General features: G+C 61.8%; 55 protein-coding genes (2 of these 55 running past the window's edge). 21 read left to right on the plus strand and 34 right to left on the minus strand.

Annotated elements, in window-relative coordinates:
* The 7 genes from I7X13_RS05345 to I7X13_RS05375 form a co-directional block, all read right to left on the minus strand.
* Positions 1 to 24 carry the 5' portion of a PAS domain-containing protein gene (locus I7X13_RS05345; RefSeq protein ID WP_198074672.1) on the minus strand. It extends 2565 nt beyond the left edge of the window, so 24 of the gene's 2589 nt are visible here — the first part of the coding sequence; it begins with the start codon at positions 22 to 24; the stop codon falls past the left edge of the window.
* Between the two features lie 62 nt (positions 25 to 86).
* Positions 87 to 449 carry a glyoxalase superfamily protein gene (locus I7X13_RS05350; protein WP_198074673.1) on the minus strand — a complete coding sequence of 121 codons (363 nt, stop codon included), beginning with the start codon at positions 447 to 449 and terminating at the stop codon, positions 87 to 89.
* 103 nt (positions 450 to 552) lie between these two features.
* Positions 553 to 1200, minus strand: a complete 648-nt coding sequence (locus I7X13_RS05355; protein ID WP_198074674.1) for a zinc ribbon domain-containing protein — start codon at positions 1198 to 1200, stop codon at positions 553 to 555.
* A 144-nt stretch (positions 1201 to 1344) separates the two neighbouring features.
* Positions 1345 to 1932, minus strand: a complete 588-nt coding sequence (locus I7X13_RS05360) for a hypothetical protein (protein ID WP_211531841.1) — start codon at positions 1930 to 1932, stop codon at positions 1345 to 1347.
* A gap of 221 nt (positions 1933 to 2153) precedes the next feature.
* Positions 2154 to 2843: a spondin domain-containing protein gene (locus I7X13_RS05365; RefSeq protein WP_198067065.1), complete on the minus strand. Its 690-nt coding sequence runs from the start codon at positions 2841 to 2843 to the stop codon at positions 2154 to 2156.
* A gap of 31 nt (positions 2844 to 2874) precedes the next feature.
* Complete coding sequence (locus I7X13_RS05370) at positions 2875 to 3480, minus strand: peroxiredoxin-like family protein (protein WP_198074675.1); 606 nt, start codon at positions 3478 to 3480, stop codon at positions 2875 to 2877.
* Positions 3481 to 3635: 155 nt separating this feature from the next.
* Positions 3636 to 4967: a glycoside hydrolase family 28 protein gene (locus I7X13_RS05375; protein ID WP_198074676.1), complete on the minus strand. Its 1332-nt coding sequence runs from the start codon at positions 4965 to 4967 to the stop codon at positions 3636 to 3638.
* A 367-nt stretch (positions 4968 to 5334) separates the two neighbouring features.
* On the opposite strand from I7X13_RS05375, the gene I7X13_RS05380 reads away from it, so the two are divergent.
* Positions 5335 to 5865, plus strand: coding sequence for a hypothetical protein (locus I7X13_RS05380; protein ID WP_198067062.1), 531 nt, complete (start codon positions 5335 to 5337; stop codon positions 5863 to 5865).
* 94 nt (positions 5866 to 5959) lie between these two features.
* Here I7X13_RS05380 and I7X13_RS05385 read toward each other — a convergent pair whose 3' ends face one another.
* The 3 genes from I7X13_RS05385 to I7X13_RS05395 form a co-directional block, all read right to left on the minus strand.
* Positions 5960 to 6274, minus strand: a complete 315-nt coding sequence (locus I7X13_RS05385) for a hypothetical protein (RefSeq protein ID WP_198067061.1) — start codon at positions 6272 to 6274, stop codon at positions 5960 to 5962.
* 331 nt (positions 6275 to 6605) lie between these two features.
* The gene (locus I7X13_RS05390; RefSeq protein WP_198067060.1) at positions 6606 to 7259 is read right to left on the minus strand and encodes an NAD-dependent epimerase/dehydratase family protein; all 654 of its coding nucleotides are present in this window, start codon (positions 7257 to 7259) and stop codon (positions 6606 to 6608) included.
* A gap of 216 nt (positions 7260 to 7475) precedes the next feature.
* Complete coding sequence (locus tag I7X13_RS05395) at positions 7476 to 8312, minus strand: CvfB family protein (RefSeq protein ID WP_198067059.1); 837 nt, start codon at positions 8310 to 8312, stop codon at positions 7476 to 7478.
* A 188-nt stretch (positions 8313 to 8500) separates the two neighbouring features.
* Here I7X13_RS05395 and I7X13_RS05400 point away from each other — a divergent pair, with 188 nt between their 5' ends.
* Positions 8501 to 9958: an OmpA family protein gene (locus tag I7X13_RS05400; protein ID WP_198074677.1), complete on the plus strand. Its 1458-nt coding sequence runs from the start codon at positions 8501 to 8503 to the stop codon at positions 9956 to 9958.
* A gap of 94 nt (positions 9959 to 10052) precedes the next feature.
* Here I7X13_RS05400 and I7X13_RS05405 read toward each other — a convergent pair whose 3' ends face one another.
* Genes I7X13_RS05405 through I7X13_RS05425 form a run of 5 tightly spaced genes read right to left on the minus strand, consistent with a single transcriptional unit; the run spans position 10053 to position 12589 of the window.
* Positions 10053 to 10733: an MIP/aquaporin family protein gene (locus tag I7X13_RS05405; RefSeq protein ID WP_198074678.1), complete on the minus strand. Its 681-nt coding sequence runs from the start codon at positions 10731 to 10733 to the stop codon at positions 10053 to 10055.
* Positions 10733 to 11242 (minus strand): GNAT family N-acetyltransferase, encoded by a 510-nt coding sequence (locus tag I7X13_RS05410; protein ID WP_198074679.1) that lies wholly within the window; start codon positions 11240 to 11242, stop codon positions 10733 to 10735. The genes I7X13_RS05405 and I7X13_RS05410 overlap by 1 nt, the downstream gene beginning before the upstream one ends.
* Positions 11243 to 11273: 31 nt before the next feature.
* Positions 11274 to 11693 carry an arsenate reductase ArsC gene (locus I7X13_RS05415; RefSeq protein ID WP_198074680.1) on the minus strand — a complete coding sequence of 140 codons (420 nt, stop codon included), beginning with the start codon at positions 11691 to 11693 and terminating at the stop codon, positions 11274 to 11276.
* A 41-nt stretch (positions 11694 to 11734) separates the two neighbouring features.
* A complete protein-coding gene (locus I7X13_RS05420) occupies positions 11735 to 12196 on the minus strand; it encodes a DUF6428 family protein (protein WP_198074681.1) in 462 nt (153 codons plus the stop codon).
* 51 nt (positions 12197 to 12247) lie between these two features.
* Positions 12248 to 12589 (minus strand): ArsR/SmtB family transcription factor, encoded by a 342-nt coding sequence (locus I7X13_RS05425; protein ID WP_198074682.1) that lies wholly within the window; start codon positions 12587 to 12589, stop codon positions 12248 to 12250.
* A 366-nt stretch (positions 12590 to 12955) separates the two neighbouring features.
* On the opposite strand from I7X13_RS05425, the gene I7X13_RS21885 reads away from it, so the two are divergent.
* A complete protein-coding gene (locus I7X13_RS21885) occupies positions 12956 to 13408 on the plus strand; it encodes an energy transducer TonB (RefSeq protein ID WP_198067052.1) in 453 nt (150 codons plus the stop codon).
* 67 nt (positions 13409 to 13475) lie between these two features.
* On the opposite strand, the gene I7X13_RS05435 is transcribed toward I7X13_RS21885, so the two are convergent.
* Positions 13476 to 15407, minus strand: coding sequence for a BamA/TamA family outer membrane protein (locus I7X13_RS05435; RefSeq protein ID WP_213019036.1), 1932 nt, complete (start codon positions 15405 to 15407; stop codon positions 13476 to 13478).
* Between the two features lie 219 nt (positions 15408 to 15626).
* On the opposite strand from I7X13_RS05435, the gene I7X13_RS05440 reads away from it, so the two are divergent.
* The 5 genes from I7X13_RS05440 (at position 15627) to I7X13_RS05460 (ending at position 19448) form a co-directional block, all read left to right on the plus strand.
* Complete coding sequence (locus I7X13_RS05440; RefSeq protein WP_198074684.1) at positions 15627 to 16895, plus strand: putative DNA modification/repair radical SAM protein; 1269 nt, start codon at positions 15627 to 15629, stop codon at positions 16893 to 16895.
* Between the two features lie 7 nt (positions 16896 to 16902).
* Positions 16903 to 17187, plus strand: a complete 285-nt coding sequence (locus tag I7X13_RS05445; protein WP_198074685.1) for a hypothetical protein — start codon at positions 16903 to 16905, stop codon at positions 17185 to 17187.
* A 77-nt stretch (positions 17188 to 17264) separates the two neighbouring features.
* Positions 17265 to 18176, plus strand: a complete 912-nt coding sequence (locus I7X13_RS05450; protein WP_233454688.1) for a TIGR03915 family putative DNA repair protein — start codon at positions 17265 to 17267, stop codon at positions 18174 to 18176.
* A 21-nt stretch (positions 18177 to 18197) separates the two neighbouring features.
* Positions 18198 to 19061 carry a dTDP-4-dehydrorhamnose reductase gene (gene rfbD, locus I7X13_RS05455; protein ID WP_198074686.1) on the plus strand — a complete coding sequence of 288 codons (864 nt, stop codon included), beginning with the start codon at positions 18198 to 18200 and terminating at the stop codon, positions 19059 to 19061.
* Between the two features lie 99 nt (positions 19062 to 19160).
* On the plus strand, positions 19161 to 19448 hold the full coding sequence (locus tag I7X13_RS05460) for a hypothetical protein (RefSeq protein ID WP_198074687.1): 288 nt from the start codon (positions 19161 to 19163) through the stop codon (positions 19446 to 19448).
* A gap of 3 nt (positions 19449 to 19451) precedes the next feature.
* Here I7X13_RS05460 and I7X13_RS05465 read toward each other — a convergent pair whose 3' ends face one another.
* The gene (locus tag I7X13_RS05465) at positions 19452 to 20663 is read right to left on the minus strand and encodes an MFS transporter (protein ID WP_198074688.1); all 1212 of its coding nucleotides are present in this window, start codon (positions 20661 to 20663) and stop codon (positions 19452 to 19454) included.
* 121 nt (positions 20664 to 20784) lie between these two features.
* On the opposite strand from I7X13_RS05465, the gene I7X13_RS05470 reads away from it, so the two are divergent.
* Positions 20785 to 21303, plus strand: a complete 519-nt coding sequence (locus I7X13_RS05470) for a GreA/GreB family elongation factor (RefSeq protein ID WP_198074689.1) — start codon at positions 20785 to 20787, stop codon at positions 21301 to 21303.
* 139 nt (positions 21304 to 21442) lie between these two features.
* Here the strand turns inward: I7X13_RS05470 and I7X13_RS05475 are convergent, their stop codons facing one another.
* A complete protein-coding gene (locus tag I7X13_RS05475; protein ID WP_198074690.1) occupies positions 21443 to 22726 on the minus strand; it encodes a hypothetical protein in 1284 nt (427 codons plus the stop codon).
* Between the two features lie 172 nt (positions 22727 to 22898).
* On the opposite strand from I7X13_RS05475, the gene I7X13_RS05480 reads away from it, so the two are divergent.
* Positions 22899 to 23825, plus strand: a complete 927-nt coding sequence (locus tag I7X13_RS05480) for a bestrophin family protein (RefSeq protein WP_198074691.1) — start codon at positions 22899 to 22901, stop codon at positions 23823 to 23825.
* A 173-nt stretch (positions 23826 to 23998) separates the two neighbouring features.
* On the opposite strand, the gene I7X13_RS05485 is transcribed toward I7X13_RS05480, so the two are convergent.
* Positions 23999 to 24706, minus strand: a complete 708-nt coding sequence (locus tag I7X13_RS05485) for a hypothetical protein (protein WP_198074692.1) — start codon at positions 24704 to 24706, stop codon at positions 23999 to 24001.
* A 130-nt stretch (positions 24707 to 24836) separates the two neighbouring features.
* A complete protein-coding gene (locus I7X13_RS05490) occupies positions 24837 to 25766 on the minus strand; it encodes a helix-turn-helix transcriptional regulator (protein WP_198074693.1) in 930 nt (309 codons plus the stop codon).
* 161 nt (positions 25767 to 25927) lie between these two features.
* Here I7X13_RS05490 and I7X13_RS05495 point away from each other — a divergent pair, with 161 nt between their 5' ends.
* The 3 genes from I7X13_RS05495 (at position 25928) to I7X13_RS05505 (ending at position 28425) form a co-directional block, all read left to right on the plus strand.
* Positions 25928 to 27457 (plus strand): aldehyde dehydrogenase family protein, encoded by a 1530-nt coding sequence (locus I7X13_RS05495; RefSeq protein WP_198074694.1) that lies wholly within the window; start codon positions 25928 to 25930, stop codon positions 27455 to 27457.
* Positions 27458 to 27654: 197 nt separating this feature from the next.
* Positions 27655 to 28002 (plus strand): hypothetical protein, encoded by a 348-nt coding sequence (locus tag I7X13_RS05500; RefSeq protein WP_198074695.1) that lies wholly within the window; start codon positions 27655 to 27657, stop codon positions 28000 to 28002.
* A 24-nt stretch (positions 28003 to 28026) separates the two neighbouring features.
* The gene (locus I7X13_RS05505) at positions 28027 to 28425 is read left to right on the plus strand and encodes a DUF779 domain-containing protein (RefSeq protein ID WP_198067038.1); all 399 of its coding nucleotides are present in this window, start codon (positions 28027 to 28029) and stop codon (positions 28423 to 28425) included.
* Here the strand turns inward: I7X13_RS05505 and I7X13_RS05510 are convergent.
* The 7 genes from I7X13_RS05510 to I7X13_RS05540 all read right to left on the minus strand — a co-directional run bounded on the left by I7X13_RS05510 (position 28422) and on the right by I7X13_RS05540 (position 36168).
* Complete coding sequence (locus I7X13_RS05510; RefSeq protein WP_198074696.1) at positions 28422 to 29402, minus strand: WD40 repeat domain-containing protein; 981 nt, start codon at positions 29400 to 29402, stop codon at positions 28422 to 28424. The genes I7X13_RS05505 and I7X13_RS05510 overlap by 4 nt on opposite strands.
* Before the next feature lie 242 nt (positions 29403 to 29644).
* The gene (locus I7X13_RS05515) at positions 29645 to 31690 is read right to left on the minus strand and encodes a S9 family peptidase (protein ID WP_198074697.1); all 2046 of its coding nucleotides are present in this window, start codon (positions 31688 to 31690) and stop codon (positions 29645 to 29647) included.
* A 117-nt stretch (positions 31691 to 31807) separates the two neighbouring features.
* Positions 31808 to 32278, minus strand: coding sequence for a MaoC family dehydratase (locus I7X13_RS05520; protein ID WP_198067035.1), 471 nt, complete (start codon positions 32276 to 32278; stop codon positions 31808 to 31810).
* A gap of 70 nt (positions 32279 to 32348) precedes the next feature.
* The gene (locus I7X13_RS05525) at positions 32349 to 33110 is read right to left on the minus strand and encodes a DUF4197 domain-containing protein (RefSeq protein WP_198074698.1); all 762 of its coding nucleotides are present in this window, start codon (positions 33108 to 33110) and stop codon (positions 32349 to 32351) included.
* A gap of 189 nt (positions 33111 to 33299) precedes the next feature.
* Positions 33300 to 34043, minus strand: coding sequence for an SDR family NAD(P)-dependent oxidoreductase (locus I7X13_RS05530; RefSeq protein ID WP_198074699.1), 744 nt, complete (start codon positions 34041 to 34043; stop codon positions 33300 to 33302).
* 86 nt (positions 34044 to 34129) lie between these two features.
* The gene (locus tag I7X13_RS05535) at positions 34130 to 35449 is read right to left on the minus strand and encodes a family 1 glycosylhydrolase (RefSeq protein ID WP_198067032.1); all 1320 of its coding nucleotides are present in this window, start codon (positions 35447 to 35449) and stop codon (positions 34130 to 34132) included.
* Positions 35450 to 35562: 113 nt separating this feature from the next.
* A complete protein-coding gene (locus I7X13_RS05540; protein WP_198074700.1) occupies positions 35563 to 36168 on the minus strand; it encodes a 2,3-bisphosphoglycerate-dependent phosphoglycerate mutase in 606 nt (201 codons plus the stop codon).
* A 101-nt stretch (positions 36169 to 36269) separates the two neighbouring features.
* On the opposite strand from I7X13_RS05540, the gene I7X13_RS05545 reads away from it, so the two are divergent.
* The 4 genes from I7X13_RS05545 (at position 36270) to I7X13_RS05560 (ending at position 40192) form a co-directional block, all read left to right on the plus strand.
* The gene (locus I7X13_RS05545) at positions 36270 to 36899 is read left to right on the plus strand and encodes a bifunctional 4-hydroxy-2-oxoglutarate aldolase/2-dehydro-3-deoxy-phosphogluconate aldolase (RefSeq protein WP_198074701.1); all 630 of its coding nucleotides are present in this window, start codon (positions 36270 to 36272) and stop codon (positions 36897 to 36899) included.
* Between the two features lie 107 nt (positions 36900 to 37006).
* A complete protein-coding gene (gene dgoD, locus I7X13_RS05550; RefSeq protein ID WP_198074702.1) occupies positions 37007 to 38155 on the plus strand; it encodes a galactonate dehydratase in 1149 nt (382 codons plus the stop codon).
* A 161-nt stretch (positions 38156 to 38316) separates the two neighbouring features.
* Complete coding sequence (locus I7X13_RS05555; protein WP_198074703.1) at positions 38317 to 39309, plus strand: 2-dehydro-3-deoxygalactonokinase; 993 nt, start codon at positions 38317 to 38319, stop codon at positions 39307 to 39309.
* A 10-nt stretch (positions 39310 to 39319) separates the two neighbouring features.
* Positions 39320 to 40192 carry an SMP-30/gluconolactonase/LRE family protein gene (locus I7X13_RS05560; RefSeq protein WP_198074704.1) on the plus strand — a complete coding sequence of 291 codons (873 nt, stop codon included), beginning with the start codon at positions 39320 to 39322 and terminating at the stop codon, positions 40190 to 40192.
* 19 nt (positions 40193 to 40211) lie between these two features.
* On the opposite strand, the gene pbpC is transcribed toward I7X13_RS05560, so the two are convergent.
* The 5 genes from pbpC to I7X13_RS05585 form a co-directional block, all read right to left on the minus strand.
* Positions 40212 to 42503: a penicillin-binding protein 1C gene (gene pbpC / locus I7X13_RS05565; RefSeq protein ID WP_317191542.1), complete on the minus strand. Its 2292-nt coding sequence runs from the start codon at positions 42501 to 42503 to the stop codon at positions 40212 to 40214.
* Positions 42504 to 42576: 73 nt separating this feature from the next.
* The gene (locus tag I7X13_RS05570; protein WP_198074706.1) at positions 42577 to 43134 is read right to left on the minus strand and encodes a transposase; all 558 of its coding nucleotides are present in this window, start codon (positions 43132 to 43134) and stop codon (positions 42577 to 42579) included.
* 125 nt (positions 43135 to 43259) lie between these two features.
* A complete protein-coding gene (locus I7X13_RS05575) occupies positions 43260 to 48755 on the minus strand; it encodes an alpha-2-macroglobulin family protein (protein ID WP_198074707.1) in 5496 nt (1831 codons plus the stop codon).
* A 104-nt stretch (positions 48756 to 48859) separates the two neighbouring features.
* Positions 48860 to 49444: a DUF4269 domain-containing protein gene (locus I7X13_RS05580; RefSeq protein WP_198074708.1), complete on the minus strand. Its 585-nt coding sequence runs from the start codon at positions 49442 to 49444 to the stop codon at positions 48860 to 48862.
* Between the two features lie 104 nt (positions 49445 to 49548).
* A complete protein-coding gene (locus I7X13_RS05585; protein WP_198074709.1) occupies positions 49549 to 50244 on the minus strand; it encodes an HAD family hydrolase in 696 nt (231 codons plus the stop codon).
* A gap of 49 nt (positions 50245 to 50293) precedes the next feature.
* Between I7X13_RS05585 and I7X13_RS05590 the strand changes: the two genes are divergently transcribed.
* The gene (locus I7X13_RS05590) at positions 50294 to 50920 is read left to right on the plus strand and encodes a chloramphenicol acetyltransferase (RefSeq protein WP_198074710.1); all 627 of its coding nucleotides are present in this window, start codon (positions 50294 to 50296) and stop codon (positions 50918 to 50920) included.
* A gap of 75 nt (positions 50921 to 50995) precedes the next feature.
* Here I7X13_RS05590 and I7X13_RS05595 read toward each other — a convergent pair whose 3' ends face one another.
* A complete protein-coding gene (locus I7X13_RS05595; RefSeq protein ID WP_198074711.1) occupies positions 50996 to 52396 on the minus strand; it encodes a M64 family metallopeptidase in 1401 nt (466 codons plus the stop codon).
* 10 nt (positions 52397 to 52406) lie between these two features.
* Positions 52407 to 52910, minus strand: a complete 504-nt coding sequence (locus I7X13_RS05600; protein ID WP_198074712.1) for a hypothetical protein — start codon at positions 52908 to 52910, stop codon at positions 52407 to 52409.
* Positions 52911 to 53005: 95 nt separating this feature from the next.
* On the opposite strand from I7X13_RS05600, the gene I7X13_RS05605 reads away from it, so the two are divergent.
* The 3 genes from I7X13_RS05605 to I7X13_RS05615 all read left to right on the plus strand — a co-directional run.
* Complete coding sequence (locus I7X13_RS05605) at positions 53006 to 53911, plus strand: LysR family transcriptional regulator (RefSeq protein WP_198074713.1); 906 nt, start codon at positions 53006 to 53008, stop codon at positions 53909 to 53911.
* Positions 53912 to 53974: 63 nt separating this feature from the next.
* Positions 53975 to 55177 (plus strand): threonine synthase, encoded by a 1203-nt coding sequence (locus tag I7X13_RS05610; protein WP_198074714.1) that lies wholly within the window; start codon positions 53975 to 53977, stop codon positions 55175 to 55177.
* Positions 55178 to 55299: 122 nt separating this feature from the next.
* A protein-coding gene (locus I7X13_RS05615; RefSeq protein WP_198074715.1) for a polysaccharide deacetylase family protein crosses the window boundary here: on the plus strand, positions 55300 to 55905 show its start. Its footprint extends 1227 nt past the window's final position; 606 of the gene's 1833 nt are visible here — the first part of the coding sequence; its start codon is at positions 55300 to 55302; its stop codon lies off the right edge, out of view.

Raw genomic sequence — 55905 nt, forward strand, 5'->3', positions numbered from 1 at the left:
AATTGGGGTAGCAGAATCGGACATGGAAAGGCAACTAGCACGGTAGGCCTCTAAGTTACTCGCATTGCCTCCGTTTGGCGGGCCACTTACCGGCGCTCCACAAAGGTGAGGCGGTTGTGAAACGGGTCGATAACCGTCATTTCCAGTGCCGTGGGGTCGTAGAAGGGGATGTCCAGGCCCGGCCGGTTGTGCTTGTACTGCCGGGCCAGCAGCTGCGTGTGGTAGGCCGTGAGGTGTTCAAAATCGTCAATAAACACCCGCGCGCCCGGCGCGCAGTCGCCGTGGTGCTCGGAGAGGTGCAGCGTCACGTCCTCACGGGTGATTTGCAGGTAGCCCGGGCTGCCCTCCGGCCGGTGCTCCCAGTCGAGGCGGAAACCCAGCCAGTCGAGGTAAAACTCAATGGCTTTGGCGTAATCGAAAATGCGCAGAATGGGCTTGACGGTGGCCATAGAATTGGGAGCGGTGGACGAGGAAGTAAGAATAACGAAAATCAAAAGAACGTCACGCTTCGACTGCGCTCAGCATGACGTTCTTTTCACTCAACACAATCCACTACCCCGCCTTCGTGCCGCAGCTGGGGCAGAACTTCTGCTCGGGCTTCAGGGTCTCGCCGCAGTTGGTGCAGTGGCGGGGCTGGGTTTGGGCAGCGGTGGCGGTGCCGCAGCTGGGGCAGAATTTCTGGCCGGGAGCCAGCTTGGACTGGCAGTTGGGACACTGTATCAAGGCGTCGCGGTTCAGGAAATCGATGTTTTTGGTGTAGTCCTGGGCGCGGGTCTGGGTGCGGATTTGCTCGCGCGTGGCCTGGGCCTGCTGGGCGCGCAGCTCCTCTTGCTCGTCGGGGGCGCAGTCTTCGCAGAGGCCGGCGCTGTGGTTCCAGCAGGCATCGGGGCACACCCAATGGCCGCAGCGGGTGCATTGCTTAAACTGTTGCTTGCCCTCGGCCACGGCCGTTTCCAGAGCCGAGTCGTGGGCCTTGCCGCCCACGGCCTGCTGAATCTGATAAGCGGCGTTCTCGACCCCGCCCAAGCCACCAAACAGGCTGCTGGCCGCGTTGAGCAAGCTGCCCGCAATGCCCATTGCGTTGGGCTGAAACCGCGACATATAGCCGTTGTGGCACTTGTCGCAATGAAACTTGAACTGAAAGCCCTTGTCAGTGGAAAGGTCGTCGTAGTTGGCAACGAATTGTATCAGGGAGCTCATGGCGCGGTGGGGAGAGGTGAGATGCAAATATGGGGATAAGCCCATGATACCGACCGGCGCTCACGTTATGGGGCCGCACCGTGCAACAAAAAAGGCCCCGCCAATACCTGACGGGGCCTTTGCAGCGCGCTTTTCGGCGCGGGGCTAGAACGTGACGCGCAGGCTCACGGCCGCGTCGTTGTAGAAGCCGGTGTAGCCGTGGAATACCTCGAAGAAAGGCTTGTAGTCGACACCCACCACGAAGGGCAGGTCGGGCAGCTTGTATTCGAGGCCCAGGATGAGGTCGGCACCGATGGCGAGGTAGGTGTTGGTGTCGTAGTAGTAGCTGTCGGTGTAATAGAATCCATTCTTGCCCCGGCGCAGGTACACATCGCCGTTGCGGCCATCGTAGTAGAACCGGTCGTCGGCGAAGTAGTAGCGGCCCTGGTAGGCCCCGGCGTGGAAGCCCGCACCATAGTAAAACTGCAGGCCTTTCACATCGGCCACGCCCATGTGCTTCTCGCCGAGGATGGTGAGACGGCCGCCGTGCGCTTTGTACTCCGTCGTGAGCAGGCCCTCAATGGCCACGCCCTTGCCACTGCCCAGAAAGTGCTTCAGCGTGAGGCCCGACGACCAGCCGCCGCCGCGCAGGCCAATGCCGGTTTTGTAGCCGGAACCGCTGCTGCTGCTACCGTTGCTGCTTTTTTTCTTCGATTGGGCATTGGCTGCCAGGCCGGGTAGCAGCAAGAGCATAAGGGCGGTAAGACGTAAATAATTCATGAGAAAACACTGTATGCGGATGATGGAACTAGGACAAAAGTAAGCGCTAGGCCGGGAAGTGTGCCGTGGGCGGGGCGTGCTCCCGCCGCTGCTTGTCCTCGCAACAGGTTATTGCCGGGTCTTTTTTAGCGTGAATCAAGACAGTCGTTGACCGTCAGCTTTTGGCAGGGTAGCGCCTTTTACCCAAGCGCGAATTAGTTGACACGCTCCAAAAGCCAAGTGCCCAGCGGCGGGCCATCGGGCGCGGGGCCGGCGGCCGGCGGCAGCAGGAGCGGGGCCACCACGCCGGCCGGCAGCGTGGCCTGGTCGGGGGCAGTGAAGGTGGGGCCGCTGTCGGTGCCGGCGTCGTAGGCACGGGCGGGTACCCGGCGCTGGGTTACCCATTGGCCGTTGGCGTCGAGCAGGTTTTCGTCTTCCAGCGCCACAAACCAGTCCGGACTCGGCGCAATCATCGTGACGAGGCTCAGACGGGGGTGGGCGGCGTCCAGCCGAATGGTGTCGGCCACCGTGCCCGGCGAACTGATGACGCGGCCTTCCAGCACGCGGAAGGCTGCGCCGCTGCTTTGCAGGGCCATTATTTCGGTGCGCAACGCGGTGTTGTTGCCGCGCTCGGCCATGTTCTTGATGCCGGTGCTGGCCAGCTGGCCGGGCCGGAACAGGAGCCCATCGGCCCGGTGCGAGGCCCCGATGACGGACGAGAAATGCGCTCCGGCCGGGAAGTTGGCGTGCGTGCTGGCGCTCCAGGTGGCTTCGAAGGTGACGCGGTAGAGCGCCGGGCCAACGGCCGGCGCGGGCGGCTGCTCTTCCGAATCCGCATTCTTAGAGCAGGCTGCCAGCCCGAACAAAACGGCCCACAGGCCCAGGCGATGAAACGAGCAAAGCATGGCGCAAGCTGATAAGGGTGATGGGAATTAATTACAGTGCCTGCGCCACCTGCCGCACACTGGCACGGTGGCGGTAGTCGGCATCGAAGTAGGCAAACCTGATTTTGCCGTCCCGGCCGATGACGTAGGTGGCGGGCACGGGCAGGACGTTCTGGTCGAGCCCGTTGGCTTGCTTGAGGTCGATGCCGTAGGTCAGGTATTTTTTCGCCGTGGCCTCGTCCACCACGAAGGCGGTTTTGTAGGCCTTCATGATGGTCAGGTCGCGGTCATGTACGATGGGGAATGAGGCCTTGGTTTTGGCTACGGTCTGGGTGATGTTGGCTGGGATTTCGGGAGTTACTACTACCACTTGCGCGCCTTTGGCCGTGAGCACCTGCAACGAATCCTGGAGCTGGCTCAACTCCTTGTTGCAGTAAGGGCACCACTGCCCGCGATAGAAATACAGCACCACCGGCCCCTTTTTCAGCAGCTGGCGCAGCTCTACCGGGTGCCCGGCAGCATCCTGGCCTTTGAAAGCGGGAGCAGTACTGCCCACCGCCAGGGCCGAGGCCGTGAGCAGCGGGGCTGGGGCGGTTTGGGCCAGCGCCGGGGCGGCCAGCAACACCAGTGCACCGGCGAGTTTTGAAAAGGTGTTCATGGGTTCGGGAGAGTAGCGAATGGTCGTGGGGCCAGACGCGCACCCGTTGCGAGCCTTACAGTGGCTCCGCTTTTTAAAGCAGACTCGGGCAACAAAAAGCCCCACCAATAGCTGGCGGGGCTTTTTGCGGTTTCTTGCTTGGTAAAGGCGGGGGATTAGTCCGGCTTCAGAGGCGTAGTGGCGGGGGCGGCTTGGGCGGCTGGTGTGGCTTTCAGCGGGGCGCCGTTGAGGGTGACGTTTTCGAACTTCACGTCGGAGTATAGGTTGGGGAAGGCGGCGTTGTCGGCGGTGGCGGTCACGTCTTTGAAGGTAATGTTGGACACCTTGTCGGTGGGGTTGCCATTCAATACCGCAAACTGCTTGCACTTCACGTTGACGTTGGAAATGCGGATGTTGCGGATGGTGCCGAAGGGCTTTTCGGTGCTGCCGGCCATGTTGAAAAACTGCATCCAGGGCGAGAGGGTGACGATGGTGCCGCACTTGCCGGTGATGTTTTCGATGGTGATGTTTTCGTAGAGCTGATAGGTGTCGGGGCGCATCTTGAAGAGCAGGATGGGGCGCTCGTTGTCCACTTTGCAGTTGCGCATGGTGATGCGGTTGGCGTGGATGCACTCGCTGCCGCAGGTGAGGGCGGCGTGCACTTCACCGAAGGTGCAGTTCTCCACCAGCACGTCTTCGATGGGGCCGTTTTCGGGGAGCTTCTGGGCGGTGGGGCCTTTGCCGCCCTTCATGCAGATGCCGTCGTCATTCACCGAAACGTAGCAGTTGCGGATGGTGACCTTGCTGCACACGTCGATGTCGACGCCGTCGGTGCTGGGGGCCTTCACGGGGCGGAAGGGCGAGCGGATGTCGCAGCCGTCCATCAGCACATTGGTGCACTGGTAGAGGTGGGTGGTCCAGAAGCCGGAGTTGTGCAGCTTCACGTTTTTGATGGTCACCCGGTCGCAGCCCCAGATGAAGAGCAGGCGGGGGCGGTGCACCTCCAGGTTGGTGGAGGGCAGGTGGGCTTTCGACATGGAGTCGCGGTGCGCCCAGAAGCCTTTCCAGAACTTCAGTCCGTTGCCATCAATGGTGCCGGGACCGGTGATGGTGAAGCCGTTCACCTTGGTGGCGTTGATAAGGGCGGCGTAATAATCAAGCTTCTGGCCCTCCATGCGGGAGGGAATCAGGGGGTAGTCGGCAATGTTATCGGAGCCTTTGAGCTTGCCGTCGGCCAGCACGCGCAGGTGGGTGTTGGGCTTGAAAAACAGTGCCCCGCTCAGGAAAACGCCCTTGGGCACCACCACGGTGCCCCCGCCGGCGGCACTGGCTTTGTCAATCACCTTCTGAATGGCCTGGGTGTTGAGCTTGGTGCTGTCGAGGCCGGCCCCGAACTGGGTGATGACGTAGTCCTTGGGCGCGGCTGCTTTTTTCGGCGGCGCGGGGGCGGAGAACGGCAGCGAAAAAGCAGCCAGCCAGGTGGTCAGCAGCGCAAGAAGGAGTTTCATAGGGCGGGAAAAATGGTGAATGCTGCAAAGAAGCGCGGGGCCGCGGGCGGGACTGTTCTGTAGTCACCTGACCTAAGCCTAGTACTTTCTGTATGCTGTATGGCTTGTCGGAGGTTCTCTGCTGAGTAAAGCGGAAGGATTTACATTAGCCGCTGAAGAAACAGAAAGCCCCGCCAGTAGCTGGTGGGGCTTTTTTTATTACTTGTGTTTTGGGGAGAGGACGTAAACTTGCTTTAGGAATACCACCCTTTCGTTAAACACTAACGCACACTTCAAAACTTAGTCTTAATTTGATTATACTCTGCCCTCCGAGGGACTCGCTACTCATACGGCTGCCTCTCACCGTTCCTGCTCACCTTATCACTCTATGAACCTACGCCGCTTCGCCTGTTGCCTAATCTTGGCTCTAGGGCTACTACCTAGTGGCATATTCGGGGCCTTTGCCCAAGTAGACACCCTGCCGACCCGGTTCTACCTGCTGCCCTATTCACAGCAGACGTATGATTCTACATATAACCAGCGCCTTATACTTCGGTACTGGTTGCTGCGCTATACGCAACGGAACTATGAGGAAGGTGAGAACGGTACGTTCCGATTGTCTTCGAAGGCCCGGGCGTCCTGGTTCTTCGGCCGCGTGTCCCGCCAGACAGATTATTATCCAAATGGCAAGCGGGCGCGGGTGTACCGGTATCGCCGCAACCTATACCCTAAGGTGCATCGCCCCACATGGAGGGCGCATGCCGAATTCCTTACGGTCGAGCGACGTTTTCAGGAAGACGGAAAGGTGGACAAGGTTGTTCGGTATCGGGATGGCTACTATTTGTTTAAACAACGGAGCTCAAACGAAAAAATGCCCCGGTTCTATCGAAAAAACTACCGTGGGGACTTGAAAGAGTAATAAACTCGTCTACCAATCACTATTTAGGGTGTTGTTAAACAAATCCTCCTTTCTCCAAACGCCACACGTTTACCTTCGGACCCTTTGGCTGAACTCAGTTCTCTGTTTGAGAGGGCTTTCCTAACCAAATGCCATCGCCGATGTCGGGGACTCGTCCTAGGGTGCGGAACCAGTCATCCACCAACGCCCGCACCTGTGCGATGGGCAGCAGCATGGGCTGCTCGGACACCGAGTCAAGAAGTTGCACTCCGTGCTCGCGCAGCAGAGTGACGACCAGTTGTTGGGCCAACTCGCTCAATTGCGCTAAGGACGCCTCAGGATGGGTCTTTTGTAGTTCGGCGACCAGGAACCAAAGTTCAGTGTAGTCGTCCTCGAGGATGCTCAAGGCCGTGGCAACGTCGGCAGGCATCAGTATCAGAGGCATAGATAGGTCCGCACGGCGCGAGAGTAGCAAAGGAAAGGGAATAGGTGAAGGTATGCCTTCTATTTCCCTCGTTTAAGTGAACAACTGCTATAATTCGCTTCCGGAGATGCTAAAGTAGCCTTGCGGCCCGGATTGAGTTTAAGAAACTGGTTCACCAATCAAAGTTTAAGAAACCTGGCCATCACATGAGTTTCCTAAACTTAATTTTCACGACATAAAACAGCCTCGCCAGACACTGGCGAGGCTGTTTGCTGCTCCAAGCTACGGCGCGGCTACTCTGGTACCGGGCGTTTCACCCCGGAGCAGGTACGGGGACCTAGCGCAGCGTAAACTCTTCCGACGAATGCACGCGCAGCCCGCCGCCATCGTCCTCGGCAGCGCGCAGCATGGCGGCGGCCACGGCCGCGCCGGGCACCGAGCGGTACTTCAGCAGCGGGCCGCGCAGCAGGGGGCGCAGCAGCCGCAACACCACCGCGCCCAGACGCTCGCCGAGGCGGGGCGCGGCCCGCTCGCCCAGCAGCAGCGAGGGCCGAAAAATATGGATGGCCCGGAAGGGCGTCTGGCGCACGGCGGCCTCCATCTCGCCCTTCACTCGGCTGTAGTAGATGCGGCTGTCGGCATCGGCCCCCATGCTGGACACCACCATAAACTGCGAGGCAAAATTGCCGGCCGCCAGCGCCGCCAGCTGCACCACGTACAGGAAATCAACTTTGAAAAACGCCTCCTTCGAGCCCGCCTGCGCCATGGTGGTGCCCAGGCAGCAAAACACGTCGTCGGCGATAAGCTTAAGGCGCACGTCTTCCAGCTTATCCAGCTCCGTGACCACCTGCACCAGCTTGGGGTGGAGGATGGGCACGGCCTTGCGCCCCACCACAATCACCTTCGCGTAGCGCTCCGAAGCCAGCAGCAGCGGCAGCAGCTGCGAACCGATGAGGCCCGTGGCCCCGGCGAGTAAAGCGGTTTTTTGCATAGGGGTGGGGGGTGGGTCCGTCTGTCATTGCGAGGGGAGCGCAGCGGAACGCGGCAATCCGTCCTCTGAATGCGACCAACCCTGAGATGTGATAAAGGCTTACAAAGGGCTCTGCTTAACCTTACGCCAGAAAAGGTGTCTGGTTAATCAGAAAATGTCGCACTGAAAGAGGACGGATTGCCGCATTGCGCTGCGCTCCCCTCGCAATGACGGACGTTATTTCAACACCGTCGCCTCCGGCTCCAGCAGCACCAAGCCTTGGCGGAAAAGTGCCCCCAGCGCCTTTTTGAATACCTTTTTGCTCATGCCTACGCGACGGTACACGTCTTCGGCCAGGCTTTTGTCGCCCAGGGGCAGGCGGCCGCCGGGGGCGGCTTTCAGTGCCTTGAGCAGTGTGTCGGTGGCCGAGTCTACTTCGCCGTAGCCATCCTTTTGCAGGCGCACGTCGAGCTTGCCATCGGGCCGCACCTGGCGCAGGTAGCCCGTCAGCTGCTCGCCCAGGCGCAGGGGGCGGAATACCTCGTTGTGGAACAGCAGCCCCTGGTGCGTGCCGTTCACGATGACGGGGTAGCCCAGCTCGGTTTCGTCGGCCACGAGCAGGCGCACCTCGTCGCCGGGCTGGCCGGCGAAGGGCGTGTTTTTCAAAAATTGCTTCCACTTGGCAGAGGCCACCAGCCGGTCGCTTTCCTCATCGAGGTACACGTACACCAGCACCCGCTCGCCCGTGCGCAGGTCGCGCCGCTGGTTGCGGTAGGGCAGGAGCAAGTCTTTTTCCAGGCCCCACTCCAGGAAGGCGCCGGCCGGGCCGTGGTCCTTCACGGTGAGGGCGGCAAAGCTGTCGACCAGGGCCAGCGGCCGCAGGTTGGTAGCGATGAGTCGGTCTTCAGAGTCGCGGTACACGAACACACGCACCACGTCGCCCACGCGGGTGCCGGCTTCCACGTACTTCTCGGGCAGCAGCAGGTCGCCGTCGTCGGAGGTGAGGTAGAGGCCGATGCTGGTTTCGCGGGCTACTTCGAGGTCGTTGTAATCGCCGAGGAGGAGGCTGGCCATAGGATACAAGGAAATATTGGGAAAGCTGCAAAGGTAACGTCCACCCGCAAGCCCCGTCCACTGCCTCGGTTTACCTCAGCCATAACCTTCCGGTAAACGCCAAGTATAGCATATTGGCTATGTGTGTGACCCGGCGCTACGCCGCCCCCAGCCAGCGGGTCGATTATTTCACCCCAAACCCCATTCGCATGAGACGTTTTTTAACTCCGTTGCTGGTCGTGGGAGTATTGCTGATGGCGGCTCCGCGCGGCCGCGCCCAAACCGCCGACCGCAAAACCGTCGTCAGCCTCTTCGGCAGCGCTTCCCAGTACAAGGGCAGCCTGGGCGAAGATTTCTGGAAGTGGGACCGCAACCGCTACGGCGGCGGCATCGGTATCAGCCGCTACCTCGCCCCGGGCCTCGACCTGGGCCTACAAGGCAGCTACGTGAAGCTCGAAGGCTCCCAAAGCGCGGCCACCAACTTCAGCACCAAGGTGACCACCGTGGACCTTACCTTCAAGCTGAAACTCAACAACGGCTGGGCCCTCAAGGAAGACGCCGTGGTGCAGCCCTATCTGCTGGCTGCGCCGGGCGTGGCCTTCACCAACCGCGAAGGCGTGGTGCGCAGCGCTTCCGTCAACGACAAACCCACGTACTTCGACCTGTTCGGGGCTGCCGGCATCAATTTCCAGGTCAGCGAAGGCCTGGGGATTTTCATTCAGACTGGCCAGCACATTCCGCTCAATGCGAATTTCGATGGTGAGCCCATCCGCGACGCTGACAAGCTCGACGACCGGTTTCTGCAGCACACCGCCGGCGTCACCATTGCTCTCGACAAGCCCAAAGACACCGACGGCGACGGCGTGCCCGACCGTAAAGACAAGTGCCCCAACACGCCCACCGGCGTGGCTGTGGACCCCGCTGGCTGCCCCCTCGACGGCGATGCCGACGGCGTGCCCGACTACCAGGATAAGTGCCCCACCGAGAAGGGCCTCGCCACCCTCGAAGGCTGCCCCGACCGTGACGGCGACGGCGTGCGCGACGGCGACGACGCCTGCCCCGACACCCCCGGCAAGCCCGCGCTCAAAGGCTGCCCCGATGCCGACAACGATGGCGTAATCGACCAGAACGATAAATGCCCCGACACGCCCGCCGGTACCCAGGTAGATGCCACCGGCTGCCCGCTGGTGCTCGACCAGGACAAGGACGGCGTGAACGACCCCGCCGATAAGTGCCCCGACACGCCCGCCGGCACCCGCGTCGACTCGGTGGGCTGCCCGTTGGCCATCGACCCCGGCACGCTGAAACTGCAGGTGCCTATCCGGTTCCGCACCAATAGCACGGTTATCGAGCGCGCCTCGTACCCCACCGCCAATCGCATTGCGGCGGCCATGAAAGCCCACCCCGATTACCAGCTCCGCATCATCGGCCACGCCGACAGCCGCGGCACCGATGAGTATAACCAGGCCCTATCCTTGCGCCGCGCCGAAGCCGTGAAACGCTATTTCACCAACAAAGGCGTCGAGTCCGAGCGCGTCATCACCGAAGGCCGGGGCGAGAGCGAGCCGGTGGCCCCGAACACCACGAAAGCCGGGCAAGCCCGCAACCGCCGGGTCGAATTCAAATTTGAATACACCCCCGCGCCCGCAACCACGCCGCAGCCCTAATAAGGACGGTTTGGTGAAATGAAAAAGCGCCTCACCGCCTTGGTGGGGCGCTTTTCTGTGCAGAGATGGGGGCGAAATGATGTAGAGCCAGCTGTTAACCGGGCGGCATTGCTCCGGCCGTGGGCCGCAGCTGTAAGCCCTTATCCACCGCCACGGCCAGCAGCGCACCGGCCACCGGCCCCACCACATACACCCACCAATCTGTCCAAACCCCGCTGAGCAGCGCCGGGGCCAGCGAGCGGGCCGGGTTCATGCTCGCGCCCGTGAGCGGCCCGGCCACCAGCGCTTCCAGCGCCACGGTGGCGCTGATGGCCAGCGCCGCCAGCATGCCCGCTTCCTTCGAACCCGAGGTGACCCGAAAAATCACCAGCACGAGCCAGAAAGTAAGGAAAGTTTCGATGCCCAGCGCCTGCCAGGGGCCGTGGGCCGGAAGCGTAGCCCCGAGGTTGGAGCCTGGTCCGGCAATCAGCTTCACCAAAAAGCTGCCCAGCGCCGCGCCTGCCAGCTGCGCCAGCATATAGGGCAGCACCCGCGTCCCGGGAAACCGCCCCATTGCCCAGAAAGCCACCGTTACGGCCGGGTTCACGTGCGCGCCGCTGGTTTCGCCCAGGCTCTGAATGATGACGAACACCACCAGCCCGAAGGCCGCCGCCACGCCGCCGTGACCCAGTGCGTGCGTTTGGGCATCAACCACCGCTGCCCCGGTCCCAAAAATCAACAGAATGGCCGTGCCCAGCGCCTCGGCCAGCAGGCAGATTCGCAGACTTGGCTGCATCAGGCCCCGGCGGTGTTGGCAGCGCCCACCACCGCGCTACGGCGCTCCAGCAGCAGGGTATCGTGCCACACGCCGCGCAGCTGGCCGATGCGCTCGCGCCGTCCTACCTGCCGGAAGCCCACGGCCTCGTGCAGCCGCACGCTGGCCGCGTTTTCGGGAAAAATGCCTGCCTGTAAAGTCCACAGGCCTTTTTGTTCCGATTCTGTCACCAGCGCTTTCATCAGAGCCAGGCCCACGCCGCGTCCCCGGGCGGCAGCCCCCACATATACACTCACCTCGGCCACCCCCGCATACACGCAGCGCCCCGAAACCGGCGAGAGAGCTGCCCAGCCCAACACCTGGCCCGTTTCATCGGTGGCAACCAAGCGGCAGGAGGTAAGGTGGCCGGTATCCCAGGCCTCCCAGGTGGGCGGCTCGGTGGCGAAGGTGGCGGTGCCGGTGGCCATGCCCTCGGCGTAGATGGCGCGCACGGCCGGCCAGTGCGCCGCCGTGAGGGGAAGAATGGGCATAAGGAGAGGTGGTAAGGAATGATAACAGCAGTTATACTGTCCGCACAAAATCCTGCGCATAGGCCTTCACCTGGTCGCGCACGCTGCGGAATTGGGCCATGATTTCATCCTCGCTGCCGGTGGCCTTAGCGGGGTCGGGGAAATTGTGGTGCAGCTTTTTAGCCGTGGAGGGGAACACCGGGCATGCCTCGTTGGCATGGTCGCACACAGTGATGACGTAGTCGAAAGGCACGCCGGCATACTCGTCGACGTGGTTGCTGGTGTGAGTCGAAATGTCTACCCCGTCCTCGGCCATCACGCGCACGGCGCGCGGGTTGAGGCCATGCACTTCGACGCCCGCACTGTAAACTGCCGCCCGCTCGCCCAGCGTCTGTGCGAGGTAGCCGTGCAACAGCTGGCTGCGGCATGAGTTGCCAGTGCACAGTACCAGAATGTTCTTTTTGTCAGGCATGAGGCTTTGGAAAGCAGCTGAGTTGGGTTATTAAATACCTGTTAGCAGCACCCACCGCCCGGGGTGCACCCTGCTATTTGCAGCTGAGGCAACGCAAACAGCGGTTCTGCCGGAATGCCGCAGGCATCCTGCGCCAGGCAAGCCGTGTGCTTGGCCGTGAGCAGGAAATCAGTGCCATCAAAGGCCAGCCCAAACTTGCCAATGGTGGCCTGCTGGTACTCTACTTCGATGTCCAAATCCTCCCGACCCAGGACTTTCTCCGACAATTGCAGGATGTGCAGGAATTTCTGCGGGGCCAGCCGATGGTCGTAGTCGCCGGCCTCCCAAAGCTGGAAGTTGGCCACCGTTTCGCGGCGTTCCACGCCACCACAGTCGATAAAATGCTTGCTCACCAGTCCCACTTCCGTCACATGGAAATGAGTCGGCAACTGCGTGCCATCGGGCAGCCGGAAGCTCACGGCGCTCAGCCCGCTTAGGGCTTCTTTCATCTCGCTGATTTTCATTTGTTTGCTTGATTAATAGTGATTTGGTTCGAAGGGAGGATGTCAATCGGCTCAGCAGCAGCCGGGAGCGGCAGCCTCAGGAGTGGGCATTGCCGCCAGCAAATCGCCGAGTAGCCGCCGGGCCATGGCCCAGCCGGTTAGGTCGAGGCAGTAGCACACGCGGGGGCCATCTATTTCGCCCTGCACCAGCCCGGCCGCTTTCAGCTCCTTGAGGTGCTGCGACACGGTGCTCTGCGACAGTGGCAACTCCAGCACCAGCTCGCCGCACACGCAGGCCCGGCGCTGGGCCAGCAGCCGCACAATGGCCACCCGCGCCGGATGCCCCAGGGCTTTAGCAATGGCGGCCAGTCGTTGCTCGGCTTCGGTAAATTCGGCCCGCTTGTGAGTAGCCATGTCGTTATGTTTTGCTTATCGTCGATTTACGATTGCAAACATAGTTTATTTTTTCGTGCTCAGTATTGGCGTCTGGATAATTGTTGGAATAATTAAATTAAATAATTGCTAACAATAATTGAATTGTTATGATAAAAGTGCAAGCGGGTAATATTTTTGCGGCACAGTAATTACCTCTCAATCCACAATTGCGCCATATTTACTGCCTATGCGATTGATTGGCAGTGCCTTTTTTGAATAATAATTTGTGCTTGTTGGTGCATTTATTTTATTTAGAAAAGCCAATTCTGTAAAATTTTCGTAGTTTAGGCTGCTGCTAGACTTTCCGGCCTGGCGTTTATCATCTACTCCTTATTCCCTCGCGACGTGATAAATCCTCTACGCTTCCTGTTAGGTGTTGGCCTGCTGGGCCTGCTGGCTACCGGCCAGAGCCTAGCCCAAACCGGCCCTAACCCGGCTGCTAACACCAGCCCGATGGCTCCGGCCGCCATCAAGCCCGATTCGGTGTTCATCAACCCGGAGGTGCGCCCGCAGTTCACGGGCGGCGACAAAGCCTTTATGGAATACCTCAGCAAGAACATTCGTTACCCGCAGCAGGCCTTGCAGCGGCGCATTTCGGGCCGGGTGTTCGTCAATTTTATTCTCAGCGCCCAGGGCAAGGTGCAGGATGCCCACGTGGTGAGCGGCCCCGGCAACGGCCTCAACGATGAAGCCCTGCGCCTGGTGTGGCTGATGCCGCCCTGGCAGCCCGCCCGCTCCAACGGCCAGCCCGTGCGCGTGGCCTGCACCGTACCTATTTCGTTTAACTCGGGCAGGTAAACGAGTGACCGGGTGGCGGAGCAACTGAGTGAGAACAACTCGCTCGGTCACTTCGCCACTCAGTAGCTCATTGATACGGTGCCGTGCCGGGTGCCCCGAGGCCGAAATCGTTGAACGTAACCGTTTCGCGGGTCGACTCAAACATTTTGATGCCGTTGGGCGTGGCCAGCCCGCGCGGGTAGTAGCCAATAAGAAGCTGGAACGTGCGCAAGGCCGTGAACTCGTTGCGAAAGCGCAGGCCCAGCCCAAAAGCCGTGTAGGGCGAGCCGCCGAAAGGGGTGCCGCCCCGGGGCTGGTCGCTGACCCAGGCCGCATCGGCAAAGGCGATGCCGGCCAGCCGGAAGCCCAGCAGCGAGAGCGGGGTAAAGAGCGTGGTTTCGTAGTTCACCACGAAGCGGCTGGTGGCAATGATGGGCTGCCCCGGTGAAAACCCCCGCAGGCCCCGGTCGTTGGTGATGCCTTGCAGGATATCGCCGGGGTTGCGGTTCAGCCCAATGGTGCCCCGGCTGCTGAGGAAGTGCCGGTACTGCCAGTTGCCCGCGTGGTAGAGCTTGGTGAAGGCCGTGAGCTCGGTGCCCAGCAGGCCCTGCTGCCACACGCGGGGCTGGTTGATGGTTTGAAACGACCCCAAATCGACGGCGCCGTATAAATAGCCGCTGTTGGCGCTGAAGCTGGCCGCCGCCAGGCGTACATCTACGTAGCGGCGGGGCGTCACGCTGTTCATATCGTAGCCCGCCGTGAAGCTGAGCAACGTGCCCGTGGGAACGTCCTCGGTGCGGCCGAAGCCGAACAGGTACCGGGCCTTATAATAACGGCGTACCGAGTATCCCACCGTGCCCAGCAGCAGCGTGCCGTTGTGGTAGGCCGGCGGTGGAATATCGGTGGGCTGCGGCGTGGCCGTGTAGTTTGTATTGATGACGCGGGCCGCCACGATAATGCGGCCCGGGTTTTCGTAGCCCAGGTCGTAGGAGCGCAGGCGCAGGGCGCGGCCCACCCAGGCATCCTGCACTAGGTAGCGCAGGGGGTAAAACACGTATGGCTGCCCCTCGGGCGGCGCCTGCAGGGGAATGTTCTGGTCGTAGGCGTTCAGGTTGATGGCCCCGGCGTAGCGCGTGCTGGGCGAGTAGAAGTCGCGGGTGAGCGACACCCCGCCCGAGCGGTAGTTGTACTCGTTGCGGTAGCGGGCCTGCGCATACAAAAAGTGCCGGAACGGGGCCGTGTAGCTGCCTTCGTAGGACCAGGCCTGGGGGAGCTCGCGGCCGTAGCGGTAGGAGTTGGTGAGCTGGTGGCCTTGGCCCAGAAAGTTGTCGTCGCCGGCCGTGATGAGACCCGACGTGGGCGTGCCCACTTCCACGCCCGCCGTGATGCTGAACACGTCCTTGGTCAGCACCTCGATATCCACGCTGTCGCGGGTGGTGGTGCGCTCGTTCACCAGCACGCGGGCATCCAGGATTTCGGGCGTCTGGCGCAGCAGGCGTTCCGATTCGGCCAGGGCCTGGGGCTCCAGCGGCTGGCCGGGCCGGAACAGTAGCACCTGCCGGATGCGCGAGCGGCTGGTTTTGATGTGCAGCGCATTGCCTGCTTTCTCAATGGCCGTGCGCGGCACCCGGGTCGAGTCCGAAATGTTGTAGCCAAAGGCATCGAGCGTGCGGATGTTGATGCGTCGCACGATTTTGAAGTTGTGCCGGTCGAACTGCCGGTCCAGCAGCACGGCATCGAGCCCGGCTTGCTCTTCCTGCCGCCGCGTGAAGTTGAACAAGGCCGATGCCGCGCGGCCGGCAATGGTTTTGCGGCGCGAGTAGGCCTGCAGCCGGTTCAGCAATCGCTGCTCGTCGAAGCGCTGGCGCAGGGAGTCGGGGCGCTGGGGCAATATCTCCAGCTTGGCTTTCAACGAGTCGGGCGGCACCGCCGAGCGCGGGTCAAACGTCTGCGCGCGTGCCGGCCGGGCCAGCAGGCCCAGCAGCAAAAACACAAGCAAAACCAGACCGCGAAAGCTCATTTGGGGACGCAACGCCGCAAATTACGAAAAGGAGCCGCGGCATTGGTGCCTTGGTTGCTCGTCAGTGGCATTTCGCAGCGGTTTTACTAAGTCGTTGCGAAATAGTGGCCAGGTGTTTTTCCCAAAAAAAGAAACTATTTCCAAAAAAATTAGCTTAAACGATAGCGCTCAATTGGGCGCTGGTTATTAATTTTAAGGCCGAAAGCAACGTCCCGCCGCATGAACGAGCGCATTCAGGAGAAACTAAGTATATTAGCCGATGCGGCCAAGTACGATGCGTCGTGCAGCAGCAGCGGCGGCAAGCGCAAAAACGAAAGCAAAGGCCTCGGCAACGCCGAAGGCATGGGCATTTGCCACAGCTACACTGAGGACGGCCGCTGCGTGAGCCTGCTGAAAATCCTGCTCACCAACCACTGCATTTTCGACTGTGCCTACTGTGTGTCGCGCCGCTCAAATGACGTGAAGCGCGCCGCCTTCACCGTGGATGAAGTGGTGGACCTCACCATCAACTTCTACCGCCGCAACTACATCGAAGGCCTGTTTTTGAGCTCCGGCATTTTCAGCAGTCCCGATTATACGATGGAGCGCCTCGTGCGCATTGTGAAAAAGCTGCGCACCGAGCACAAATTCAACGGCTACATCCACGTCAAAACCATTCCGGGTGCGAGCGAGGAGCTGATTCAGGAAGCTGGTTTGTATGCCGACCGGCTCAGCGTGAACATCGAGCTGCCCTCGGAGTTGGCCCTGACCACGCTGGCCCCGGAGAAAAACTACCAGGAAATCCTGACCCCGATGGCCCAGATTCGGGACGGCATCATTCAGAATAAGGAAGAGAAGGCCCTGTTCAAGAAAGTGCCCGGCTTTGCCACCGCCGGCCAAAGCACCCAGCTCATTGTGGGAGCCAGCGCCGAAACCGACCTGCAAATCATCAAGCTTACCGACAGCCTTTACCAGGGCTACGGACTGAAGCGCGTGTACTACTCCGGCTACATCCCCGTGACCGACGATGCCCGCCTGCCGCAGGTAACGCAGCCGCCCGTCATTCGGGAGCACCGCCTGTACCAGACCGACTGGCTGATGCGCTTCTACGGATTCCAGGCCGATGAAATCCTCGACCCCGCCCACCCGCACCTCGACCTCGAAATCGACCCCAAGCTGGCCTGGGCCCTGCGCAACCGCCACGTGTTCCCCGTCGATGTGAACGTGGCCGATTACGAAATGATACTGCGCATTCCCGGCGTGGGGGCGCGCTCGGCCAAACGCATTGTGGCCGCCCGGCGCTTTGCCCGGCTCAACATGGAAACTCTCCGCCAGTTGGGCGTGGTGCTCAAGCGCGCCAAATATTTCCTTACCTGCCAGGGCGAGCACCAGCCCATCATTGGGGAGCTGAGCGAGCAGCAAGTGCGCCGCCAGATTCTGTTCGGCGCTGGTTCGGTGCGGTCGGCCCTCGTCACCCAGCAACTCGATTTGTTCGCCCAAGCCTCCTGATTCTGCCATGCAAGCTGATTTCAATTCCAACACTTCCACCACCTTGCTGAACCCCGGCCAACTGGGCGGTGTGCAGCACGACATTCTTTTTTCTGTCATGAAAGTCATTCATCGCCAGCCCGAAAACACCGTCCGGCCTGCCACTGCCACTGCATCTTCCGATAAAGTCGACCGCCTCTCGTGCTGCTGCCGCCTCAGCGAGCTGATGCCCTTGGTGCGCCAGCTGCACAGCGACGCGCGCGCCCGCTACGAAGCCGGCCGCCAGAGCGAGCAGCGCCAGCAGGCCGCGTAAGGGAATTTTTTGTGCATTCGTCTGTCATCCTGCGCTGCACTCAGGATGACAGACGCTAAACAGATTTTCTGACATAATTGAAACCCGTCCGTCGCCCGTTCTCCGCTGTTGCTCCCGCTGCCCCGCGCCGGCCGGGTGCCCCCGCGCTCACGGCCCCGCCGCTGGATTATACCTATGACGGCACGTTTGAGGGGCTGCTCACGGTGCTCTTTACGGTGTATGACTGGCGGGCCGCACCCAACAGCATTCAGCCCGAAGCCACGGCCCAAAGCAGCCTTTTCACGCAGCCCGCCCACCGCGAAACCGACGAAGCGCAGGCTGCCCGCATGTGGGACGGCCTGCTGAAAACGATGGACAGCGAGGCCCGCGCCCGTCTCTACCACGTTTTTCTCAGCGAGGACGCCGACCGGGAGTTGCTGATTTTCCGCTACGTGGATTTGGCGCTGCGCTCGCCCGTGGACATTTCGGAAAACTATGCCAACGCTGACGTGCGCCGCGTGCAGCGCCTGGCCCAGATGATGTTCCGCGAAAAGCACCGCATGGAAGCTTTTGTGCGCTTTGAGAAAACCAGCGACGAGCTGTTTCACGCCACTATCGAGCCCGATATGGACGTGCTGCCGCTCATCGCCGCGCACTTCACCAAGCGCTACGCCGACCAGCGCTGGCTGATTTACGACCGCCGCCGCCACTACGGGCTGTACTACGACCTCACGCGCACCGACATCGTGCAGTTCGAAAACCAGAAGGGCCGCAATGCCGCCGATATCTCGGCCACCGTGCTCGATGAGCGGGAACCGCTGTTCAGGCACCTCTGGCAGACGTATTTCGACCACGTCAACATTCCCGAGCGAAAAAACCTGAAGCTGCACCGCCGCCACATGCCGCTGCGCTACTGGAAATACCTCAGCGAAAAGCAGCCCCGTGAGCAGCGTTTCGTGCCCATCAATAACAAGCGCCCGCCCGGCGAAGCTAACTTGCGGCTCAAATAAGAGCATTAAGCCGGACAGTTTATGGGTAAGATTTTGGTTTTCGGGGCCCTCGGGCAATTGGGGCAGTGCCTAGCGCACGTGGTGCAGGAGCGTAACACGCCGGGCCTGATATTTCTGTCCGAAGCCGAGGGCAATATTCTGGACCCGGCCGCGCTGGCGGCACTTTTTGCCGCGCATCGGCCCACTCACGTCATCAACTGCGCTGCCTACACGGCCGTAGACAAGGCCGAGGACGAGGTAGACCTGGCCCGTAAGATTAACCGCGACGGCGTGGAGAACCTGGCCCGCCTCTGCGCCGAGCACGGCTGCGTACTCATTCAGATTTCGACCGATTTTGTGTTTGCCGGCGCGGGGAACGAGCCGCTGCTCGAAACCGACGAAACTGCGCCGCTGGGCGTTTACGGCCTCACCAAGCTCGAAGGCGAGCAGGTAATTCCGGGCTTCACCGAGAAGTATTTCACGCTGCGCACCAGCTGGCTGTACTCGGAGTTTGCTGGCAACTTCGTGAAAACCATGCGCAAACTGGGCCGCGAGCGCGACGAGCTGCGCGTCATCTGGGACCAAGTGGGCACGCCTACCTACGCCATCGACCTGGCCGGCGTCATCCTCGACATCATCGAAAGCGGCAGCACCTCCTACGGCCTCTACCACTACAGCAACGAGGGACTGACGTCGTGGTACGATTTCGCCACGGCCATTTTTGAGCTTAGCGGAATTTCGGTGAAAACCACGCCCATTCGCACCAGCGAATACCCCACCAAGGCCACTCGCCCGCCGTTTTCGGTGATGGACAAAACCAAAATCAAAACCCAGTTGGGCGTGGCCATTCCGCACTGGCGCGAAAGCCTGAAAACCTGCGTGGCGCGGTTGAACGCCGCTGAATAGCTTCTTCCTGATTTAGATTCACAATTGTCGAAAGCCCCTGTTGGTTTGCCAGCGGGGGCTTATTTTGTGCCATCCACCAACCACTTTCCGCCCGCTGCCATGAAAACCGACCTGTATACCAAAACCGTTCTGACCATTATCGCGGCCTGCTTGGTTGTGCTGGTGATGAAGGAAGTAAAATTGATTCCGGAAGCCGTGGCCGCTGCGCCCATGCTGCCCGTGGCCGGCCGCAACTACGGCTTGGTGCCTGTGAATGCCGACGGCAGCGTGACCGTGCGCTTCCAGACCCGCGAGGCCATGCCGGTGAATATCGTCGGCATCCACAAGCCATTTAGCTCAACTGATGTCAACCGGTATTCGTGGGATGCTATTTCGACTTCGAGATAAGCATTACCCGCGCCCGTAGAACCGGCTCACCAGAAAGGCCGCGCCGGTGAATGCTGCCCCCAGCACGCACACGCCCGGCCAGCCGCCGTGCACCCACGCCAGCCCACCGGCCACCGAGCCAACGGAGCCGCCCGTGAAATACCCGGTCATGTACACGGTGTTGAGGCGGCTGCGGGCTTCGGGTACCAGCGAGAAAATCTTGGTCTGGTTGGAGATGTGGGCCGATTGCACCCCCACATCCAGCAGAACCACGCCCAGCACCAGCCCGGCCAGGTGGTAGCCGGTGAGGCCCATAAATACATAGGCCGATAGCGCCAAAAGGATGCCTACGCCGATGGCGAAGTCTGGCCCGCGTGTATCAGCAGCCTTGCCGGCCAGGGGCGCGGCCAGGGCGCCCACGGCCCCAATCACCCCAAAAAAGCCGGCTACATCGCTGCCATAGTGGTAAGCCGGACCTTCCAGAAAAAAGGCCAGCGTGGTCCAGAACACGCTGAAGGCGGCAAACAGCAGTCCGCCCACCAGCGCCGAGCGGCGCAGGGCCGGCAGTGTGGCCGTGAGCGTCAGCAGCGATTTCATGAGGGAACCGTAGGAGCCCGCGAAGTTGGGCCGGTCCTGGGGCAGGCGCCAAGCCAGCAGGCCCAGCAGCGCCAGCATCAGCCCGGCCGCGATTTCGAACATGGCCCGCCAGCCCAGGTGCGCGCCCACGTAGCCGCTCACGGTGCGCGAGGCCAGAATGCCAATCAGTAAGCCGCTCATGATGCGTCCCACGATGCGGCCGCGGTCGGCCTCTGGGGCCAGGTGGGCGGCCATGGGCAGCAACAGCTGCGGCACCGCCGAGCAGATGCCCAGCAGAATGCTGGCCCCGGCCAGCAGCGCAAAACTGGGCGCAAACGCCGCCAGTCCCAGGCAGGCCGCCGCGCCCAGTAGCATAATCAGCATCAGGCGCTTGCGTTCCAGCATATCGCCCAAGGGCACCACGAACAGCATGCCCAGCGTGTAGCCCACCTGCGTGGCCGTGGCCACCAGGCTGGCGCTGCTGTCGCTCAGGTGAAAAGTGCGGCCGATGGCCGCCAGCAGTGGCTGGTTGTAGTAAATATTGGCCACCACTAGCCCGCAGGTGAGGGCCATGAGCCAGACAAGGGCGCCGTCGAGCCGGCGGGTGGGCAGGGGAGAAGCAACCGCCGAATCAGCGGTTTCGGTAAGCAATTCTGACATTAAATAGCGCGAACGAATCGGGATGGGGTAGCAGCGAAATAGCGTAGGGTAACCACGTTTCGGCCCCGATGGTTGCGCTGGGCACGCACAACCTGCCCGCCGTGCCTGCGTTTGCCAGGATATGAGCCGAGGATTTACCAAAGAAGACGACGCCCAAACGCCGCCTATCATTCCGCCCCGGGCGGCCCTGCCGCCGGGCACGCCCAACTACGTGACGCCCGCCGGCCTGGAGCAACTGCGCGCCGAGCTGGCTGCCCTCGAGGCCGGGCGCGCCCAGGCCGAAGCCAACCGCGACAACGACACCGACCGCACCCGCCGCCTTTCGTTCTACAACGGCCGCATTGCCCTGCTGCTCGAGCGCCTGGGTAGCGCCAAAGTGGTGGACCCCGCCGGGCAGCCGCCGCAGGAGGTACGCTTCGGCGCCACCGTGCGGCTGCGCACCGTGCGCGGCGGTAAGGTGGGCTTCGAACGCAAATTCACCATTGTGGGCGTGGATGAGGCCGATATTGCGCTCGGCAAAGTGGCCTTTGTGGCGCCCATTGCCCGGGCCGTGCAGGGCGCGAAACTCGGGCAGCAAGTGCCGCTGAAGCTGGGGCCGCAGGAAGAAACGGTGGAGGTGGTTGCGATTGGGTATGAGTAGGCTGCGGCGGTGCTAAACGTCATGCAGAGCGCAGCGAAGCATCTCGCGTGCTCAAGTAATCTAATCGATTGAATCACTAGTGCACGCGAGATGCTTCGCTGCGCTCTGCATGACGGCCGATTACACCCACATGCTAGCGCTACCGATTCGCCTCCGACAGCCAGTGAAACTGCCGCTCGGCCAGCTGGAAATGACGCTTCTGCCGCCGCAGGGCCACAAAGACGGAGTCGTTGCGGATTTTGCCGCGCAGCACCACGTGGTTGGTATCGGGTTGGGCGTAGCGCAGGGTGAAAGCGGGCAGCGAATCGGAAGCCATTTTCTTGAAAGCAATGGTGTGTTGGGCCGAATCCAGCGTGTAAGCGAAGTAGCCGCGGCGGTAGCGCTGGCGCAGCAGCGTGTCGGCGGTGAGGATGCTGCCGGTGGGGTTGGTTTCGAAGATGACGTCTTTCCAGCGCAGGCTGTCGGGTAGGGGGGCGTCAAATTTTTCTACCTCAAATACGCCCGTGGTGAGTCGGCCTTTGGAAGAGCTACCGGCCATCATGGCCTTTTGCTGGTAGAACTGGTAGAACGGCAGCAGCGCAAACAGCAGAATGAAAATGGTTTTCAGCGTGAGCTGGGCTATGCGCCAGCGCCGGGGCAGCGGGGGCGGCGTCCAGCTGGGCTGCGTGGGCCGGTTGAACACGAAGAAATTAAGCAGCCGCTCGGCGTCGCCCACCAGCAAAAACAGGCTGAACGCAAACAGGTGCATCGAAAATAGCTTCACCGGAATGTCGTAGCACAGGTTCATCATCATCACGTTCAGAAACACACTGGCCGCCACCACGGCCCCCAGCGTGCTGGTGCGCCGCCACAGCAGCAACACGCCCGCCAGCACCTCCACCGCCCCGGAAAACATCTGATAGGGCTGGGAGTAGCCAATGAAATACCACGACAGACGCATGGGCAGCAGGTCGCCCAGCGGGGTGGCCAGCGCGCTCAGCGGCGGAAAAATCATCTGCAGGGCAAACAGCTTGAGGATGCCGTAGCTCAGGGCGCTCAGGGCCAAGAAGTAGCGCACCAGCACCAGCAGCCAGTAGTAGGCCAGCGCGTAGTTGCGGTGGCGGTGGTCGAGCAGTACCCACAGCGTGGCGCCCACCATGGCCGCCAGCGCATAAAAGCAGAGCTGCGCGTAGCCGTAGGAGGTGTCACCGCTGCCGTTGAGCGGCACCAGCACGTCCTTCACATGGAACAGGTGCGCGTTGCCTTTATTCACCAGCCAGCTTTCGGCGTCGCCATACAGCCCGGCCAGCGTGGCAAAGCCTGGCACGCTGCTTAGCCACGTCCAGGGCGACATGAACAGCAGCAGGTAGAGGCACGAAAAGCAGAAAAGCCACTTGCGCCACCAGGGCCAGGCAAGTGCAGAAGGAGTAAGGGTTGTTTGCATAAGGTGAGCAGGAAAACGGAGTAAGTCGCTTAAATATAGCAGTGCTTTGATGCTGTAGCCCTAGGGTAGCCTTTTGGGGCGGCCCCTTCGCCCCGGCGTAAGAGGCCTCCCTGGAGGGGGCTCATGGGGTTCATCCTATCTTGCGCCCATTCCTTTTGCCCTGCCTTCGCTTATGATAGTCTACAAATCGACCGACTGGTGGGAGGCCCTGCGCCACCTCCGTTCCTCCGGCGTCATTCGCCAGCTGCTGAAACGGGTGCTATGGGTGGGCCTCTACGCTAGTATCGTCACGGCCTTCGTTATCCGCTTCGACACCATTAATGTGGTCGTTGACAAAGAGTTTTTTTCTTTCCTGGGCATCCTGCTCAGCCTGCTGCTGGCCTTCCGCACCAACACTGCCTACGACCGTTTTTACGAAGGGCGCCGTCTCTGGGGCCAGCTCGTGAACAACTGCCGCAACTTGGCCGTGCTGCTGCACCCACGCCTCGCGCCCGACGACCACGCCACCCGTACTTACCTCGCCCGGCTGCTGTCCAACTTCCCCATCGCCCTCGACGGCCACCTGCGCAAAGGCGTGCGTTTCGAAAAGCTCGAAGCCGTGGAGCCGGGCTTCATCGAGCAGCTGCAGACTGTGCGGCACGTGCCCTCACGCCTGGCCGCGCAGCTGCAGGAGTTTTATGAACAGCTGCTGCGCGAGGAGCAGATTCTGCCCACGCACCTGCTCACCATTCAGCGTCACCACGAGGCCCTGCTCGACGTGGCCGGCGCCTGTGAGCGCATCAAAGGCACGCCCATTCCGTTCTCCTACAGCTACTTCATCAAAGGCTTCATCACGGTGTTTATCCTCGTCATGCCCTTCAACCTGCTCGATTCCTACGAGTGGCTCACGGTGCCCATCACCATGCTTGGGGCCTACGCGCTGCTGGGCGTGGAGATGATTGGCGACGAGATTGAAGACCCCTTCGGCAAAGACAGCAACGACCTGCCGCTCACCCAGATTTCCAACCGCATTCGGGCCAACGTGCACGAAATCCTGGGCGTGGAGCTGCACGAAGACGTGCGCGGCCTGGCCGATGCACCGTACAGCGTGGTGTTTTAGGAACGGCAAACGGTTGCTCCGTCATACTGAGCGCAGCCGAAGCATCTCTGCCGCTCAAGTAATCCAATCGATAGAATTTACTCTCGCAGTAGAGATGCTTCGGCTGCGCTCAGCATGACGTTCTTCTTTGTGCCACCAACACCCCTTGGCCCAAGTGCCGGAGTGGTGCTGCCCTACTTTTTCAGGTACGGGAACCCGCCCCGCATGTCGCGCGCCAGGGCTTTGGCCAGCGCCACCGGGCTGGTGCTGGGCTTGCCGCGCAGCTCGTGGTCGAAGCGCCACACGAGCTGCGCGCTCTGCGTGTCGTAGATGTCGAGATAGGTGTGCACGGTGTTATCGGCCATGGGGTTGGTGCTGTTGCTGAGCACGAACACGGCAATGCTAACGCCGCCGGGCAGCAACTGGTGCATGTAGGTTTGCCCCGTGAGCACGGCGTCGACGCCGAGGGCGGTGCGCAGCTCAGCCATCGAGCGGGTGGGCAGGCTTTCGTAGGTGATGCCAGCTTTTGCCAGACGCTGGTTGGTTTCGGCGGGGTTCTGGAAGGTACTGCTGGTGGGGTGCTCGGCCTGCTGGCGCGTCAGCTCGGCCTGCAGGGCGGCTTGCAGCTGGTAGCCCATTTGCTGGCGTTCGGCGGCCAGCGCGCCCTGGAGCGGGTTGGCGCTGGGCATGTCAGGATTGGCTTTCCACACTTCGGGGTGCTTCACCACGTCGCCCAGCCGCTCCAGCTCCACGGCAAAGGGCAGAATGGCCACGGTGCGGTGCGTGGCCAGCGCGGCCGGGGCCAGCGCCTGTCCCTGAAAGGTGTGCCGGGCACAGCCCGACGAAAAAGCCCCGGCAAGCAGCAGAAAACCGGATAGAAAATAGGTGAAGGAGCGTTTCATGGACAGGAGAAGCAGCCGGAAAGGTGAGCCCGAACTGCCCTGCAAAGGTAAAAGCCCTTAAAATGACGATTTCGGCCGCGCGGTAAATCAGTTCTTTGCGCCTGCTTTTCAACTGCCGAACGCCCGTGGCCTACGCCGCCAGGTGTTTCTTATAGGCGCCCGGCGTCAGGCCCTCGTGCTTTTTAAACAGCGCCTGGAAATAGGACAGGTTATTAAACCCCACCCGCAGGCCCACCTCGGCCACGCTGGCCAGCGGGTGGCGCAGCAGGCGCTTGGCCTCGCTCAGCCGCTCCCGGATGATGAACTCGACCGGCGTGAGCCCGAACTCGCGCTTGAACACCCGGAAGAACGTGGCCTTGCTCATGCAGGCCAGCGCGCTCAGCTTGTCGATGCTCAGGTTTTCGGTGAGGTGCTCCTTGATGTAGCCCACCACGGCCGCAAAGCGGTGCGAGGTGAGGTAGCGGGCGTAGTCGTGGAAAATGAGCTGGCGGGCCTGCGTCTGCATCAGGCGCACCAGCAGCTCCTGCAGGGTGAAGCCGGCCAGCACGTCCTTGTCCACGTCCGAGGTGCGCGACACGGCCACCAGGCGGCCCAGCGTGTCGGTCAGCTCGGGCGTGTTGGTGAGGTGGGCGTACTCGGGGGCCGAGATGGCCCAGGGTTGGTGGGCTTCGGCTTTGGGGTACCGCTCATTCAGCAAATCCACGGTGTGGCGAATGGTGTCGGGCGCGATGGCCACGGCCAGGCATTGGGTGGGCTGCCCGTGGCTGGCGTCGGGGAAGTCGATTTCCATCAGTTCGTCCTTGTCCACCACCACGCTTTCGCCGGGCAGGTAATCGAAGGCGGCGCGGCCGGGCAGGTGCATCACCTTGCGGCCGCGCAGCATGGTGGTCAGGGCCAGGCCGTCGAGGCGCAGGGGCACGCGGGCGGCGGCGCGGTGCGTCTCGAACACGTTCAGCTCGAAGCCTTCCAGGGCGTACACGGTGCGGTTTTCAACCAGCGAATGCAGGCGCTCCAGGGCGAGCGGGGCCACGGCGGCGGGCAGGTGAACGCGAGACGACATAAGCGAACAATGAGGTGAGGGAGTACACACTTGCAACAGCGGAAGCGGCTAGCAAGTTGCGACAATTTTTGCACACATTGATACAATACCACAACCCGGCGGCTCAGAGAAAAAGGACCTTTACAGCGTTTCCTGTTCACCTAATTCCCATCTCAAAAGCCATGGCTGAAACCTTAGAAGCAACCACCACCGTGGTGGCCCGTCCCCAGTTCAAAAACCACTACGACAACTTCATCGGCGGCAAATGGGTGGCGCCCGTGAAGGGCCAGTACTTCGACAACCTGTCGCCCATCGACGGCAAAGTCTTCACCAAAGTGGCCCGCAGCACCAAGGAAGACATCGAGTTAGCCCTCGATGCCGCCCACGAAGCCTTCGCCACTTGGAGCAAAACCTCGGCCACCGAGCGCAGCAACATCCTCAATAAAATTGCCAACCGCATCGAGGAAAACCTGCCTATGCTGGCGGCCGTCGAAACGGTGGAAAACGGCAAGGCCCTGCGCGAAACCACCTATGCTGACATGCCGCTGGTTATCGACCACTTCCGCTACTTCGCCAGCGTCATCCGGGCCGAGGAGGGCAACGTGACCGAGCTGAACAGCACCACCGTGTCGATGAACATCAACGAGCCGCTGGGCGTCATCGGCCAGATTATCCCCTGGAATTTCCCGCTGCTGATGGCCACCTGGAAGCTGGCCCCCGCGCTGGCCGCCGGTTGCACCGTGGTGATGAAGCCCGCCGAGCAAACCCCGGCCAGCATCATGGTGCTCATGGAGCTGATTCAGGACCTGGTGCCGGCCGGTGTCATCAACATCGTGAACGGCTTCGGGCTGGAAGCGGGCAAGCCGCTGGCCTCGTCGCCGCGCATTGCCAAGGCCAGCTTCACGGGCGAGACGACCACCGGCCGCCTCATCATGCAGTACGCCGCTGAAAACCTGATTCCCGTGACCATGGAGTTGGGCGGCAAGTCGCCGAACATCTTCTTCAAATCGGTGATGGACGCCGACGACGACTTCCTCGATAAAGCCATCGAAGGCGCCGTGATGTTTGCCCTGAACCAGGGCGAAATCTGCACCTGCCCCTCGCGCATGCTGGTGCACGAAGACATCTACGACGAGTTCATTGCCCGCGTCATCGAGCGAGTGAAGGCCATCAAGCTGGGCAACCCGCTGGACATGGACACGATGATGGGCGCGCAGGCCTCGAACGACCAATTCGAGAAAATCCTGAGCTACCTCGAAATCGGCAAGGCCGAAGGGGCTGAGGTGCTGGTGGGCGGCGACGCCTACACGCAGGAAGACGGCGCGCTGGCCGAGGGCTACTACATCCAGCCCACCATGTTCCGGGGCCACAACAAGATGCGCATCTTCCAGGAGGAAATTTTCGGGCCGGTGGTGTCCGTCACCACCTTCAAAACGGTGGAGGAAGCCATCGAAATTGCCAACGACACGCTCTACGGCCTCGGCGCCGGCGTGTGGACGCGCGACGCCCACGAACTGTACCAGGTGCCCCGCGCCATCGAGGCCGGCCGCGTGTGGGTGAACTGCTACCACGACTACCCCGCCGGCGCGCCCTTCGGCGGCTACAAAGCCTCCGGCTTCGGCCGCGAAAACCACAAAATGATGCTCTCGCACTACCGCCAGAACAAGAATATGCTCATCAGCTACAGCCAGAAGCCGCTGGGCTTCTTTTAGGCCGTAGAAAATTGAAAAAGCCGTCATGCTGAGCTTGCCGAAGCAACTCTACCGCAAGAGTAAATCCAATCGAAAGGGATTAGTTGCGCGGTAGAGGTGCTTCGACTGCGCTCAGCATGACAGTCTAATTCAAAGCCTCAACAGAGCATCCTTTCAACGGCTGGTGCGTCTTATCTAAAACCCAATGCGCCAACCTTATGAAAGCTTTGCTCCTGCCTCTTGCACTGTATTGCGGCATCTCGGCCGCGCATGCCCAACTGTTGCCCGTTCCGGGAGCAAAAAACCCGGATTGGAAAGTTGAAAAGAAGGAAGCTTTGCCGGAAGCAACTCCGTTCGATGAATTGCCAAAAACCGACCGCATGCCCAATGCGGCGCAAAAGGGCATTGCTAGCATCGGCAACCGCCATTACCATTGGGACGCCGAGCGCCAACTGGCCTACCAGTGGCTGAGCCGCCCCAACTCAGGCACCGTGGCCCCCGATAAGAAAGTGGTGGTACGCGAAGACCGCACCGGCCTCACCTATACTTTTATTCGTCGACGCTAGCCGGCACTATTCCTTTACCAACCCATGCCCACGCCCCGCGTCCTCGTCACCCAAGCCGCCGAAGCCACCATCGACCTGCTCCGCGACGAGCACGGCCCGCTCATGTTTCACCAGAGCGGCGGGTGCTGCGACGGCTCCTCGCCCATGTGCTTCGCCAAGGGCGAGTTTCGGGTGGGTGCGAACGATGTGTGGCTGGGCCGCATCCACGGCTGCGACTTTTTCATGAGCGCCAGCCAGTTCGAATACTGGAAACATACCCAGCTGACCGTGGATGTGGTGAAGGGCCGCGGCGCCAGCTTCTCGCTGGAAATCCCGCTGGGCGTGCGGTTCTTAATTCGCTCGCGGCTGTTCACGGAGGACGAGGAAAAGGACATGGCGCCGGTGTACGCCGGCGATGAGTACCCCGACATGCAGCCGGCTTAAGGCCGCAGCTGCCACAGGTCCACGGTAGCATCGGAGCTGGCGCTGGCCAGCCACCGGCCGTTGGGGCTGTAGGCTACGTCGTAAGCGTCGTCGGCGTGCTGGGCGAAGGTGTGCAACAGGCTGCCCGTGGCCACGTCCCAAATGCGCACCGTCACACGTTTGCCGGTGGCACTGATGCCCAAAAAGTGCTGGAAAATCTCGCCCACGGCAGTTTGGTCGCGGTAGGCGGCGGCCAGCTGGCGGTTGTCGGGGCTAAATTCAAGCGAATAAACGCACTCCCCATCGCCGCGAAAGGTGCGCAGTACCTGCCCGGTGCGCAGGTCCCAGAGCCGAATGGTTTTGTCGTCGCTGGCACTAGCCAGGTGCTGGCCATCGGCGCTGAAATCAATGTTCAGCACGGCCTCGGTGTGGCCCGTCAGGGTGCGCAGCAGCCGGCCCGTGGCCACGTCCCACAGCCGAACATCATTGTCGAAGCTGCCGCTGGCCAACTGGCGGCCATCGGGGCTGAATTTGACGCCCCACACGTTGAGCCGGTGGCCTGGGAAGCTGCGCATCAACGCGCCGGAATCCAGGTTCCACAGTTTCACGAGCTTGTCTTCGCCCGCGCTGGCCAGGGTTTTCCCATCCGGACTAAACGTGACGGCCCAAACGGTGCCATCGTGACCCGGCAAAGTCTTCACCAGCTGCCCATCGGCCACGCGCCACAGCCGGATGAGCTGGTCGTAGCCGGCACTGGCCAGGGTGCGGCCGTCGGGGCTGAATTCAATGGTTGTCACGCCAACGGGGTGCTTCAGCACCTGCCGCACCCGGCCCTGCTTATCCCAGAGCAGCACCGTACTGTCGATGCTGGCGCTGGCCAAGAGGCTACCGTCCGGGCTGAACTTAACTTCCCACACGTGGGCCTTATGGCCCCGGAATTCGGTGTGTAAGCGTGCCAGGCCCAGGGGCTGCTGCGCTACCCGGTGGCCCCACCGCACGTAGGCAAATGCCCCCGCAACAAACAGAAGCAGAATAAAAAGCGCGCTAATAATGCGCCTGAAGGCGCCAGGTTTTCTAAAAAAGGTGGGCATAAAAACTTAGGTTTTTGCAGAAAGAAAAAGGAGGGAGTATGCAGCGCCGACAACTTCCAAAGGAGTTTTGGAAGGACAGAACGGTACAAGAAGCCAACAAAAAGCCCGGCTCCGAAGGGCCGGGCTTTTTATTGAATGTTGGATAAGAGTTACTTCACGTTCGTCTTCGTCACCAGCTGCACCGTCTTCGGGTCGACGGTGATTTCCTGCAGACGCTTGGCTACGGCCGGGCTCATGCTTTCCTGGTAACGGCCCTTCAGCTGGCTGGCCAGGAACTTTTCGGAGGCGGCAAACATGGCCATATTGTTGACGGGGCGGGCGAAGCCGTGGCCTTCGTCGGGCGCGCAGAGGTACTGCACGGGGTAGTTGCGGTCGCGCAGGGCCACCACTATCTGGTCGGCCTCGGCCTTATTCACGCGCGGGTCGTTGGCGCCCTGCACCACCATGAGCGGAGTTTTGATTTTATCGGCCGAGCCCAGCGGCGACATGCGGTCGAGGGCGGCGCGGCCTTCCGGCGTGCCGGGGTCGGCCATGCGGGCATACATCTGCTTACGGCCGGCCTCCCAGTAGGGCGGAATGGCGTTGAGCAGTGTGGTCAGGTTAGACGGGGCCACGATGGCCACGGCGGCGTTATAGACATCGGGCGTGAAGGCCACGCCAGCCAGCGTGGCGTAGCCGCCGTAGGAGCCGCCCATGATGCCAACCCGCTTGGGGTCGGCAATGCCCTGGGCCACGAGGTACTTCACGCCCCAGGTCAGGTCGTCCTGCATTTTGCGGCCCCACTCGCCGTTACCGGCGTTCAGGAACTGCTTGCCGTAGCCGGTGCTGGCCCGGAAATTGGGCGAGAGCACGGCATAGCCCCGGTTGGCCAGGAACTGGTGCATGGTATTGAAGCCGTAGGCATCGCGCGCCCACGGCCCGCCGTGCGGCAGGATGATGACGGGCAGGTTTTTCGCGGCCAGCCCCTTGGGCAAGGTCAGGTAAGCCGGGATTTCAAGGCCATCCGACGACTTGTAGCGCACCACTTTCATGTCGGCCAGGTCGGCGGCGCGTAGCTTGGGCCGCGTTTCGTACTGCTTGGTGAGCTTTTTGGTCTGGCGGTCGAAGAGGTAGGCTACGCTAGGCTGGGTAGCAGAGGTAGCCGACAGCAGCCACAGCCGCTCGTCGGTGGTGTGCGAAGCGGGATACACATCGAGGCCCGGCAGCTGCTTGGTAACCACGGCAAAGTCCTGCTCCATGGCTTTGTCTTTCCACACGCGGCGCATGCGGTCGTCCTCGAAGCTCACGAACACCGGCTCGTGCGTTTTCTCCGATACCTGCAGGCTGCCCACGTCCACGCGTTTCATGGGGTCGGCCTGGTAGGGCTGCTCCTGGCCGGTGGCGGGGTCCAGCAGCACAATTTCGGCCAGGTTGCGGCCGGCGCCCCGGTTGGTGGCCATGTACACGTGCTGGTTGTCTTTGGCGAAGGCAATGACGCCGCTCTGCTCGTCAATGCTCGTTTTGTAGAAGGGCACCAGCTTGTCTCCCTCCACGCGCAGCCACTCAGTGCTGCCGTCGGGGTTCGAGCGCGAAGCCAAGCGCAGCTGGTCGTTCCAGTCGAATTCCCAGGCGCCGATGCGGTCGTTGTTCTGGCGCACCAGGGTTTTCTCGCCGGTGCTCAAGTTCAGCTTGTAGAGGTCGTGCCAGGCCTTGTCGCGGTCATTGAGGCCGATGTAGAGCGTGTTTGGGTCGGAGAGGGGCGCGTTGAGCAGCTGCACGCGCACGCCCTTCAGGCCGGTGAGGTCGCGGGCAGTGGGCACCGTCTGGCCAGCGGCGGGGGCCTCGGCCGGGTTCACGGCGTAGATGTTGAAGTTTTCGTCGCCGCCCTTGTCCTGGCTGTAGAGCAGGTACTTGCCGTCGCGGCTCCAGAAGTAACCGCGCACGGGGCGGGCCTGGTCGTTGGTCATGGGCCGGGCCTTGTCGAAAGGCTCGTCCAGGCCCTTTACCCAGATGTTGCGGGTGCCGTTGTAGGGCTTGATAAAGGACAGGAACCGGCCGTCGGGCGAGAGCTGCGCGCCCGAAATCTCGGGGTCGCCGAAGAGTAGCTCACGGTCGATAAGCGGGGGCTGCGCGCCCGATTTGGCCGCTTGCGCAAAGCCGGTTTGGGGCGCGGCCAGGCTCAGCACGAGGCCCAAGCCCAGGAAAAAGTTTTTCATAATAAAAAGCAGAAAAAGGTGGATGTTGGCGCCAAAGTAATAAAAAAAGCCCCGACCACGAAAGCAGCCGGGGCAAGTGGGCGACATTCGGTAGAAAGCCGCCAAAAACAAGGAAAGCTACTGCTCTTGAAAATGATATAGGAACGTCACCACACCCGCGTAGGCCGGCTTTTTCTGACCTTCAATTTCCAGCGTGACTTCGATGCGGGTTTTGGCGATGCCGCGCAGGTTGGTCACCGATAGCATTTTGGCGCGCAGGCGCACGGCGCTATTCACGGTCACGGCCTGGTTGAAGCGCAGGTTTTCGATTTCGTAGTTCACCTGCATTTTCAGATTCTCGATGGTCACAATCTGCTGCCAGAGGTAGGGCAGCAGCGCCACTGTGAGGTAGCCGTGGGCAATGGTGGCCTTGAACGGCGACTCGGTTTCGGCTCGCGCGGCGTCGGTATGAATCCACTGAAAATCGAGCGTAGCGGCCGCAAACTGGTCAATTTGGGCCTGTGTGATGGTGTGGTAGCCAGACACGCCCAGCTCCTGGCCGGTGTGCGCTTCGAGTTCGGCAAGGCTGCCAATGGTGAGAGTGGACATAAAAAAGTGGCGTATGAATGCGGGATTAAGGGCCGCAAACATACGCCACCAACTATACCGGGCAATTCTGCTAGCTGCGGCTACCAAACACGCGGCGCAACAGCTCGGTGGTGCGGGCCACCGGGTTTTCGCGGATGTTGGCTTCCTCCTGGGCGATGAGCGTGAACAGGCCATCCACGGCCTTGCTGGTGGCGTACTGGTTCAGGTCGGGCTGCACTTTCTGCACCAGGGGCAGCGTATTGTAGGTGGTGGCCAGCTGGGTGTAGTAGCGCGTGGCGCCCACTTGGTCGAGGCTTTTCTGCATGATGGGCGAGAAGGCTGTCACCAGTTGCGTGGAAGTAGTGCGCTTCAGAAACTGCGTGGCGGCATCTTTCTGGCCGGTCAGGATGTTCCACACGTCCGAAAACGTGAGGCTTTTGATGGCCGAGATGAAAATGGGCTTGGCGCTGCGGGCCGCGTCTTCCGCGCCCCGGTTCAGGCTCAGCTCAAACTTATCGACCTGGCTGCCCAGGCCGATGCTGCGCAGGGTAGTGGCTACGCGCTGGGCATCGGGCGGGAAGGGGATGCGGATGAGGCGGTTGAGGTAGAAGCCGTCGGTCTGCGAAGCTTGGTCGGCCCCTTTGCCGATGCCTTGCAGCAAGGCTTCCTTGAGGCCGTTGGCCGCATCGGTGCTGCTGAGGCCCCCAATGCCGCTGCTGGATGTGTTGCCCGAGGTGCGGGTGCCGGCCTGCTTAACAAGAATGTCCTTCAGGTCGGACAGGCGAAACTGAGCCGAGGCGTTGAAGGAAGTCAGCGACAACAACAGTAGGGCAACGAAAGAGTAGGTTTTCATGGCGTAAGAGAATCCGGTGGAATGAGCCGGCACCTGGCGTTATGCAAGGGGCGTGCCGAGGTGGGTTAAGGGTGGAAAACGCCTGTCATCCTGAGCGCAGCGAAGGACCTTAGCACGTTGGGCGATTCTGACGTGCTAAGGTCCTTCGCTGCGCTCAGGATGACAGGCGTTTTTTACTTCCTAACTGAATTACAGCCTATCCAGCCGGCCGCCATCTACGCGCACTTCGGCTCCTTGCACAAAAGCGGCATCATCGGAAGCGAGGTAGGCGATGATGGCGGCCACATCCTCGGGCTTGCCCACGTCGGCTTTGTCAATGATTTCGACGCCGGATTTTACGTTCGGATTGTCCCAGAGCATGGGCGTGTCAATGGCCCCCGGCAGGATGACATTGGTGCGGATGCCCTTGGGCTTGCCTTCGAGCGACGACGAGCGGGTGAGGGACAGCATGGCGGCCTTCGCCGCCGCGTAGGGCGCTACCAGCGGGCTGGTTTCGATGGCGTGAATGCTGGCCACGTTCACGATGCTGCCGCCCGGCTTCATGTACAGAAAAGCCTGCTTGGTGAAGTAGAACGCGCCCAGCAAGTCCACATTCAGAATGCGCAGCCAGTCGTCGCCGGTCAGCTCTTCCAGGGGCTTGAATTGCATGAGGCCGGCGTTGTTCACCACCGCATCGAGGCGACCGAACTGGGCCAGCGTGGCGGCCACGGTGGCTTCTACCTGGGCCTCCACGGCCACGTTGCAGAGGCTGGCCAGCACGTCGGGCGCGCCGGCGGCTTTCACTTCGGGCACGGCGGCGTCGAGGTTGGCCTGGTTGTAATCGGCCAGCACCACGCGGGCTCCTTCGGAGGCAAAACGCTTGGCGGCGGCCAGGCCGATGCCGCTGGCACCGCCGGTAATGAGCACGACTTTATCCTGGAAGCGAGGGGACATGGGAGGAGAGTTGGGGTTAATTGAAATAGGCTGTCATCCTAGGCATTCTGCTTGATTCGCAGAATGCTCAGGATGACAAATTCAAGCTACGCCGCGTCCACGTTCGTGGCATTGGCCTGGTCGGTGGATTTATCGGCGCTGGCGGCTTTCACGTCGGCTTTTTGCTCTTTGGCCCAGGCTTCGTTGCTTTCCTGGGGCATCACGATGGGCACTTGCAGGCACACGCTTTGGGCGGGCAGCACCTGGCTCCAGTCGGCGATGAGCTGCTTGTAGGCCTCGCCCACGGGGCGGATGTTGCGGTCAAGGTCGTACAGGCCCACGGGGTTCATGCGGCCGTTGTTTTCGCGCAGGGCGGTGTCCCAGTCCACCTGGTCGGTGAGGGAGTACCAGGTGAAGCCCACCATGGGCACGCCGTCGTTGCGCACGCGCAGCACGTTGGCCCACTCTTTCCAGAGCCAGTTCACGGCCTCGTCGCCGTTCTGGCCCTGCCAGATGTTGGTTTCGGTGTGCATCACGGGCAGGCGGTAGCGGTCGTGGTACTGCGTGGTGATGACGTGGTAGCCGAAAATCTCGCCCGAGGCGCGGGTGCTGCCGTCGGCCGACACGCGGTGCTCGTTGGTGTAGTAGTAGTCGTTGCCCATGATGCAGTGCCGCTTCATCTTGGTTTTCAGGAAGAAGTGGTACTCGTCGCGGGTCATGCCGTTGTCCATCAGGAATTCGTACATGCTGGAATTCACGCGGCGGCCGTAGTTCAAATCCAGCGACAGAAACCGCTCAGAGTTCATGGTTTCGGCCGGGCCGATGGCGGCCGGGTTTTCGGCGTGGAAGTATTCCGACGACTCGCTCTGGATGAACACCGCGTCGGGCCGCACTTCCAGAATGGCGGCCATGGCCAGCACGTTGGCCTTCACGATGTACTTAAGGGCCGTCACGAAGGCCTGGTCGGAGCTCAACTGCTCGTTCCACCAGCCGTAGCGGGCCGAAAACTGCGCGCAGATGTACATCTCGTTCACCGGCGTGTAGAGCTGCACCCACGGAAACCGCTGGGCAAACGCCTTGGCGTACTGCGCAAACAGCTCCGGAAAATCGGGGTTCTGGAAGTTGCCAATCCAGTCGGGCACGCCGAAGTGGCACAGGTCGACAATGGGCGCGATGTTGCGCCGCAACAGGTCCTGAAACGTCACGTCGGCAAAGCTCCAATCATACTTGCCCGGCCCCAAAAACGTGGTGTGGATGGGCGGCCCGTAGCGCAGGAACTTGATGCCCAACTCATCCACAAGGTCGAAATCCTTCTGCCAGAGCTTGTAGTGGTTGCATTTCTCCAGCTCGTCCACGCGGTGCTTGCCGTTCTGGATGGTGGGGTTGCTGTTTTCGATGCCGGTAGCGAAGAGGAACTGAGGACCCATGAGTGCGGGAAAGCTGATGCCAAGCGGCCGGGCGAGTAACCTGGCCTGTATCCATCCGCTTACTCCTTTCGCCGGGTTCACGTTACGTTCATGTGGCACCGGGGCCGGCGTGGCTATAGCGTGCGCAGCTCCAGAATCTTCAGCTGCGCATCGAAATGATAAACGCAGACGCCACCCGTCACGATTTCCAGCCCCTCCACCTGCTCCGGCGTAAGGCGCTCCAGGTACATGCGCAGCGCCCGCAGCGTGTTACCGTGCGCCACGATGAGGATATCCTGCCCGGCGCGCAGCTTGGGCGCAATTTCGGCCTCGAAGAATGTCACCACCCGCGCCTGCGTCTGTTGCAGGCTTTCGCCGCCGGGCGGGGGCACAGCGTAGCTGCGTCGCCAGATATCAACCTGCGCCTGGCCGTATTTCAGGGCGGTCTCGGCCTTGTTGAGGCCTTGCAGGTCGCCGTACATCCGCTCGCGCAGGGCCGCCACGTGGTGCACCGGGATGGTGGCCCAGGCCGGCCGCGATACGATGATATCAAGCGTGCGCTCGGCCCGAATTAGGTCGGAGCTGTAGGCGGCGTCGAAGTGGTAGCCGCGCAGCTTTTCGGCCACGGTGTGCGCTTCTTCCTCGCCTTTGGGGCTGAGGGAAACGTCGAGCCAGCCGGTAAAAATATTGGCCAGGTTGGAGGTTGATTCGCCGTGCCGGACGAGCACTAGGTTGGCCATAAGGTTGATTTAAAACGCGAGAGGCCACCTGGCCTAACCTGCCCGGGCGGTTCTACGTTGCCAGCAAGCTGCAATGATGCGGCCGCCCGCCTGAAGCTCCCATGAACCCGCTCGCTCACATTCTCGAACACAAAGTAGTCGCCATTGTGCGCGGGGCCGACCCCAAAAGCCTGCTGCGCATTGCCCAGGCCCTGCACGCCGGCGGCGTCCGGATGATGGAGGTGACGCTGAACTCGCCCGGCGCGCTGGCTTCCATCGAAGAGATTTCCGGGGCGATGGAAGGCAAGCTACTGGTGGGCGCCGGCACCGTGCTCGACCCCGAAACGGCCCGCGCCGCCCTGCTGGCCGGGGCCAGGTACATTATTTCGCCCACGCTCAACAAGAAAACCATTCGCATGACCAAGCGCTACGGGGCCGTCAGCATCCCCGGAGCCTACACTGCTACGGAGATTCTGAAGGCCTATGAGTTCGGCGGCGACATCATCAAGGTATTCCCGGCAGGCGGTAGCGGGGCCAGCTATTTCAAGGACATTGCCGGGCCGCTGCCGTTCATTCCACTTATGCCCACGGGCGGCGTTTCGCTGGATAATATCAAAGGTTTTGCTGATGCCGGGGCAAAGGCTTTCGGCCTCGGCAGTGCGCTGGTGGATACCAAGCAGGCCGTGACAGACGAGTACCTGGCGCAGCTTACGGAGAAGGCGCGGGCATTTGTGGCGGCGGTGGTGGGGTAGAACGGTGTAGAGACGCATACTTGCGTCTCGTCGTCCTCGCCGTTTAAAAATCGTTTTAACTATCGTTCAACGACAAGACGCAAGTATGCGTCTCTACACCGTTCTTCATGAAAATCACCCGCTTCGAACTCTTTCAGGTGCCGCCGCGCTGGCTGTTTCTCAAAATCGAAACCGACACCGGCTTCGTCGGCTGGGGCGAGCCGGTGATTGAGGGCAAGGCCGCCACGGTGGCCGCCGCCGTGATTGAGCTCATGGAAAACCTCATCGGCCAAAACCCGCTCAATATCGAAGACCATTGGCAGGTGATGTACCGGGGCGGCTTCTACCGGGGCGGGCCGATTCTGATGTCGGCCATCGCGGGCATCGACCAGGCCTTGTGGGACATCAAGGGCAAGTACCACAATGCGCCGATTTACCAGCTGCAGGGCGGGCCGGTGCGCGACAAAATGCGCGTCTACTCCTGGATTGGCGGAGACCGGCCCGAGCACGTAGGCGCCGCAGCGGCCGACATGGTGGCCCGGGGCTTCAACGCCATCAAGATGAACGGCACCGATGAAATGGCCTACATCGACTCCTACGTGAAGATTGACGCCGTGCTGGCCCGCGTGGCAGCGGTGCGAGCGGCCGGCGGGCCGGGCCTGGGCATCGGCATCGATTTCCACGGGCGGGTGCATAAGACGATGGCCAAGGTGCTGGCCCACGAGCTGGAAACCTACCGGCCCATGTTCATCGAGGAGCCCTTGCTGCCGCAGAACAACGAGGCCCTGCGCGAAATTGCCCGGCACACCAGTATTCCCATTGCCACCGGCGAGCGCATGTTTTCGCGCTGGGATTTCAAGCAGCTGCTCATCGATGGGTACGTCGACATCATTCAGCCCGACCTTTCCCACGCCGGCGGCATCACCGAGTGCAAGAAAATCATCAGCATGGCCGAGGCGTTTGATGTGGCGGCTGCGCCGCACTGTCCGTTGGGGCCCATTGCGCTGGCCGCTTGCCTGCAGGTAGACGCCAGCTGCCACAACGCTTTTATTCAGGAGCAGAGCCTGGGCATTCACTACAACCGGGAGAATGACCTGCTTGATTACCTGGTCGATAAATCGGTGTTCGACTACGAGGCCGGGCACTGCCGCATTCCCGGCGGGCCGGGGTTGGGCATTGAAATCAACGAAGAGTACGTGCGGCAGCGCGCCGCCATCGGGCACAACTGGCACAACCCCATCTGGCGCAATGTGGATGGCAGCGTGGCGGAGTGGTAGCGGACATTAGTTAGAACGAATGCAAACGAACAGTCATGCTGAGCGCAGCCGAAGCATCTCTACCTCGCAACTAAATCAATCAATTCAACGAAGCGGTAGAGATGCTCCGGCTGCGTTCAGCATGACGACTTGATTGAATACGCTTGCCAACAATCCCACCCATGACCCCATCCACCACCTTCCTCAGCTGCGACTGGGGCACCACCGCTTTCCGCCTGCGGCTGGTGGAGCGCGAAACCCTGAAGATTCTGGCCGAGGAAAGCTCGAAGGAAGGCAACGCGGCCACGGCCGAAGCCTGGCAGCAGGCTGGCCAGCCGGCCAAGCAGCGGGTGGCGTTTTACCTGGCCGTGGTGCGGCAGCATATTCAGCAGTTGGAAGCGGCCGTCGGAACCGCGCTGGCGGGTGTGCCGGTGGTGATTTCGGGCATGGCCTCGTCTACCATTGGCATGGCGGAGCTGCCGTATAAGCCGCTTCCCTTCGCGGTGGATGGGTCGGATTTGCTTACTAAAACCATTGCCCCGACGGCTGATTTCCCGCACCCGGTTTTGCTGATTTCGGGGGTGCAAAGCGACGATGACGTGATGCGTGGCGAGGAGGTGCAGTTGGTGGGCTGCGGCTTCGAAAACACGCCGGAGGAGCAACTGTTTCTGCACCCCGGCACCCACGCCAAGCACGTCACGGTGCAAAACGGCCAGGCCACGGCCCTGAAAACGTATATGACCGGGGAGTTTTTTGCGCTTCTGTCAACGAAGAGTATTCTGGCGGCTTCGGTGGAAGAAGGTGGGAAACTGGCCGAGGGCCGGCACCAGCAGTGGTTTGCCCAAGGGGTGCTGGAAAGCCAGCAGGCCAACCTGCTGCACAACGCGTTTCTGGTGCGTACCAACGACTTGTTCCGTAAAAACAGCAAGCCCGAAAACTACTTCTACCTGAGCGGCCTGCTCATCGGCGGCGAGTGCCACGAACTGCTGGGCCACTTGCCGGCCGGCATCGTGCTGGCCGGTGAGCCCGCGCTGGTAGAGCTATACGGCGCGGCCCTGCGCGTGCTGGGCATTGCCCACAAGTGCCCGGTAACCACCAAAACCGCCCAGGAAGTGACCCTAAATGGCCAATGGGTCGTACTAAAGCAGCACCTTGGTACTTTGCCCACCATGTAAGCCAACCGTCATGCAGGCCGAATCCATCCTTCACGCGCAGGCATCTTTGGGCGAGGGCGCCCTCTGGAACCCGGAAACGGCCGAGCTGTACTGGGTCGACATCGAGGGCCGGGCACTGCACGTGTTCGACCCCGCCACGGGGCACGACCGCTGCTACCCGGTGGGCAAGCGCATTGGCACGGTGGTGCCCCGGCGTGGCGGTCGCGCCCTGGTGGCGCTGCAAACCGGCATCCACGAAATCGACCTGACTACCGGCCTGCTCACCCGCCTGGCCGACCCCGTGACCGACCAGTACCTGCGCTTCAACGATGGCAAGTGCGACCCGGCGGGCCGCTTTTGGGTAGGCACTTTTGACCTGATGCTGCGCCCCCACGCCGGCACCCTCTATCGCTTCGACCCCGACGGGAGCACCCACGTCATGCTGCGCCGCATCACCAATTCCAACGGCATCGCGTGGTCGCTGGACCAGCGCACGATGTACTACATCGACACGCCCACGCTCGTGGTGCAGGCCTTCGACTACGACAACGCCACGGGCCACATCGCCAACCCGCGCGTCATCATCCGCATTCCGGAAGGCAGCGGCGGACCCGACGGCATGACCATCGACGCCGAGGGCCGCCTGTGGGTGGCGCTGTGGGGGGCCGGGCGCGTGCATTGCTACGACCCCGCCACGGGCGCATTGCAGCAGGTTATTACCGTGCCCGCGCCGTTCACTTCGTCGTGTGCATTCGGCGGGCCGGGACTCGAAACCCTGTTCATCACCACCGCCCGGGGCGGCCTCTCGCCGCAACAACTAGCTGAATTCCCGCTCAGTGGCGACGTGTTTGCGGTGCGCCCGGGCGTGGCAGGTGTGCCGGCGTGCTTTTTTGGCAAGTTGTAGCGCAGACTAAAAGCCCGCGCTACAACTCCTGTACCTGCAACCGGATGTCCACGTTGCGGCCGTGGTCGTCGGCGCAGGAGATTTTGACCGGGCCGCTGGGCGGGCGGAAAAACACCCGCTCGGTGGCCGAGGCGGCCCGCAAAAACCGGTCGTTCACGTACCAGAATACCTGGCGTACTTCGCTACCCGCCGCGCAGCTAAGCAACATTTGCTGTTTTTCCTTGCGGTCGAGCACGTATTCGGCGTGGTCGAGCGGAGAGGTGATGGCCAGGGACGCGCCCGCGCCGCCGTCGGTATTGCGCACCAGACTGCAGGCGGGATTGTGTTGGGGGAGGCGCGTGCTGGGCAAGCCCTGCGCTTCGCGAAAAGCCAGCACTTCGGGCAGTGGGTTGGGGAAAAGCTGGCGCCGGAAACCCGCCGCGGGCACGCAGGCGCGGCAGTAGGCCATCGTGCTATCGGCCGATACGAGAGCTTCTTTCTGGTGCTCGCAGTGGCGCGCCGACGACGTGCCGGGCAGGTAGTAGTCGATGAGCTGGTTGGGACAGTGCTCGCCGGGCACAAGGCCGGTTTCGGCGCATACCAGCCGGAAATCGAGGGTGGCGGGCGGCACGGCCCAGCGGTTGGGCGAATTGTAGGCCAGGGTATTAAATAGGTCGAAGAGTAGGGGCGAGGCCACGTCGGCCCCGGTGAGGGCCGGGCTGCCCTGCCCGCTGAAGTTGCCCACCCACACGCCGATGGTGTAGTCTTGGTTGTAGCCGATGCTCCAGGCGTCGCGGCGGCCGTAGCTGGTACCGGTTTTCCAGGCGATTTTGGGGAGGTGGCGGCTGTTCTGGTAGCCCATGGGCAGGTCGGGCCGGGTGCGCTGGGCCAGGATGTCGGTGATGAGGAAGGCGGCGGCGGGGGAAACGAGCAGGGCTGAGAGGCGCGATTTGGGGGTTGGGGTTTTCTTCTCAACTAGTGCGGTGTTGCGTAAGGGCTTATAATTGCCGCCGTCAGCCAGCGCGGCGTACAGGCCCGTCAGCTCCTCCAGCGACGCGCCGCAGCCCCCCAGAATGGTGCTTAAACCCAGGCGCGGAGCGGCTTTAGCCACGCTTTTGAAGCCGGCATCGCGCAGCTTATCGGTGAAAACCGGCACGCCTACATCTGCCAGCACGCGCACGGCCGGGATGTTGAGCGAGTAAGTCAGAGCGCGTTCCACCGTCACCTCGCCGGCACAGCTTTTATCGAAGTTCTCGGGCCGGAAGCCGCTGAAATTGGTGGGCACGTCGGGCAGCTTCAGCTTGGGTGTGATGATGCCTTTGTCTACGGCTAGCGCGTAGAGAAACGGCTTGAGTGTGCTGCCCGGCGAACGGATGGCGCGCACCCCGTCGACCTGCCCGCTGCCGGCTGCATCCTGAAAATCAGCGGAGCCCACATAAGCCTCCACCGCGCGGGTGCGATTGTTCACGACCAGCACGGCGGCCTGCGAAATGCCCAGCTCATGCAGGCGGCGCACGTAGTTTTTAGTCAAATCCTCGGCCTTGACCTGCGGGGCGCGGCGGAGCGTGGAATGGATGATGGGCTGCCCCGGAAACCGCGAAACCAGCCGCCGCGCCAGGTGCGGGGCCAGCGTGGGGGCGGCGTGGCGCTGTGCATCCAGCGGCTCGTTGATGGCGTCTTCAATATCCTGGTCCGGAAACAGGTGCTGCTGCTGAAACTGCCGCAGCCAGCGGTTGCGCTCAGTCAGAATCCGCTCGTTGTTCTTGCCCAGCACCAGCACGCGCGGCTGGTTCGGGATGATGGCCAGCGTCACGGTCTGGGCCAGGGAGAGGTAGTCGGGCGGCTGCTGAAAGTAGAGCAGCGCGGCCGATTTCACGCCTTCGATGTTGCTGCCGTAGGGCACCAGGTTCAGGTAGAGCTGCAGGATTTCTGGCTTGCTGTAGTGGGCTTCCAACTGCACGGCGCGCAGCATTTCGAGCAGCTTATTGCCGAAGGTGCGCTCCTTGGGCTCCAGCAGCCGGGCCACCTGCATGGTGATAGTGCTGGCCCCGGTGGTGCGGCCGTTTCGGAAAATATTCCGCCCTGCCGCCTGCACTATTGCTATTGGGTTCACGCCGAAATGGTAGCGGAAATATCGGTCCTCCTTGTTGATAATGGCTTGCTGCAAGGCCGGCGTTATTTCCGATAATTTGGTCTTCATTCGCCACTTCTGGGTGGGGTTCAGGAAGGCGTGGAGGACGGAGCCGTCGGCGGCCAGCACGATGGGGGAATAGCGCGGCGCGGGCGGGAGGGGGAAAAGACAGTCGAGGGCGAAGGCCAACACAGGCAACACTAGAACGGGGTAGAGACGCAATATTTTGCGTCTCGTCGTTGAACGAAGCCTTTGCACAGCCGACCCCACGTCGTTACCGGAAGAGGCCAAGCTCATGCTGCTGCTCAGTCTCCCACCGATTGGGATTGCCCTGAATGTAGTCGCGAATTTTTTCCAACTCCAGCTCATTGCGGATAATCCGGTCGTAGTAACGCGGTTGCCAATTAAAATTAATTTCTTGTCGCGTAGCCCAGGCTTTTACACCCACTTTGAAGCCGCGAACAATGGAAGCTAGATTGTTGGATTGCGGTCCAAATTGGGTTTTTGGTCGCTCCGCGTAATCAGCCGGTCGGTTGATGAAAAGAATGCCATGAACATGGTCGGGCATCACTACAAATGCATCCGGCTCGACGAAAGGGAAGTGCTGCGGGATTTCCCGCCAGCAATTCCAAGTCTGTACGGCCAATTCGTTGCCAATTAGATAAGCGTCGGTTAATGCATCGGTAGCAGGATGAATTTCGCCGAAAGAATACTCACGGTTTTTGGTGCAAATGGTGATAAAATAGCCGCCCGCCTGGCTATAGTCGTAGCCCGCCCGGCGAGCAGAATCGATGCGGTATTTATCATTGTAAAGACCATTGGTGTCTTTCATGGCGGGGGTAGAGACGCAATATTTTGCGTCTCGTCGTTGCTTGTCCTGGTTTGTACACATGGTTACGTGCGATTCCGCTTGTTCAACGCGAGCCGTTCAACGACGAGACGCAAAATATTGCGTCTCTACCGCACCCGCACCACGCCCGCGCCATTGTAGCTGTGATACTCCGCATTATACATCGCATCCGCATTCACCGGCCCCAGCTTAAATGTGCCTTTGCTTACGGCGCGGCACAGATAGTAAAAATGCTTCGGGGTGCCCGTGGCGGTGGTAAACATATTAATCCGGTCATCCCGCACGTCCAGGTAATCGGGCGTGCTGGCGTCCTTCGCCCAGGCTAGCTCGCGCAATGCGCCGATGCGGGGGTTCTCGATTTCCAGGCCCGCCGGCAGCAAATCCGTAATTGCGACGTTCTTAATTTCGCCGGCCGCGTCTCCCGATTCAATAGAAATTTTCACCACTACCAAGTCGTTCTGGCGGAAGGTGGGGGCGCCCAGCGGCGCGCCGTCGCGGGTGAGGAACTGGCGGCGCACTTTCAGGAAGGAATCTTCCTCGCGCACCTGGCCGCTGGCCGAGATGCCCTCGGTTTCCCAGAAGTAGTAGAGGCTGCCTTTGCCGGCGGTGCGGATGCTCACGTTGCGGTTGGCCACGTTGCGCAGCGTCAGGTCTTTGCCGTCGAAGTTTCCTGCTGGTTTGCCGTCGATGGTGAGGGTGGCGGTGGCGGTGCTCTTGACGTTTTGGCGGGCTATTTTGCCGAAGGCCAGCAGGGCAAACACGCTTTCCTGGGTGCTAAGCCAGGGCGCCTGCTTCATCTGGCGGCTGAGCTGGCGGGCGATGCCGGGGATTTGCGGGTTGTTGGGGTCGGTGCTGACGAGGACGTTGAGGATGAGGCCTTCGTCGCGGATGGGGGAGTAGAACGAGCCGTCGAGGGCGCGGCGCGCCGCGCGCTCGCCGCCGAACTTAGTGGGCAGCAACTCGCGGAAGGCGCGCTGGTTGCCGAGCAGGCTCTGGGTGCAGGCGAGGAGGAACTTGGAGTCTTCGGCCAGCAGGGGGCGGTTGGCGCGGTAGTAGTTCATGGCCACGGGGTCTTGGCGGCCGGCCAGGGCGAGGACGTAGAGCGAGTAGGCGATTTCCTTGCTGGCGATGGTGCGCTGGCGGGCAATGTTGCTGACGTCGAAGTACTGGTAAGGCTCGGTTTCGCGCTTTTTGAGGCGGAAGGCCAGGTATTTCAGCACCTTGTCGAGCACGGACTTATTCACCGCGAAGCCGGCCTGCTGGGCTTCCTGCAGGAAATGGGCGGCGTAGGCGGTGGCCCACCAGTTGTCGTAGTCGCCGCCCGGCCAGTAGCTCAGGCTGCCGTTGTAGAGCTGCATGCTCTCAATCTTGCGGATGGCTTCCTGCACGTGGTAGTTCGGGTTGTAGCGCTGGGCTTTCGGGCCGGCGCCGGATTTCTGCTGCAGGGTGGCCGCCAAATCGGCGTAGTACAGCTGCGGGAAAGCGGCCGACACGGTTTGTTCAAGGCAGCCGTAGGGGTATTGCAGCAAGTAGCGCAAATCCTTGCTGAACTCCGTGAGCGGCGAGCGGCTCACCACCAGCCGGCTGGTCAGCGAGGAGGGCAGGAAATCGGTTTTCAGGTTGAGCGGGAGCGTGGCCCCGCCGGCCACTACGCCGCTGCCGGTGCGCTTTTCGAGCGAGGCGGCGGGGCGCACGGGTAGGTCGATAATCTCCGTGAATTTCTCGCCCATGGCAGTTACAGAGGTAACGAGGCGGCTTTCGCCAATGCCGGCCGGAGCCAGCACCTGGAACATCACCCGCCGCTCGGCGTTGGGCGGCAGCGTGATGTTTTGCGAAGCCGCACCCAGCAACCGAAGCTGCCCGGAAACGGCCAATCCAGCCACGCCAGTCGTGTTTTTGCTCGTCGTATTGGTAAGTGTTACCGGTACATCAATCGTGTCGCCCGGGCTCATGAACCGCGGCAGCGCCGTCGAAATCACCACCGGGTCGGCCACTTTCATCGTGGCTTCGGCCGAGCCGAAGGCGTCGTCTTTGTAGGCCACGGCCATAATGCGCAGCGCCCCGCTAAATTGCGGCACGCGCACCCGGTAGCGCACTTTGCCGTCGCCGTCGGCGGTAAGCACGCCGCTCCACTTCGACACCAGTTTCACGCGGCGGTTGGGTACGGGGTTGGTGCGGCGGCGCATGTCGGCCGCGTCGCCGCCGCTGCTGCTGGTACCCAATTCGGGCAGCAGGAAGGGATACACGTCGAAGGCCGATACTTCGAGGGCTCGCTTCTGGTAGAAGTAGGCGTGCGGGTCGGGCGTCTGGTAGTTTTTAAGCTGGAGAATGCCCTCGTCCACCACGGCCAGGGTGAGCTGGGCGCGGGGCGCGGTCGTGACTTCCACGGTTTGCCAGGTCTGGGAGCGGCTGGCGGCGGGCGCGGCAATGGCCACGGCGAGGCGCGAATCGGCTTTCTCGACGGTGAGCGGCAGGAAGCCGCGGGCCACGGTGAGGGGCAGGCGGTCCTGGGCGGTGTGGGCGCGCACTGCCGTGGCCGTCACGTACACGTTGGGCACGTGCTCGGCCTTGATGGGAATTTTGACCTCGGCCGCCTTGCCGTCGGTGCTCACGTAGAAATGGTCGAGCACGTTGGCCCGCTCCACCGTCACCAGAATGCGGCCGGCGAAGGGCGATTTCAGCAGCAGGTTGGCCTTTTCGCCGGGTTCGTACTTGGGCTTGTCGGCCTCAATGGTCACCTCGCCCTCGTTGTTCACCTCGAAGGAATTGGCCTGCGTATCGCCGTAGCCATAGGCGTAAAACTGCTGCGTGACGTAGCTCGTGGCGCCCGGCCGGCTGATGCGTACCTCGTATTCGCCCGAGTAAACCGGCGTGAAGCTGAAGCTGGTTTCGGCCCCCACGGTGCGGCTTTGGCTCAAAATGGTTTGGTCGCGCTGCTGCGAATTGTACACGTAGCGGCCGCCCTGGCGCTCCAGCACGGTTTCCCAGAGCTTGCGCACCACCTTGATTTCGGCCGGGGCCGAGGTGGGCTTGCCGCCCGGCGTGAGGGCCAGCAGCTTCACCGTGAGGGCCTGCTTGGTGCTGATGAGGTCGGGCAGGTTGCCGATGCCGAACATGGTGGCCTGCGTCTGCACGTCGAAGGTGGCGAGGCGGTTTACGGGCCGGCCGGTTTCGTCGAACACCGTGGCGAAGGCCACGCCTTCCAGCGTGCCGAGGTCGCGATAATCGGGCACCGAATAGGTGGCGGTGCCCAGGCCGGCGGCGTCGGTGGTGCCTTCGCGCACGGTTTTTTCGAAGCGCGAGGTGAGGGCGCTTTCGCTGGCTTCGCCGTCGTCGTTGGTGGCGCGGCGCTTTTCGCCGCTGTTGATGGTGAAGTTATAGTCGGGGTATTTCGGGGCCGAAAACGCCTTCTGCTTCAGCGAGAATTCGACCTCAAACTTGCGGTCGGCGGCGGGCGGGCCAAACAGGTTCACGGCCGTGATGCGGGCCGTCACGTCCTGGCCCGGCTTGAGCACCGTGGGAGCGGCGGTCACCGTCACCTTCATGCGGTCGGGGATGAATTCCTCGACGCTGATTTGGCGCGAAGTCAGCAGCACGTCGTTGCCGGTCAGCACCTCCATGGTATAGAGGCCCGTCATGATGGTGGGCGGCAGAATGAAACGGCTTTCGAAGCTGCCCGCCGCGCTTAGCTTCTGCTGCAGGCTGCTGTATTCCTTGCCGCTGGGCAGCAGCAGACGGATTTTGAGGGGCAGGCCGGCGGCCGGCGTTTTCCAGTCTTCGGTGCGGATGACGGTGTTGGTGCGCACCGTGTCGCCGGGCCGGTACAGGTTGCGGTCGCCGTACAGAAACGCCTGGTAATGCGCCGCGTTCGAGGTCAGCCCGCCCACCTCAAAGCGCGAGGTTTCAACCCGGCTTCTGGTCAAATCCAGAAAGGAAAAGTCGGCCTCCTTCGTAGCCGTAATCATGCCCAGCGTGAAGCGCTTCATGCTGGCCGCCGAGTCGAACTGCGCCACGCCCGATTTGTCGGTCGTGGTCGTGCCAATTACCTGGTTGTTCGAGCTCACGAGGTTCACCGTTACGCCGCTCAACGGCTCGGCCGTGCGGATGGAATTGGCAAACACCGTGGTGCCGCCCGTCGCGCCCTGCTTCACGATGAGGCCGAGGTCCGTCACGGCCACCAGCTTGCTCACTTGCAGCCACTGCCGCTCCGTATCCTGCACCCGAATGACGTATAGTCCCTTCAGCGGCCCCTGAAACTCCAGGTCTTTCAGGTTGAGATTGAGCAGACGCAACCCGCCTTCCTTGGGCAGCCCATCCACCGAAATGGTGCGCTCCGACAGCACGTTGCCGATGTTCTCGGTGTCGTAATACTGGAAGCTGCGGTCGATGTAGTCGCCGTTTTCGTCGGTGTTCGATTCGCGGGGCTCGTCCTCGTCGTATTCGGGGTAGCCGTACTGCTTTTCGCCGCGCAGCAGTTGCTGAATGTTGTTGGCGTACACCTTGGCAATGGTCACCTTCACCTTAGCCACTTCGTTGATGCGCAGGCCCAGGTTGCGGTTTCCCAGCGCATCCAGGTACATGGCCTTGTCGGTGCTGGTGAAATCCAGACTCGGCCGCTCGTCGCCAAACGAAACCGCCTGCGTAAACGCCTCGCCCAGCGTGCCACCCAGCAGCCCGCGCGTGCCTGCCGCCAGCGAAACCTGGTAGGTTTTGCCCACCTCAAACCCGCCGCGCAGCGCAAAGCCGCTTTCCAGCGCCTCCACCGAAAACGCCACCGCCGGCTTCACCGTGAGGTTGGGCTGCACGTCGGTGGCGCTCACGGGCTGGTTGAGCAGCAGCGTCACCACCGGTTGGCCGTTGAGCAGGGAGCCGGTGAGCTCGCGCACTTCCAGCGTGCTTTGGTCGGGGATTTCGGCCTGGGCCGAGAGGGCTTTGTCGGTGGCTTTGGTGCCGGCCGCCGGGCGCAGGCCGGGCGCAATGTCAATCTGCACGGGCGTGCCCGGTTGCACGTCCTGCATAAATGTCACGGCCACCAGCGCATCCGGTTCAGCCGAATTTACTTCCACGGCCACGGGCTTGCCGTTTTGCGTCACCTTCAGGCGCGACTTCACATCGGAAGGCCGCACTGGGTAATTAAAAACCAGATTGGCGCGCAGTTCCGCCGTGCCCGCCGCCCGCTTCGAGCTGCCGTAGAACACCTGCGGCGCGGCCATATTCAAATACGGCGTGTGGAATTTGGGACGGTTCAGCGCCAGCTTCTGCTTGTCGCTGGGCAGCGTTTCGGGTCGCAGACTGGCCGAAAAAACGGTGCTGGGCCGGAAGGGCTCTAGCGGCGAGAAAGTCAATTCCCGGTCGCCGGTCCACTTGAACTTGCCGCGGATGTTGGGCGAAAACGTGACGTATCGCGTGGTATCCCAGCGGTTCTGCCGGGCCTCGTCCACCACCTTTTCATCGAAGGTGAACACGAGGTTGGAGTAGGGGTCGATTTCGTCGCCGTCGGTCTGGGCCGTTTCGGCGGCCTGCTCCTGGGCGGTTTTTTTCGAGCACGAGGCAGCCGCCAGCAGCATCAGCAGCAGGGGCAAAAAGCGGTAACGGGCCAGCATGGGAGAGGGGAGGGGGGAAAGCCGGGCGGAAGGTAGGCAGAAGCCCGGATTCTATTGCAACGCGCAAAGCGGCACCGTATTGGATGAAGAACCTTGCGCCGCTATCATTTGCGAAGAATGGAATGCCGAGCTATGTAATCCTGCAATTCTGCAACGCTTTTGCCCTCCAGCTTCAACAAGGCCACGTATGGGTCGCCGGCTAATTGTAACAAATTGGCAAACGCGGGCTCCGTTTTTAGACCCTGTTTTTTCAGCCGTCGCACCGCCTGCCGCCACGCTTCGCCACCGGCCTGTAAAACTGCCGCTTCTACCAGCAGGTGCCGAAAGCCATTCTGCTGCGCAACAGGCACCGCCTGCCCAAACACTTCAACTTCCATTCCCCGGTATCGGAAGCTGCTCACGGTAGAAGCTTGACCTCCAATTGGCTGCTGAGTAAGCCGGAAGTCAGGCCTGTGGCCGTAGTGCCGTTGCAGCAGCTCGCCGAAGCGTGGCGCGTCGGCCGGGGCCACCTCGCATAGCACGTCCAAATCACTCCCGGGAATGTCGATATCAAGCGGAATGGTGCCGGCCAGCACCGGCTTGAATTCAGCCAGAATGGTCCACAAATTCAGCGCCGCCAGGATGGCGTAGGCCCGTTGCTGCCGACGGTTGCCGTGTTGAAGGTAGCGCAGGTCGGTCCATTTTTCCATTGCGCAACAAGAGTTGTAGAGACGCGACACTTCGCGTCTCCGCATTGAGCGATGACGCCGGAACCGTGCGAACGCCGAGACGCGAAGTGCCGCGTCTCTACAAGTTAACGAACCAAATCAAGCACTTCGCGCAGCCGTTCCACAATTCGGAACTCCACGCCCGCCAGCAGCTCGGCCGGCACGTGCTCGTGAATCCAGTTGGCGTGGTAGGGCACGTGAATGGCCAAAAAACCCAGCTTTGCCACCGGCAGAATATCGGATTTCAGCGAGTTGCCAATCATCACGAAATTATCGGATGTAACTCCGAGGCGGGCGAAGAGGCGGCGGTAGGTGGGCTCGTCCTTTTCGCTCACAATTTCGACGTAGTCGAAAAAGTCGCCCAGACCGGAGCGAGCTATTTTGCTTTCCTGGTCGAACAAGTCGCCTTTGGTGAGGAGAATCAGCTTGTGGCCGCGCTCCTTCAGCTCCGTCAGCACCTCCACCACATCGGGCAGCGGCTCGATGGCGAAGCGAAGCAAATCCTTACCCAAATCCAGAATCCGCTGGATTTCGGCCCCTACCACCGCGCCGCCCGAGAGCTGAATGGTGGTCTCAATCATCGAGAGCATAAACGACTTGGCGCCGTAGCCGAATAGCTGCATATTGGCCCGCTGCACGTCGTACAGCCGCGCATTGATGGTGGCGTGGTCGGCATACGGTGCCAGAATCTGGAGCAGCTGCGCCTCGACGTGGTCGAAGTGCGGCTGATTGGGCCAGAGGGTGTCGTCGGCGTCGAAGGCGATGAAGGTTTGCGTGGGCATGGGGCAAGAGCGAAGTCGAACGCCGCAAAGCTACCGACCTTTGCCCACCATGAAGCACCTGATTGACCTCGAAACCTGGCCCCGCCGCGAGCATTTTGCCTTCTTCTCGGCCTTTGAAGAACCCTTCTTCGGCCTCACGGCCAACGTGGACTGCACCAACGCCCAGGCCGAAGCCAAGCGGCTGGGGGTGTCATTTTTCCTCTACTACCTCTACCATGCCCTGGAGGCCGCCAACGAAGTCGAAGCCTTCCGTTACCGCATCGAAAACGGCCATGTGTACCTCTACGACCGCATTCACGCCTCCGCCACCCTCGGCCGGCCCGACCACACCTTCGCCTTCTCCTTCATCGAGCAGAGCAACACGCTAGCCGATTTCATCGCTGCCGCCGAGGCCGAAATCGCGGCCGTGCAGGCCAGTACCGGCCTACGCCTGAGCGATGCCACCGCCCGGCCCGATGTGGTGCACTGCTCGGCCTTGCCGTGGGTGCGCTTCACGGCACTCTCGCACGCCCGCAGCTTCTCGCACCCAGACAGCTGCCCCAAAATCTCCTTCGGCCAGGTTTTCAGCGAAGGCGCTACCCGGCAAATGCCCGTGTCGGTCAACCTGCACCACGGCCTCGGCGACGGCTACCACGCCGGGCTGTTTCTGGCCGCGTTTCAACGGCGACTGGGGTAGCGAAATGTTGGAACTGCCAAAGAAAAAGGCCCGGGACATCATGCCCCGGGCCTTTTTTATTAGTTACAACCTGAGTTATTCTTTCACCAGCTGGCGGTTCAGCACAATGCCGTCCACGTTAATCAGCAGGGTGTAAATCCCGGCGGCGCGCAGGTTCAGCTCCTCAGGCCGCAGCGCGTACTGGTAGCGGCCCGGAGCCTGGCGGCCGTAGCGAATAGTTTTCACCACGCGCCCGGCCGCATCAAGCACCGTGAAGGCCACGGGCGCAGGGCGGGGCAGGGTGTAGCTCAGGTTCAACACCTCGCCCACGGGGTTGGGGTAGGTTTCCACCTCGTACTCGGCGGTGGTGGAGGCCATGCTCACGCCGGTATTGGTGCGGTTGATGGTCCAGTCCACGGTGTAGGTGTGCTGGGTGAGGTGGGTGGCGCGGCGCGTGAGGGCCGTGGTGTCGACCACCGTGGCGCGCACCACGTGGGTGCCCACCGGCAGCTGGGCCAGCGTGGCGGTGGCTGTGGCGGTGTTGCGGGCAAACACGGTGCCGTCGCGGGTCCAGGTCACGCGCAGGGTGTTGGGTGTGGGTGGCAGCAGCGTGAGGGCAAACGACAGGTTCTGCGTGGGCGCGTTGATGGCCAGCGTGGCCGGCGAATACGCTTGCAGCGGCGACACCAGCGTGTGGAATTTCTCCACAAACGCCTCGCGGCATACCGCGCAGAACGGCACGCCTAGAAACTGCATCTTGCAATTCTGGTGAGGTTTCTGCCAGCTGGGGTCGGTGGAGTAGGGGTAGATGCCGATGCTGTTGGTGCCCACCCATGGGGCCCAGCGCACGGTGGTGGGGTTGGTGGTTTGGGTCATGTTGAAGGCTTCGCGGGCGTATTGGGAGCCGGCCCAGTACTCATCGGCCAGCGCGGCCATCGAGTGGCCGATTTCGTGCACCATGATTTCGGTGGCGCTGGTATTGGCCGAGGCCGTGGCCAGCGCCCCACCTGAGCCGCCGTACTCGGTGGAGTTCACCAGCACAAATACCTGGTCGTAGCGCGGGAAATTATTGGCCAGCACCGTGCCCACGGCCGCGTTGGCCTGCGGCACCAGCAGGCGGTGAATGCCGCCGTAATCGAAGGTGCTGTTGAAGTAAGTGCTGGCGGAGAAGGCAGCCGTCGTGCCGCAGTCGGCGGCCGTGCGCGGGTGCGTCGAGCCGCTCTGGGCCGAGGGCACTTCAATGGCAAATACGTTGAAATAAGGCCGATATTCCAGAAATGGCGACTGCGCAAACAGGCTGTTAATTACCGCTGTGGCCCGGGTGCGAAACAGCGCCATTTCGCTGGCCTGGTAGCCATCGGATATAAATACCAAGTTGATGCGCTTGGCCAAAGGCCCGGTTTTCACCAGCGTATCAACCGGAAAAGTCTGGGCCCGGCTGGGCGTGGCCAGCGCGGCGCAAAGCAACAGCAGCCAGAGAGTAGCGAGTTTTTTCATGGATTCAGGGTTAGGATTTCGAAGGAATGGGAAATTCGGAAAGCTTGGCGGTGGTACCCGCCACCACCTCTTCCACCCGAATGGCGGCCGTGGTGGGGCGCAGAGCCAGCCGCACAAAAAACTCGGCCGTGAGTAGCACCACCTCGCTGCGCTGGAAGGTGCGGTGGTCGTCGGCAACATGCTCCACGCTGCGACGTAGGGGGTGCGGCACCCGTACTTGGTTTAGCACCTGGCCCTGGCCATCGAGTTGGAGCACGCGCAGGAAATCGGGCGTATCGGCGTCGGCTTCCGGGATTTTGAGGTCGCCGGGAACGGCCTTGGCTTGCAGCACTTCCAGTTGCGTGCCAGCGGGCGCGGCCGTCAGCCGGCAGCTGAGGAACAGCAGGCGGGCGGTTTCCGGAGCGGCCGTGGTAGCTGCTGCCAGTGGCTGGTAGGTGGCCGCCGGGCGGCGGGCGCAACCGGCCAGACTGCTGAGTAGAAAAATCAGGAGGATAGGCTTGCAGACGGGATTCACGGGTTGAATATAGAGTTTGGTTTATAATTAATTGAGTCTGATGTAGAGTCGCCTGCCCCGAAGAAACCTCAAAGCCTTACGTGCATCTTTGCGCCATGCTTTCGCACCCGCACGAAGTCTTTCTTGAAGTGGCTCAGCGCCTGAGCTTCACCAGGGCCAGCCAGGCGCTGTTCACCAGTCAGTCGGCCGTGAGCAAGCAGGTGAAGGCGCTGGAAGAGCACTACAAAACCGGCCTTTTCGAACGCCTGGGCAGCAGCATCCAGCTCACCCCGGCCGGCCGCAAGCTCTACGAAAAGCTGCTACAGGCCAAGCAGTTGCAACAGGAGTTGCACCAGGAAATGAGCGCGCTGAGCCCGGATTTCGCGCCCAGCCAGCATCTGCTCATCGGGGCCAGCACCACCATTTCGCTCTACGTGCTGCCGCCCGTAGTGTCGGCCTACCTGCGCCAGCACCCCAACCGCCAGCTCAGCCTCAAAAACCGTAATTCCGACAACATCCTGCGCGCTTTGCTCGACCACGAAATTGAGCTCGGCATCATCGAAGGCATCCACAAAGTGAGCCACGTGACCTACACGCCCCTGCTCACGGATGATGTGGTGGCGGTGTGCGCCGCGGGCAATCCGCTCGCGGAGCGCACCCTTGAAGTGCGCGACCTACTCACCACGCCGCTGGCCCTGCGCGAGGCAGGCTCGGGCACGCTGGCCGTGCTCGAAGAAGCGCTGGCCCAGCACCGCATCAAGCTGGCCGCGCTGCCGGTACGCGTGCGCCTGGGCGGTACCGAGGCTCTCAAAAACTTCGTGCGCGTCGATACCTGCCTGGCCTTCCTGCCCCGGCAGGCGGTGGTGAAGGAGCTGGCTTCGGGAGAGTTTTCGGAAGTTAAAATCAACAACTTTCCACTGCAGCGCGAATTCAATTTCATTCAGCGCAAAGGCACCGAGAACAACGCACCCTACAAGGATTTTCTGCAATTCACACGGCGCTACTATTCCGGTAAGTCATAGCCTATTCCAAATACCCATCCCGTTGCGGCATACCCCAGGCAAAGCCATTCCGTACTTTGCCCCATGAAACTGGTTGCCTCTGATTCCTTTTCCCGCCTGGCTGCGCTGCACTGCTCCGCCTGCGGTACCAAATATTCTGCCTTCGACCTGCAACGGGTTTCGGCCTGCTGTAATGTGCCCCTGGTGGCTGATTATGACTTGCACGAGCCCCTCAGCCGCGCCGTCATCGACCAAGCCGATGCCTCGATGTGGCGCTACGGCGCGCTGCTGCCGCTGCTGCACGAGGAAAACAGAGTGACCCTCGGCGAGGGCCTTACGCCGCTGCTGCGCCTGCCGCGCCTGGCTGCCCGCTACGAGCTGGCCCACCTGCTGCTCAAAGACGAAGGCCAGAACCCCACCGGCTCCTTCAAGGCGCGGGGCCTGAGCATGGCCGTATCCAAAGCCAAGGAGCTGGGCGTGGACGGCTGCATTATCCCCACGGCCGGCAATGCGGGCGTGGCAATGGCCGCTTACTGCGCCCGCGCCGGCCTGCGGGCCGTGGTGGTGATGCCCCGCCACACCCCGCAGGCGTTCCGGGAGGAATGCCTTTGGTACGGGGCCGAAGTGGAACTGGTCGACGGCCTCATCAGCGACTGTGGGGCGCGGGTGCGCCAGCGCAATGCCGACGGCGCGCTGCTCGATATCTCGACCCTGAAAGAGCCCTACCGCCTCGAAGGCAAGAAAACCATGGGCTACGAAATTGCCGAACAACTGAACTGGACGCTGCCCGACGTGCTGCTCTACCCCGCCGGCGGCGGCACCGGCCTCATCGGCATCTGGAAGGCGTTTCAGGAAATGAAGCAGCTCGGCTGGCTGGCGCCCGACGTGAAATTACCCCGCATGGTGGCCGTGCAGGCCGAAAACTGCTGCCCGCTGCTCGAAACTTACGAAGGCCGCCAGCCCAACTGCCACGCCTACCAGGGCCGCGCTACGCTGGCCAATGGCCTGGCCGTGCCCCACCCACTGGGCGAAAACCTGATGCTGCGCGTCCTCCACGAATCGAACGGCACCGTGGTGAGCGTGAGCGAAGAAGGCATGCTGGCCGGCATGCGTGACTTGGGCCAGCAGGAAGGCCTGTTCGTGGCCCCTGAAGGCGGCGCGGTCTGGACGGCCGCCCGCCAGTTGCTAGCCAGCGGCGAAATCCAGCCCGATGAGAAAATCCTGCTCCTGAACACCGGCAACGGCCAGAAGTACCTGGACAACGTGGCCGGCCGGGCACGGGGGTAATTGACAGGGTAGGAGGGTGTGGGGGTGGGAGGGGATGAGTTGTTAGTATAGTATTATCAACTCACGCCCTCCCACCCCCACACCCTCCTGCCCTTACGAATGCCCGGCAATACCTTTGCGGCATGCGCATTCTCCACGTTCTTTCGGCTGAGTTTTTTGCGGGCTCCGTGGCCTATGCCGTGCAACTGGCCGAAGCCCACCGCGCCCAGGGCCACCAGGTATGGGTGGTGGCCGATGCCGACAGCCTGCCCACCGGGGCCACGCTGGTGTGGGCGGGCATTAGCAACCGCAGCTACCGGCAGCGGCTGCGCAATGCGCGTATCATTCGGCAGGTGGTTAAAAGAGAACAGATTGACGTGGTGCATTGCCACTCGCGGGCAGCCAGCTGGGTGAGCTATTTTGCCCTGCGCGGCTTGGCGGTGCCGCTGGTGAGCACCGTGCACGGCCGCCAGCACCTGCACACGTCCACGTCGCTGTTCGATGTGTACGGCGACAAAGTCATTGCCATTTGCGCCAATCTGCGCGAGCATCTCATCACTGAGGTCAAGATGGATGCGGCCAAAATTGTGGCTATTCCTAACGGCGTGGCTTTCGGCAGCGGGGAGTTAGCAAGCGAGAATTCCACCTTGAGAATTTCCTTTATCGGGCGCTTCAACGGGGGCAAGGGCGAGCGGGCGGCGGCGCTGTTGGAGCAGGTGTTTCCGGCGCTGCTGCGTGAGTTTTCAACG

The organism is Hymenobacter negativus (assembly GCF_016056375.1).
Lineage (GTDB): Bacteria > Bacteroidota > Bacteroidia > Cytophagales > Hymenobacteraceae > Hymenobacter > Hymenobacter negativus_A.

Coding starts and splice junctions, on each gene's coding strand:
- rfbD (WP_198074686.1), top strand. CDS start 18,198: ATGGGTAAGATTTTGGTTTTCGGGGCCCTCGGGCAATTGGGGCAGTGC.
- I7X13_RS05440 (WP_198074684.1), top strand. CDS start 15,627: ATGAACGAGCGCATTCAGGAGAAACTAAGTATATTAGCCGATGCGGCC.
- I7X13_RS05515 (WP_198074697.1), bottom strand. CDS start 31,690: ATGAAAAACTTTTTCCTGGGCTTGGGCCTCGTGCTGAGCCTGGCCGCG.
- I7X13_RS05545 (WP_198074701.1), top strand. CDS start 36,270: ATGAACCCGCTCGCTCACATTCTCGAACACAAAGTAGTCGCCATTGTG.
- I7X13_RS05365 (WP_198067065.1), bottom strand. CDS start 2,843: ATGCTTTGCTCGTTTCATCGCCTGGGCCTGTGGGCCGTTTTGTTCGGG.
- I7X13_RS05355 (WP_198074674.1), bottom strand. CDS start 1,200: ATGAGCTCCCTGATACAATTCGTTGCCAACTACGACGACCTTTCCACT.
- I7X13_RS05540 (WP_198074700.1), bottom strand. CDS start 36,168: ATGGCCAACCTAGTGCTCGTCCGGCACGGCGAATCAACCTCCAACCTG.
- I7X13_RS05525 (WP_198074698.1), bottom strand. CDS start 33,110: ATGAAAACCTACTCTTTCGTTGCCCTACTGTTGTTGTCGCTGACTTCC.
- I7X13_RS05435 (WP_213019036.1), bottom strand. CDS start 15,407: ATGAGCTTTCGCGGTCTGGTTTTGCTTGTGTTTTTGCTGCTGGGCCTG.
- I7X13_RS05350 (WP_198074673.1), bottom strand. CDS start 449: ATGGCCACCGTCAAGCCCATTCTGCGCATTTTCGATTACGCCAAAGCC.
- I7X13_RS05535 (WP_198067032.1), bottom strand. CDS start 35,449: ATGGGTCCTCAGTTCCTCTTCGCTACCGGCATCGAAAACAGCAACCCC.
- I7X13_RS05390 (WP_198067060.1), bottom strand. CDS start 7,259: ATGCAAAAAACCGCTTTACTCGCCGGGGCCACGGGCCTCATCGGTTCG.
- I7X13_RS05570 (WP_198074706.1), bottom strand. CDS start 43,134: ATGAAAGACACCAATGGTCTTTACAATGATAAATACCGCATCGATTCT.
- I7X13_RS05460 (WP_198074687.1), top strand. CDS start 19,161: ATGAAAACCGACCTGTATACCAAAACCGTTCTGACCATTATCGCGGCC.
- I7X13_RS05485 (WP_198074692.1), bottom strand. CDS start 24,706: ATGAAACGCTCCTTCACCTATTTTCTATCCGGTTTTCTGCTGCTTGCC.
- I7X13_RS05480 (WP_198074691.1), top strand. CDS start 22,899: ATGATAGTCTACAAATCGACCGACTGGTGGGAGGCCCTGCGCCACCTC.
- I7X13_RS05610 (WP_198074714.1), top strand. CDS start 53,975: ATGAAACTGGTTGCCTCTGATTCCTTTTCCCGCCTGGCTGCGCTGCAC.
- I7X13_RS05555 (WP_198074703.1), top strand. CDS start 38,317: ATGACCCCATCCACCACCTTCCTCAGCTGCGACTGGGGCACCACCGCT.
- I7X13_RS05605 (WP_198074713.1), top strand. CDS start 53,006: ATGCTTTCGCACCCGCACGAAGTCTTTCTTGAAGTGGCTCAGCGCCTG.
- dgoD (WP_198074702.1), top strand. CDS start 37,007: ATGAAAATCACCCGCTTCGAACTCTTTCAGGTGCCGCCGCGCTGGCTG.
- I7X13_RS05495 (WP_198074694.1), top strand. CDS start 25,928: ATGGCTGAAACCTTAGAAGCAACCACCACCGTGGTGGCCCGTCCCCAG.
- I7X13_RS05380 (WP_198067062.1), top strand. CDS start 5,335: ATGAACCTACGCCGCTTCGCCTGTTGCCTAATCTTGGCTCTAGGGCTA.
- I7X13_RS05490 (WP_198074693.1), bottom strand. CDS start 25,766: ATGTCGTCTCGCGTTCACCTGCCCGCCGCCGTGGCCCCGCTCGCCCTG.
- I7X13_RS05585 (WP_198074709.1), bottom strand. CDS start 50,244: ATGCCCACGCAAACCTTCATCGCCTTCGACGCCGACGACACCCTCTGG.
- I7X13_RS05405 (WP_198074678.1), bottom strand. CDS start 10,733: ATGCAGCCAAGTCTGCGAATCTGCCTGCTGGCCGAGGCGCTGGGCACG.
- I7X13_RS05575 (WP_198074707.1), bottom strand. CDS start 48,755: ATGCTGGCCCGTTACCGCTTTTTGCCCCTGCTGCTGATGCTGCTGGCG.
- I7X13_RS05470 (WP_198074689.1), top strand. CDS start 20,785: ATGAGCCGAGGATTTACCAAAGAAGACGACGCCCAAACGCCGCCTATC.
- I7X13_RS05420 (WP_198074681.1), bottom strand. CDS start 12,196: ATGAAAATCAGCGAGATGAAAGAAGCCCTAAGCGGGCTGAGCGCCGTG.
- I7X13_RS05475 (WP_198074690.1), bottom strand. CDS start 22,726: ATGCAAACAACCCTTACTCCTTCTGCACTTGCCTGGCCCTGGTGGCGC.
- I7X13_RS05580 (WP_198074708.1), bottom strand. CDS start 49,444: ATGGAAAAATGGACCGACCTGCGCTACCTTCAACACGGCAACCGTCGG.
- I7X13_RS05370 (WP_198074675.1), bottom strand. CDS start 3,480: ATGAACACCTTTTCAAAACTCGCCGGTGCACTGGTGTTGCTGGCCGCC.
- I7X13_RS05560 (WP_198074704.1), top strand. CDS start 39,320: ATGCAGGCCGAATCCATCCTTCACGCGCAGGCATCTTTGGGCGAGGGC.
- I7X13_RS05445 (WP_198074685.1), top strand. CDS start 16,903: ATGCAAGCTGATTTCAATTCCAACACTTCCACCACCTTGCTGAACCCC.
- I7X13_RS05505 (WP_198067038.1), top strand. CDS start 28,027: ATGCCCACGCCCCGCGTCCTCGTCACCCAAGCCGCCGAAGCCACCATC.
- I7X13_RS05530 (WP_198074699.1), bottom strand. CDS start 34,043: ATGTCCCCTCGCTTCCAGGATAAAGTCGTGCTCATTACCGGCGGTGCC.
- I7X13_RS05395 (WP_198067059.1), bottom strand. CDS start 8,312: ATGGCCAGCCTCCTCCTCGGCGATTACAACGACCTCGAAGTAGCCCGC.
- I7X13_RS05385 (WP_198067061.1), bottom strand. CDS start 6,274: ATGCCTGCCGACGTTGCCACGGCCTTGAGCATCCTCGAGGACGACTAC.
- I7X13_RS05415 (WP_198074680.1), bottom strand. CDS start 11,693: ATGCCTGACAAAAAGAACATTCTGGTACTGTGCACTGGCAACTCATGC.
- I7X13_RS05360 (WP_211531841.1), bottom strand. CDS start 1,932: ATGCTCTTGCTGCTACCCGGCCTGGCAGCCAATGCCCAATCGAAGAAA.
- I7X13_RS05590 (WP_198074710.1), top strand. CDS start 50,294: ATGAAGCACCTGATTGACCTCGAAACCTGGCCCCGCCGCGAGCATTTT.
- I7X13_RS05425 (WP_198074682.1), bottom strand. CDS start 12,589: ATGGCTACTCACAAGCGGGCCGAATTTACCGAAGCCGAGCAACGACTG.
- I7X13_RS05410 (WP_198074679.1), bottom strand. CDS start 11,242: ATGCCCATTCTTCCCCTCACGGCGGCGCACTGGCCGGCCGTGCGCGCC.
- I7X13_RS05400 (WP_198074677.1), top strand. CDS start 8,501: ATGAGACGTTTTTTAACTCCGTTGCTGGTCGTGGGAGTATTGCTGATG.
- I7X13_RS05375 (WP_198074676.1), bottom strand. CDS start 4,967: ATGAAACTCCTTCTTGCGCTGCTGACCACCTGGCTGGCTGCTTTTTCG.
- I7X13_RS05465 (WP_198074688.1), bottom strand. CDS start 20,663: ATGTCAGAATTGCTTACCGAAACCGCTGATTCGGCGGTTGCTTCTCCC.
- I7X13_RS05500 (WP_198074695.1), top strand. CDS start 27,655: ATGAAAGCTTTGCTCCTGCCTCTTGCACTGTATTGCGGCATCTCGGCC.
- I7X13_RS05520 (WP_198067035.1), bottom strand. CDS start 32,278: ATGTCCACTCTCACCATTGGCAGCCTTGCCGAACTCGAAGCGCACACC.
- I7X13_RS05595 (WP_198074711.1), bottom strand. CDS start 52,396: ATGAAAAAACTCGCTACTCTCTGGCTGCTGTTGCTTTGCGCCGCGCTG.